This window comes from Prevotellamassilia timonensis, assembly GCF_900106785.1.
Classification (GTDB): domain Bacteria; phylum Bacteroidota; class Bacteroidia; order Bacteroidales; family Bacteroidaceae; genus Alloprevotella; species Alloprevotella timonensis.
Genome location: NZ_LT629844.1, coordinates 56,128 through 113,798 on the forward strand (window position 1 = coordinate 56,128; position 57,671 = coordinate 113,798).

Genomic DNA, 57,671 nt, shown 5'->3' on the forward strand with positions numbered 1-57,671 from the left:
AGTCTGGTAGGAACTCACTTCCTGCGTGGCTTTGGTAAAACCTGCGGCCCCCTTGCTGCCTGCCATCGCTTCACCGACCGATATCGTAAGGGCAAAGATGAACATGAGGCATTTCTGTGCCGCACTGCAGACCATGAGGCGGTTGACTGCTTTTTCAGAAAAACGCTGGATAGAGCGGAAGATGTTTGGGTTTCCGCATACAAGTTGATTGAATTGTTTCATTGTATATTTCTTTGATAATGGATTTCATCGCCAAAGGAACAGAGGTCGCCAAAGAAACAGAGGTCATTCAAGTATCAGAGGTCGCTAAAGGAACGGTGGACTTTCGTCCAAGTAGTATCTGGTGTATTACCCGGCATATCGCATGCTTTCGCAGTGATAGATAATGGTACCCAGGTCACATTCACCGGTTTCGGCCAGCTGGTCGATGGCTTTGAAGATGTCATCTACCAGAATACCGTCTGTCAGGATGGGTTCCCGGTAGGTCGGTGAGAAGTTAGATCCGGCCGAAGTTCCAGCTTCCGATGGGGCTGTTTCGGCATCTGCATTGGAAGTATCTTCAATTTCATCTTCATCAGTAGCTTCTGAAGAAGATATTTCTTCTTTATTATCAGGCTCAGCAAATTGAGTCTGTGATCCTGTTTCGGATGAAGGATTCTCAGTTGAAGATGTTTCTTCCGAAACGAGAACATCTTCACCACTTTTAGAAGCATTCTCATTCGGTTGTTCATCAGATGTTGTCTGCTGTTTATCCGTGTTGGAATCATTTTCATTCCCTGCTTCTTCCTGCTTCTTTTCCTCTTCCTTCTTCTTATCGTCCCGGGTCACCTGCTGGGGCTGGAAGGAACGGGCTTCATCCGTGATGTCTATTTCCTCTTCGGATTGATTCTCCTGCGCTGCCGCCTCGGCTGCTTTCAGGTGCTGGATGTCCATGAATATCAGAAAGCCGTAGTAGCCTATCAAGACCACAAAGAGGATTAAGATTACTTGTCCGTAGGTCATAGCTGTAGTTATAGGAGGTTTGACAATACAAGGGTTTCCTCTGACGGATAAGGCAGAAAACGGAAGCCCAGTTTGGCTCCTCTCAGTTCTGATTCCTGAATCCGGTGAAGGTCATCCGTATAATAAAGGATGCCGTATTCCTCTCCGGCAATGTAGCCTTTGGACTTGAGCCATGAACGGAGTCTTACCCGTGCCCGGTTGGACACAACCTTAATGCGGGTGATCGGACTCAGCCCGAATATAACCCTGCGTCTTTCCCTCCGCATCATGTCGGAATGGATTCGTGAAAGCACCTTAAAATCCTCCAACGCAGTACGCTTCAATCCCATTCTAACAGCAATGCGCCGGGCATATTCCCGTGAAATTCCCAATTCCTTGCCTATCTCAGCATAAGACCGGTGAGCAAAATGATTGCGTACATATTCTGCATGCTCCATCCAACGGCTTTTGACCGCTTTCTTCAGCCCCAAGCTACGGGCCTTTTCCTTTACAGCACGTTCGCACATGCCCAAAATCTCTGCGGTTCTCGGGGTTGTTTCTATGGGATAGAGCTGGATAAGAACCGCAATCTTCTGCTCTGTCCAATTAGTTCTTTTCTTTCTCATAATCTTTCTGATTGAAATTTGTAAACAATGATTTCTTTTCTCTGCGAAACGGCACAAGCTGTAGAAGGTAAATATCAAAGAATGTACGGACAATGGCATTGACCATATCCGAACGGCTGCGGTTATGGATGTTGCAGTCATCCAGCGAGTCTGCCAGATCCCGGTCTAGCCTGCATACCAGTCGTTCGCTTTTGACATTACTTTCATCGGAAATTTCCAAATTTTTCAGAAATCCTGTCCAATAATCTTCCACCTCCTTTGAGGGAGAAAGAAGGATAGGTTCTCCGTCAGTTTCCGTTTTCTTCTCACTTGTATCATTCGTCCGATCCTGGAGGCCGGATGATTTTTCCAACATTTCGGGCAACTCGTGCGTCAGGATAATGTCAGAATCATTGATGCCTTGTGTCAAGTCACCAATTTCCGGAATGTCTTTTTTCATGCGCTATGTTATTTGATGGTTACTGATAAATTTAATCTCGTCATTCATATTCCGATTCTTCCTTATCGGTTGTATCAGCAGACAGACCTCCTGCTTCGCGTTCTTCTTCATTTCCATCTTCATCCATGGCAATATGTGTAACACCTTCTTCCCGATTTTTTTTCTTGCCTATTTTCTGATTAAGATTATCCGTCAGTTGTATTCCGGTAAGCTTTACCTCCCTCACTGGAGTTACCTTGCCGAAAATGCTGAAATAGATCTTGTCGAAAACATTGCCAACATAACGAATCTGCATATCCAGTGCAGCCACTGTACTGAACCGCTCCATATCAGCACGCTTCGGTATTTTCCCGGTTACATAACCGTAATTAGAAAACGTTTCCCGTGTATTGTCCCAAAGTATCAGTTCTGAGCGCTTTCCTACGCGGTTGTCATTGAGGTTGGGAATGATGAAGAGCTGTGCATTCATACGGTCTCCAACTACCTGACGAAGTCTGTCAAGAAAAAGCAGAAAACTGGCTGTGGAAGGAACGGTCACCAGATCATAGTGGAAAGGAACAACGATGATATCTGAATTGACAAACATGGGGACCAGACCTTCCGCTTTCAGACTTCCCGGTGAATCCATAAGCACCACATCAATCTCCGGATCATTATGCAACTTTTCAATCAGGGAGGTCATGGCCGTCTTGTCATCCGGTTCATAAGCCCATACTTCGTAAGGCACCTGTTCCTCTCCATATTTTTTAAGGTCTGTCTTACGGCACTTCATAATCGAGTGCTGAAAATCACAGTCGATTATTACCAGACGGACACCTTTCGTCACCAAGTAATTGGCAAAGGTCACACAAAGAGTAGTCTTTCCGACTCCTCCTTTCTGGTTGGCAAAGGTTACTATGACAGGGGACTGTATCATGTCGTTTTTACTTGAATTAAATTTGCAAGCAAAAATATGTGCAGAGATATTGAAAACCTAAATGCACAACATCAATGTGCTTGAGATTGCAGAAACATGGGTAAATAAGTCGGATGAACCTGAGTTTTTCAATCTATATGCCCGAATTGGTTGCAGTAGGCAGTCCCATGAAAGTCTTTCAAAAAAATAGTGGTCCCCATTGGTTGTCCGGTTACGGATTATAGCCATAGCCTGTTTAATAAATATTCGTTTATCTGCATGATTAAAACAATGTTACTTTCCCGTAAGCAAGTGTTTCCTTCTTCCGCAAAGAACCAAAAGCTCCTTACATCTTTAATGAACGTCCATCATCTACATCATTGTAGTCGGTCTTATTTCCAACCTCCCATTCGCGGTTGGCGCTGTGACTGCCTTCTCCTTCTTTCCGGAGTTTGCCCAGTCCTTGATGAGACTTCCGTTGCAGACTCTTGACCGGATTGAGCGTCTTCTTCTTGGACTTCTTGAACGGCACCCCCTGGCGCTTCTGCTTTTTGGATTTCTTCTTCACCCGTTCCACATCGAAGCCTTCTTCATTCAGGTTGATCAGGATATGCTCCTTGAAGTTGATGGCATAGTAGGTATCATCTACCTGACGGATGATGAAGCCTTCCTGGTACATGGCACTGCGGGGGGACTTCATTTCGGGATCATTGAAGATTTCATGCATTCGGCCGACGGAATCGGCATACTTGGGAGGACGTTCTGTTGAGATGTCCACCAGATCCGGACGGTCCACCTTGAAAACCTTACAGAGCAAGTCCACTTCCGCGTCATTGGTAGGGCGGAACTTCTCGATGAAGCTGATGCGGTTGTTGCGGTCAATGGCCTTGGCCATGAAAGGGGGCAAGGGTCTGCTCTTGCCATCGTAGTAGATGACACCTTTCTTTATATAGGCACGCTGTTTCTTGAGTTTCTGGAAGATTTCTCCCTGAGTGGTCTTGGGATTGAGGGTCAGCAGCTGGTCTATGAATGCTTCTATCCGGTCAAAGCGTTGTTCGGGAGTAGCAAAGTCCAGCAGTTCTTCTACGGCAAGGACTCTGGCCCCATGAATGACCGTCTTGTTGGCATGGTCTATCAGCATATAGCCATAGGGTTTGTCTTTCTTTCCGAAGAAGACCACATCCACTCCGAAGTTCTTCTTCATTTCCTTCTGTAGTTCCTCTTTGTTAGCGCATACGTCCCGGTATTTTTTCAGATAGGCTCTCAGCTGTCGGTTGCGTGACTTGTCCTGATAACCTTTCTTGAACAGGGCTTCAATCTCTGTCAGGGGGAGTTTCTTTTGGATTCGGCCGCCTTGCTTGACGAAGACGTTCCCGTCTTTCTGGAAGACTTCATAGCCCATGGTTCCCATCACGGCCTTGAACTGGGCAAAGGAGGAGAAGCTGTACTGCTTGGCAGCCTCGATGTCCTTGTCTGTTTTCTGCTGCCGGTCCATACCGAGTATCTTGTCAATGACCGCCTGCGAGCGTCTGCGTTCATGGTCATGCTGTATCTTACGACCGTCGGGCGCCACTCTCGAAGTCACAATGTGCAAGTGAGTGTTGTCTGTATCGTGGTGTGCATAGATGAGCCAGGGTTGTCCGGGCTCGGCATACCCCATTTCCTGCAGATATTGGTGCGCGAAATCAAGTAACTGCTGTTCCGACATTTCATGCCCTTTGCAGGAAATGGCTACATGGAACTGCGGTTTCTGAATCCGGCTGTTCTGGGAACTGTAGAACTGGAGAAATTGCACCAGCTGTTTGGCGGTCGGATGTTCCGAGGTATCCAGTCCACCGAAGTTCTGCATCTCCAGCAGGGTGGCCACTCCTTTATAGACCTTGTGTTCGTTATAACCGACTGCATGGAAGTCTGCACTTCCGGGAAGTATGGTTGCTATCATAATTTATATATTTGTTTGCTGACTCATGAAACTTGGGGTTGCGGACCAGACAGACTAAAAATCCCGGTCGCTTGTAAAACTGGATACAGGTTAGTCTATTCATCACACCCAAATACAAAATATCCGTTTACCTTTACTTAATCAGCCGTGTTCTGTTGTTCAAAGTTTCCAAGTCATCCTTTATCCTTTTCAAGATGTTCTGTACATCCTGAATCGAAGGGAGCAAGACTTCATTCACATAACCGGGTGACAGCAGTCCAGCAACCGCCAGTTCGTTGACCCGTCTGACCGACTGATTCAGGTTGCTGCCAGCCCAGGACAGTTCGTTCTGGAACTTTCGGTAAAATGCACACAAGTCCTGCATCATCTCAATCTGTTGTTTGACATCCACATGGGTAAATTCTTCAACAGCTTTGCGGATATAATTGCTCACGGACTGGTAGGGAACTGCTTTTTCCTTCAGGTTCAACAGTTCGTCCGCTGTAAGCCGCAACTGAAATACTTTGGTACGCTGGTTCTTCATATTCCATAACTTTAGTTGTTCGGATTCCCGGACACCTATTTCGCGAAGCGAAACAGCGATGCACATCGCTCCGCTGCACGGCAGTCGGCAAGTTACCCTTGTGAGGACAAAACTTGTTTTGTAATGACAAGGGTACAACTTGCTTGGCTCCATATGCAACGCAGTTCGATTTCTTCCGGGATGATTTCAGACCCAAATTACCGCAAAATTTTGCGAAGCGCAAAAATGCACAACATCTTTCTGAGAGAAAATCTTCTGTTAAATTCACCTGTGTATCAAGCATTCTTGTGACTTGCATTCAAAGGTTTCCCAAGTTCCTGTTCATTGACTCCTTGTTCATCCATATCATGGTGAAATGTTCACAAAGCATGAAGTAAAAACCGACGGTTGTTCATGTGGCTATAGAAACAAGGCTTGAAGTTTAGCTGTCGGAGGCATGCCAGTTACATGGCTGCATCATCCTGCGTTTGTTTGCTTGGTGTTGCACAGTTTTCATAATGAGTGAAACAAGAGATAGAGGAACAACAAATCTGTAAACAGAAGAATGTGCAATCATATTGCCATGTGAGCATTAGCTGAAAGACAATAGGATATATAACTATGGCATCAGTCTTTATTCAACCTATGTTTATTTGCTTATCATCCAAATAGCCATGACAGCACAAGGAAAAGAGCATTCAGCAATGAAAATCTGTAAACATGCGTTCTGTGATAGAAGGAGAAAAAGAACAATGATACCGGCTATTATGGAACTGAACCCAAAGGGAAAAGAAGAATAAGGTGTAATCGTATTGTAGAACCTACACATTCTGGACATTCAAAACTTCGGGCATATCAGCATGGTATTCAAAGTTGCAGGATGACAATGCTTGACAAGCACAGAGTTCATGGTCATCAAATACAGAAAAAGAGGTTGAAAAAGCATGTATAGGTACGAATAAAACGAAGATAAATCCTTGCGTATTTCATTGATTTTTAGTATATTTGGTAATAACAATCTACCTCGTAGAGATTATTTATAACTAAAAAACAGATGACCATGTTTGAACTGTTGCTCCTTATATATATGTTGCCGGTCTGCATTCTTATTGGTTTGCTGATACGGTTTGCACTTTGGCTTATTCGCGTAATGCTGCGGTTGGCATTATGGCTGGTAAAGAAAACTTTCGTCTTGATATGGAAGCTGGTGACGCTTGCGTTTGTGCTGGTTATTTCTGGCAGTCTGTTCCGGCAGCATTCGGACGGATAAAAGTGGCATGAGGAAAGGTATAATATGGGAAAAGCCGTATCTTCCTGTTGGAATGATACGGCTTGGTAAAGGTGTAACGGGTCTTTTCCCTCGAAGTAAGGATTGAACAGAAGCAAGTCGGTTAATTGATGAAACAGTTTTTGAAGCCATCAAACTTGTCGGCGACTTGCATCATATCCTGCTCAATTTTCTTGTTGGTGATACGCGCATAGATTTGTGTTGTTTTAATGTTGGTATGTCCCAGCATCTTCGAAACGGACTCAATGGGAACACCCTTGCTGAGCAACATCGTTGCAAACGTATGACGTGCAAGGTGGTAGCTGAGACGTTTCTTGATTCCACAAAGGTCAGCAATCTCTTTGAGATAAGCATTGATCTTTTGATTTGACAGGACTGGAAGCAGCCTGTTGTCTTTAGTCTTTCCTTTATACTTGTCAAGAATCATTTGAGGTATCTCCAACAAAGGGATATTACTCTGCACATTGGTCTTCTGACGGTTGATGATAATCCACGGACGGTTATCAAGGGTGATGATATTTTCCTGCGTCAGGTGAGCCACGTCGATGTAGGCAAGCCCACAGAAACAGGAAAAGATAAAAACGTCCCTCACCATTTCAAGCCGAGGTATCTCAAAATCTTTCTGCATGATGCGCTGTATTTCTTCATCCGTAAGAAAACCCCGATCCACCGGTTCCAGGTGAAAGTGGTGGTTCAAGAAAGGGTCGTGCGTCATCACACCGCACTTCTGGGCAAAGATAACTACGGTCTTGAAGAATTTGAGCGTCTTGGTAGCCGAATTTGACTTCAGGGAAACCACTGTCTTCAGGTATATTTCAAAATCATGGATAATCAGATGCGTCAGTTCACCCGGCATGAGATCCTTTCTGCCGTATTTGGCATGGAGGAAATTCACAAAATGGCTTCGGGCTGCCGAATATTTGTGATACAAGGCTATGCTTTTACCTGCACCAACCTGTGCTTTGATGTCCTCCAGATACTTGTCATAGAACTCCACAAACGTAGTCTTGACCTTATTCTTGCCCAAAAAGATACTTTTGATTTTGTCAAGGGTCAGGTCTTCGTCAAATTCATGCTTCTTGAAAATCATCTGCAGCGAATTTGAGATGTTGTCCAGCTGAGCATTCAGATTCAAGGATTCGCTTCCACGCCCCTTTACCCGGTTGGTGGAATTGTTCCATAGCTTCTTGTCAATGTAGATACCGGAAGAACCGACATTCAGCATTTCACCATTCAGGAAAATCCGGATCATCAAGGGAGACTTTCCCTGCTTGTTTTCGTAGTTTGAACGTACATAGTACGACACTTTAAAAATCATTCTCATAACGACTCAAATTTAATGTAGCACCATGGCTACAAAGTTCTACATAATCAGTTATGAATCAATGATTTTATAGGCTTCAAAATGGGCTTCATTTTTCGGTCACTGCTACATTTTTTTGAGGGGTCTTCAAAGTGTAGCAGTAAATGTAGCAAATAATGACCGAACTTTGAAGGCTAAACCCTACATTCAGGCCTTCACCTTGTTGGGGCGCAAAAATAAAAAAGCACCGTAATCAGCTGATATACGATGCTTTGAATGACTTTTTGAAGGCTTTTGTGAAGTCCTTCGTTTTTGTTTCAGCGGAGAGAGAGGGATTCGAACCCCCGGTACCTTGCAGTACGCCGGTTTTCAAGACCGGTGCATTCGACCACTCTGCCATCTCTCCATGCAAACTATGGTCGTCTTTTCGTGTTTGCGAGTGCAAAGGTAAGTATTATTTCATAATTTGCCAAACATTTGACAGGCTATTTTTTGAACGATGATTGCGAAAACCATAAAGCGAGAGTCATGAAGTATAAAATTTCTATCAAGTTACCCCCAATTACGAAATGGTCAAATTCGTAATTGGGGGCTTGCTTTTGCTCACAATGATATTGAATGTTCTGGCAAGTCGCGGCTGTAAGCTGTGCGCCACAAAACAGGGGGAGGAATGCGTGCAAGAAAATTATCTGCTGCCGCTGCGAATGGCGTAGGTATTGGCCACACAAAGCAGGGCTACACCCGTGTCGGCCAAAACGGCGGCCCATAAACTGGCATACCCCAACGCACCAGCCAACATAACCGCTACCTTGATGCCAAGCGCCAAGGTAATGTTGTAACGCACCAGGCTGCGCGTGCGCCGACCAATCATAATGGCATCGGCCACACGCGAGGGATTGTCACTCTGTATCACCACATCGGCCGTTTCAACCGCGGCATCGCTGCCAGCACCTCCCATGGCAAATCCCACGTCGCTCATGGCCAATACAGGTGCATCGTTAATGCCGTCGCCCACAAAGGCCACCTTGCCCGTGTCAGCACACTGCTGCTTGATGCGCTGCATCTGCTCCACCTTGCCCTCAGGCAGCAAGTCGGCGTGCCACTCGTCAACACCAAGCGTCTGCGCCAAACGTTCCACAGCCGCGCTGCGGTCGCCCGACAGCACACAGGTGCGCTTGATACCCAATGCGTGCAGCCGTTCAATGCCCTTGGCAGCCTCGGGACGCGGTTGGTCGCCCAACGCAATCATACCCGCATAGTGTCCGTCCATGCCGCAATACACCATGGTGTCGCCAGTGGTCGTCTCCGTCTTGTCAGTGTCAATGCCGTGCGCCTCAAGCAGCGCCGCCTTTCCCACCAGCAGTTCGTGGCCGGCCACCATGCCCCGCAGTCCGAGGCCCGGTTCCTCCTCCACCATGTCGGCCACCAAAGCGTTGGCTGCGTTGACCAGTGTATCCCCCTTGCTGTCGGCCGCAGCCACAATGGCACGGGCCACCGGGTGCGTGCTTTTGCGTTCAACGGCAGCCACCATTCTCAGCAAGTTGTCAGCCCCAACGGTCTCCCCCTCGGCACACGTCACCTGGCTCACCACAAACTGTCCGGTAGTGAGAGTCCCCGTCTTGTCAAACACCACATGGCTCAGGCGCGCCACCGCATCAAGGTAGTTTCCCCCTTTGAACAGTATGCCCATGCGCGAGGCTACCCCGATGCCCCTGAAGTAGGCCAGCGGCACACTCACCACCAAGGCACACGGACACGAAATAACCAAAAACACCAGGGCGCGGTACAGCCACATGGCCCACCCCGTGCCCCCCGCCAGCAGTGGCGGCACAAGCGCAATCAAGGCCGCGAGCGCAATAACCACAGGCGTGTACACACGTGCAAAGCGGCGGATAAACATCTCGGCGTGCGACTTGCGCGAAGCAGCGTCCTCCACCATCGTCATGATGCGTTGCAAGGCACTCTTGGCATAAGGGCGCAGTACCCTTACCCTCACCACGCGTCCAATGGCAATCATGCCGGCCGCTACCTCGTCTCCCGCATCAATGCTGCGCGGTTCGGCCTCGCCGGTGAGTGCCGCGGTGTCAAAGTCGGCCCGTTCAGTCAGCAGTGTGCCGTCGAGCGGCACACGTTCGCCGGCCACCACTTCAATCACGCTGCCCACCTCCACGGCTTCGGGCTTTACATTGGTGCGTCGGCCGTCATGGTCAATCACAATAGCTGTGTCGGGACGCAGGTTGACGAGCGACTGAATGTCACGTCTGGCGCGTCCCACAGCACGGTCTTGAAAATATTCGCCCACCGAGTAAAACAGCAGCACTGCCACCGCCTCGGGGTATTCGCCAATGGCAAAAGCCCCGATTGTGGCCAGCACCATCAGTGTAAACTCGTTGAATATGTCGCCTTTGGCTATCTCCTCGCCCGCCTCCTTCAGTATGGGCAGCCCTACGGGCAGATATGCCAGCGCAAACACAGCCCAAGGCCATGCAGGCAGCGGATTGGCCACAATGCCCACAATGAGCAGCAGGGCAGCCACCGCCATGGGCAGCAGTGCGCGCCACATGGGGGCTTCGTTTTCTTCGTGATGGTGGTGACAGCCACAGCTGCAGCCACCTTCGTTATCATGGCAGTGGCCATGTTCGTGATGATGTTTGTTGCACATAATGTTGCGTGTATTTAGTTGAAATTACACTGCAAAGGTACGTCCCGCGGGCTGCAACCCGGTTGCAAAAGCGGGGTGGGGAAGTGTGCCAGGTGTCCACTTCAGCGTAAGTGTTACACGCCCATTTGCGCGCCCAATCCCTCCGTCAGAGCACTTTTTATGCGCTGTCATGCACCAACCTCGGCAATAAATAGTAACTTTGCACCTCTAAGCGGGCGTTCAAAATAATATGAAGCACCTGCTTACACAGTAACACCTCAATTTGTTATGACTGACAACAAAACAAACCAAAATAATCCGAATGAGGAGAGCTTGGTGGTTGATGGCCGCAAACTCTCCATTGAGGAATATCTTGACCAGGACGAAAAGAAAGACCTCTTGCGCCTGCTCACCGCCGGTTCGGTGGACGACGGCAAGTCAACCCTCATAGGCCGCTTGCTCTTCGACTCCAAAAAACTCTACGAAGACCAGCTCTCGGCTCTCGAGCGCGACTCAAAGCGCGTGGGCAACGCCGGTGCGGGCCAGATAGACTATGCCCTGTTGTGCGACGGTTTGAAGGCCGAGCGCGAGCAAGGCATCACCATCGATGTGGCCTATCGCTACTTCTCAACCAACAAGCGCAAGTTCATCATAGCCGACACCCCGGGACACGAGCAGTACACCCGCAACATGATAACTGGTGGTTCAACAGCCAACCTGGCCATCATTCTGGTTGATGCACGCACAGGTGTGATTACGCAAACACGCCGCCACACCTTCCTGTGCTCGTTGTTGGGCATCAAACATTTGGTGCTGGCTGTCAACAAGATGGACCTTGTCAACTTCGACGAGCAGGTGTTCCGCAAAATTGTGGCCGACTTCGAGGCCTTTATCAAGCCCTTCGGCATACCCGATGTGCGCTGTATCCCCCTTTCGGCTCTTGAGGGCGACAATGTGGTAACGCGCAGCCAGCGTACCCCGTGGTATGATGGCCCCGCCCTGCTCGAGTTCCTCGAAACGGTGCACATTGGCAACGACCACAACCTCAAGGACTTCCGCTATCCTGTGCAGTATGTTGTGCGTCCCGACCTGGACTTCCGCGGTTTCTGCGGCAAGATAGCCAGCGGCGTAGTGCGCAAGGGCGACGAGGTAATGGCCCTGCCGTCGGGCAAGCGCAGCCGTGTAAAGCGCATCGTCACCTACGATGGCGACCTCGACTATGTCTTCCCGCCTCAGAGCGTCACCCTGCAGCTTGAGGACGAAATAGACATTTCGCGTGGCGAGATGATTGTACACCCCGACAATGTGCCCAACGTAGGCCGCCATTTCGAGGCCATGCTGGTGTGGATGGACGAGCAGCCCATGGACGTGCGCAAGTCGTTCTATCTCAAGCAGACTACCAACACCACGCGCTGCCGCATCGACCACTTCAACTACAAGGTGGACGTCAACACCCTCGAAAAAAGTGAGGTGGACCACCTCGAACTTAACGAGATAGGTCGTGCTGTGATTGTCAGTGCCAAGGAACTCTTCTTCGACGCCTACAAGGACAACAAGCCCACTGGCGCCTTCATATTGATAGATCCCATCACCAACAACACCTCGTGTGTGGGCATGATACTCGGTCCCGTGGCCGAGAACGACCTGCACTCCGACGATGCCCTTCCCACGCTCGACTTGCCCAAACTCGGCATTGCCCCCGAGCACTACGAGGCCATCGACAAGGCTGTGAAGGAACTCAGCCGTCAAGGTATTGAGGTGAAGGTTAAGAAATAATACATGCTGATATGCTAATGTGCCAACATTGCAGATGGCCATGTCATCTGCATGTCGGCGCATTAGCATATATTGTTATTGTATTGGGGGGGACAGGTTAACGAGTTGACAACTTGAGTTTTGGATTTAGCAAGTGCGGGCTGAAAGCCCAATGTTCTTCATAGCCCAGGGCAAGCGAAGCGGCACCCTGGGTTGATATGAATGCAAAAGTTACGCCCTGTAAGGGCAGAAGTAACAGAGCTATTTTACTTTTGCCCTTACAGGGCGCGACTGCTTCAACACGCGATACCCAGGGTGCCGCTTCGCTTGCCCTGGGCTATGTACTCCATTGGGCTTTCAGCCCGCACTTGTTAAATCCGAAACTTTAATAAGCAACTTAAAAGGTCCTAGCCCAAGTAACCTGTTACCCCGTAAACCTGCCAACTCGTTTACAATTTCCGCCACCGCGTTAGTAGTGCATAACATTAGCACATTAGCGAGCATGGCGAGCGGGTCATATTAGCATATTAGCACATTATATATAATAAGTAAGTCATGAAAGCCCTTAAAGAACGTATTCTGCGCGACGGCAAATGCTTTGAAGGAGGCATTTTGAAAGTCGATAACTTTATCAACCATCAGATGGACCCCATCTTGATGAAATCAATGGCTGTAGAGTTTGTACGCCGTTTTGCCAGCACCGACATCAACAAAATTATCACCGTTGAGGCCAGCGGTATAGCCCCCGCCATCATGGTAGGCTATCTGCTCGAGCTGCCCGTAGTGTTTGCCAAGAAAAAGACTCCCAGCACCATGGAGCACATGCTTGCTACCAAGGTATTCTCGTTTACCAAGCAGCGCTCTTACGATGTGTGCGTGAGCAGCGACTACCTGTGCAAGGGTGACAAGGTACTCTTCATCGACGACTTCCTGGCCAATGGCAATGCCGCCAAGGGCATACTCGAATTGGTAGAACAAGCCGGTGCCGAACTCGTGGGCATGGGCTTCTTGATAGAAAAAGCCTTCCAGCACGGCGGCGACGAATTGCGCCAAATGGGCATTCATGTAGAGTCGCTCGCCATCATCGAAAGTCTTGACAACTGCGAAATTAAAATTAAGGACGATGGCTACGACAGATAACACAACAACTCAGCAGACCGAAGTGGCCAAGAGCGGTTTGATATACGGACTCAATGACCGTCCGCCCTTGCGCGAGACACTCTTTGCCGCCGCCCAACACCTGTTGGCCATATTCGTGGCCATTGTCACCCCGCCGCTCATCATAGCCAGCGCGCTCAAACTCGACACCGACACCACCAGTTTCCTTGTGTCCATGTCGCTCATGGTGTCGGGTGTGGCCACCTTCATCCAGTGCCGCCGCATAGGCCCCGTAGGTTGCGGTCTGCTTTGCATACAAGGCACCAGCTTCTCATTCATCAGTCCCATCATAGCCGCAGGCTTGGCTGGCGGACTTCCCGCCGTGTTTGGTGCCACAGTGGCCGGTTCGGTGGTCGAGATGTTTGTGAGCCGCATACTCAAGTATGCCCGCCGCGTCATCACCCCCTTGGTCAGCGGCATAGTGGTCACACTCATAGGCATGTCGCTCATCAAGGTGGGCATCAGCGCCTGTGGCGGTGGCGAGGCTGCCAAGACTGCCGGTACCTTTGGTTCAGTTGAAAATGTAGGCATTGCAGCCCTTGTGCTTGTGCTCATTGTCTTTTTCAATCGCAGCAGCAATCGCTACTTGCGCATGGGTTCCATCGTCATCGGTCTCGTTGTGGGTTATGCCGTGTCGTGGAGTCTTGGCATGGTCGACTTTGGTTCGGTGCAGAGCTATGGCGGCTTCAACTACCCCAACCCCTTCAAGTATGGTTTGAGGTTCGACATCTCGTCCATCATAGGTTTGGGCTTGGTATATCTCATCACCTCCATCGAGGCTTATGGCGACATTACAGCCAATTCGCTCATATCGGGCGAGCCAGTCGAGGGTGAAACCTTCATGCGTCGTGCCCAAGGCGGCATCTTGGCCGATGGCTTCAACTCTATGTTGGCCGGCTTGGCCTTCTGCTCATTCCCCAACAGCATCTTTGCCCAGAACAATGGCATGATACAGCTCACGGGTGTGGCCAGTCGTTATGTAGGCTACTTCATAGCCGGCATGTTGGTGCTGCTGGGTGTGTTCCCCGCAGTGGGCATCGTGTTCTCGCTCATGCCTTCGCCCGTGTTGGGTGGCGCCACCCTGCTTATGTTTGGCACAGTGGCTGCGGCCGGCATACGCATCATTGCCTCGCAAACAATCAACCGCAAAGCCACCTTGGTCATGGCCATCAGCTTTTCGCTGGGTTTGAGTGTTGAGCTTGTACCCGACATTCTCAGCCAGTTGCCCAGCACGGTGCAGAGCATTTTCTCATCGGGCATTACCACGGGCGGTCTGGCGGCTATCATCTCTAATTTGGTGATACGAATTAAGGAGTGACACCGTGCTCGCTGATGTGTAGATGCGTGTATCCATACTGCCTAAAAGTATTAATTTGAAAACTGTCTGCACACTGCACTAATTGGCTCTAAGTCACTTGTAATCATACACTTGCGGTGTGTAGGTACATCTGCAATTTGCCTGCACTGCAAGTCATGTGCAGGCACGGCTCGCAACAAGTGCACGTGATTGTGCCGTTTGCGTGCAAGTATGGCAGAATTGCTGTAACGGGAGGTAGAAAAATACGTCGTTCCGACTGTTTTTTCGTCCTCCCGTTGCTGTTTTCCCGCCCTCCCGTTGCCGCCGTAAACGCACCGCTGTTCACTTTAGTGTAGATGGTGGTGTATATAAAACGGAGGTTGTCTGCACGCTTTGCTATGCTGATTATCAATGCGCTACGCGCAATGGTGCAGAGCGCAGACAAATAGCACAATAATAAATTGTAGTGGCCATTCATGCAGTGTAGTACGTGTTGTGCACACGCGTGTTGCCGTTCAAGTTCCATACGTACATATTTATAATTAAAGCCATGCGTAAAATATTGATGTCCCTTCTGTCGGTGCTGCTTGTTTGCACGTCGTGCAGCAACGAGGCCGACGATGCTTATGCCCATGAGCGCGCCTTCTTAAAGTTTCCGTATGCCAACGACGTGGCGCCCCTGTTCACTGCGTTGAACAACAGTGGCCAATGGTGTTGCATAGAGTTGGGCACGAGTGGTTTCATTTTCAAAACATTCACGCAGTCGGGTTCATATCCTTACACGTCTGAAATCAAGAACTATGGTCAGCCACAGTGCGTGGCGGGTTTTGTGGTGGGCAAGTCGTCGCTGCCCGACATGAACATGCAGTACCCCGTAATAGCCTACGACCTGGCTTGTCCCGTGTGTTACAGTCAGCACCTTATCACGCGCAAACTCACCTTGAGTGCGCCCGAACAGCTCACCTGTACAAAGTGCAAGCACACCTTCGACCTCTCTAACAGCGGTTTGAGCAGCGATGGCAACCGTTTGCTGCGCTACCGCACGGCGCTTTACAGTTCGCAGGGTAGCGGCATGCTGGTGGTGATGAATTAGTTTGCTCGTTGCGGCCGCGAATGTGCTGAAATGCACAAAAAATAGGCTTATCACAAGCATACCTCCAAACTATGCACAAGAAATCGTGTTTTCTTGTGCATAGTTGTTTTTATATGCACAAAAAAGTGGCTTTTCTTGTGCATAGACCATTTTACAAGCAAGCTTAGTATTCTTCCTGTGCGGCACCAAGGCTTGCTTTTGCTGATTGATGGGCTGATGCACTTTTAGTGTAAAATAATATTGAACACCTACGAAACCCTTGTTTGTGCAGTACAAAAGACGAAATTCATAGCATTTCAGTGTATTTTAGCAAAAATTAAGTTGGCGGGGGGGGTGTTTTTCGTTTATTATTGTACCTTTGCGGCGTATTGATTTAAGGCACAACTTATTGGTTTGTTAAGCGGACGAATTTTTAGGTTCAGTTTTTTTTCTTTATAGCGGCAGCGAAAGCATTTCTTACAAAATGGTCAACGTGTTTTGACCGCCATTGCATTTGCTTGCATTGTCGTTCGCTACGAAATGATCTTCATTGATGACAAATGAAACAGCATATTCCTTGAAGGGATTGTTCATGCTCATTATTGCCAATAAGCGCTTGTTAGCTCTATTAAGCCTGTTCATTTTACTTCAAATCCTGCCATGCCGAGCGCAGAGGGCAGGACTCAAGACAAACGCACTCTGTTGGGGCGCAACCACTCCCAATGTCGGTGTAGAGTTAGGGCTTTCGCCACGAACCACGTTAAACGTTGCGGCAGCCTACAATCCGTGGAACTTCAGCCGTGGGCGCAAAATGCACCTATGGGCTGTGCAGCCCGCCTTGCGCTACTGGTTCTGCCAGCGTTTCGAGGGCCATTTTGTGGGTGTGCACGCCCACGCAGCTCAGTATTACGGCGGTTTCAAACAAAAACTCTACGACGGCTACTTGGCCGGAGGTGGCATCAGTTATGGCTATGCTTGGCTACTTTCTCCACACTGGAATGTTGAGGCCGAGATAGGCATAGGCTATGCCCGTCTGTGGTACAAGGAGGGTGAACGCATCTACTGCGAAAAGTGCAGTATATCGCGTCGCCACAACTATTGGGGGCCAACCGTGGCCAACTTGAGTGTGGCTTACGTGTTTTAAGCACAGAAGGCTCTTGTCAGCCTCGTGCAAGTAGTTCAACACATGGGTGTTACCTGTCCATTCGTACGCTGTGGCAGGCAGCAGCAAAATATCGTTTTTTTTAATCATGCGTATTTTACATACATTGTCGTTACTGTTGGCTTTATCGCTGACGGCAGGGTGCGCACACCATAATTTCGAGCAAAATCGTGTGCATCTTGAAGCAGACATGTTGCCGCTGTGGCACACCAATGCAGCCGGTCGCGCCGTGGTGCACACCACCTTTGTTGTGCCGCGTAAGGCACTGACGCGCCGCCAGCGTTTGATAGTCGTGCCGCAGATGGTGATTGGTGCCGACAGTGTGGTGGCCGAACTCACCCCCTTGGTAGCCGACCGCTGCCAGTTCAGTCGCAAGTTGCATCGCCGGCAGGTGCTCGAGGGTTACGCTGACCCTTACAGCCCCATGGCCTTGCATTATGACAAGCAGCATGTGGCCCTTCTGCCCTATGCCGACACATTGCACATGCCCCTTCCCCTGCGTCAGGTCCGCTTGCGTGCAATGCTCACCACCGATGGTTGTGGCCGTTGCACAGCCATCGACACATTGGTTATGGGGCGTGCAGTCAATGCAGTGGCCGACTTGCCGCAGCAACTGGCACAGTTTGCACCACACACCTTTGTGGTACGTCCCAAGGTGGTGACGGGCCAGGGCGAGGCGCGCTTGCTCTTTGTAGTAGACAAGTGGGACATACGTGCCGACATGGGGCGCAACCGCGTCGAACTCGATTCCATGACAAAGCGTCTGCGCCCGGTGCTCACCGACTCACTTGCCACACTCACCAGCCTGACCATAAGCGGTGCGGCTTCGGCCGAGGGCAGCTACCGTCACAATTTGATGTTAGCCACCAATCGTGCCGCCTCGGCCCGCCGTTGGTTGCTTGAGCAGTTGCATTTGCCGCCGCGTTATGCCGCGCAAATTAAGGTGAGTGCCCGCCCCGAAGGCTGGCAACCCGTGTTGGCAGCCATGACCGCTGCAGGTTGTAAGGACTCAGTGCTCGTCAGCAACATATTAAAGCAACATCCGGGTGGCAATGACGATGTGCAGGAGCGGTACATACGCCGCTTGGCCTGCTGGCCCGACATACGCGACCACTATTTGGCAAAGGACCGCCGTGTAACCTACACCTATGTTTACACTTTGCGCAATTTTACGACCGACGCCGAAATGCTACGCCTCTACGCTACGCGTCCCGATGCTTTTAACGAAGACGAGTTGCTGCACGTGGCCGACCTCCAGTCCACCGACACGGCGCGCATGGAGGTGTACCGCACAACCTTGCGCCATTACCCCCAGTCGGTAGTGGCTGCCAACAACTTGGCTGTGCTCCTGCTGCGTGCCGGCCATGCTGCCGAGGCCGTACAGACAGCCTCGGCCATTGCCCCCGACCGCCGTACCGACACGTTGCGTTGCACCCTGGCCTATGCCATGGCAGCACAAGGCCGTTATGCCGAAGCCCGTCAGGTGCTTGGCACTGGTGAAGACTCATGCCTGAGACAAGCCCGCCAGGCTATCGACAGCATGGAATAAGTAGTTGTGCCTAAAAAACGGTGTGTAGACCGAATTAGTTAAAAAACAGACAAGCTAAACGGGACAAGCAAGACTCCCGACAACGGGTAAATACAGTCTATACAATGACAAAAGTAATCAAACAAATGTTCGTACTCATGTGGCTGCCGGTGCTGTTGGTTAGCTGCATTCGTGACGAATTGCCACCTTGTCCGCCCTTGTCCTTGCATGTGGGTGTGGCCGACTACAATTACAGCAATGCGGGCAGCTTTGCCGACGAACCGATAAAGCCCGAACAAGCCCCCTTGTCCACCTATGTCAAATCGGTGGCATGGCACATAGTTGATGTGCAAACGGGGCGTGTGGTGGCCGAGCAGCACGTTTTGCCAGCTTCAGACACCGCATGCCAAGCCACTATCAACCTGCCGGCCGACTTGCCTTTTGGCAAATATGCCGTGACTGTGTGGGGCGGACTTGAAAATGAGACTGAATTGCCCGCGATTTTGCCGCTCGATGAGGCTGGCGACCCCTACCTCGTGTGCGACACCGTGCAGTACGATGCTTGGCATTATGACCACACCTTGCTGCTGAAACGCGTCAAGAGCAAACTTCACATTGAGGTAGAGAACCTGCCGCCGCAGTATCATGCTGCTGCCTTGTCAATAACAGTAACGGGGCTGTTTGCCGGGGTGGACGACAAGTTTGGCTACAACGGAGAGTGTGTGATGCGCAACAGTTTGCGGTTTGCCGGCACTGAGGTTGACACACACACCATTTTGCCTCCTTCGGTGGCACGCAATGCCACCCGTGTGGGCATTGGCATATACGACGAGAATGGCCGCCTCGTGCCGCAACTCGCCCCCACTGATGTGGTGACCACCCTTTACCGCAACACCATAACAGGTCTGCGCTATGTGTATGACACCGAAAAGAAAGGGTACGACATATATGTGCGCATCAACGACGAATGGGAGGCAGCACACACTTTGGACATAGAATAACTCGATAGAATAACACGCAGGCGGAAATGCCGGGCCGACAAGTTGGCAAGCAAGCATGGCATGCCACATACACTTTAATTACGTTAAGTAGGTATTCAAAATTAGTTTATATAATCATGTTCAGAATTAGTCGATATGCCTTGGCGCATTCTTTCGTCCATAAACATAGGTTTCATCGGTCACGTAGCCCGCTACGCTCCCTCTTCAACCTATGTTTCTGAACGAAATACTGCACCAATTCATATCAACTAATTTTGAACACCTACTTAAGCGTAGAATGACCAGAAGCTTATAAAGCTCGGCAAACGATCCTGTCACCACGTAAACTTGTCAGATTGTTTGCTAATTCCGCCAAAGCATAAGGATAACACATAAACTGGTGCTCAAAAACACCAGCTTAACTAAAACATTAAAACAATGAAGAAGTATTTCATTTCAGGTGCAATGCTTGCAGGCCTCATGTCGCTTGCAGCTTGCAGCAACGACGAAGGCGTCGTGGCAGACAACAATGGAGCTGAACAGCAATTTACCATTACATTGGCAAGCAGTGGCGACCGTGCCACACGTGCCGCAGCCGACCGCACGCTCGAGAGCGAAGCTGCTGGCCAAAGCATTGAGAAGGTAACACTCGTAGTACGTTCGCAGGACGATAACAAGGTGGTATACACCTACACACTCGACAACTGGAACGGCACAGCAGCCACTGACTATGATACCAATGGCCATGGCAAGAAACTCACCTTTACCATACCCAAGGCCGACAAGTTGGGCGAAGGCAAATATGTTGTGACGGCAGTAGGCTACAATGAAGGCAACTACAATTTGTCTTTGCCAGCCAAGGGCGATGTTTTAGACAAGAATATAACTGCCACCACACCGACAGGTGCCGAAGCCAAGGAGGTGTTTGCCGGCGAGAAAAAGTTTAACGTGACAGCCGATAAGAAGATTGAGGGAACTGATGCCAGCAAGCCAATACAGAGCGTAGATGTGACCCTGCACCGCCAGGTGGCCGGTGCTTATGGCTACTTTACTTCAATTCCTGCCAAGATAGGTGATACCGATGTGGCCAGCATACGCATGGTATCGCGCAGCAAGAACACGGTGCTCACATTCGGCTCATTCAACAGCTCATTTACGACAACTGATGCCAAGGTGATGTATATGGTTAATGGTTCGGTGCCTGCCGGCAAAACAGCCAAATTCCTTAATGGCGATGAAGCAAATGTATTGTTCAGTGCCAAAATAACCGACTGGTTCCCCGGTGGCGACGAGAACAATGATGGTGTGTACGACAAGAAAGACACCAACTGGACAAAGCACTACAGCGGTAGCTACTTGAAAGGCTCAGTGTTTGCCAGTAATTTTATCGTACCATTCAGTGCAACGGAGGGCAAGTCAACCCTTGAACTGCAATTGCTTGATGCAACAGGCAATGTGCTCTATGCTTGGCCAGTGAAGTTGGACGCATCGAATGATCAGATAGGTAAGACGGGCGAGACGGCATCAGCCAATTTGTCGGACCCAAGCACAACCATGGGCTTTGCCGAGACTGCCGATGTGTTCAGCTTGTTCCGCAACCACATCTACTCAATAGGTATTCACAAGCAGAGTACCAGCACCACCGATCCCGAAACTCCCGTTCCTGGTACCGATCAACCCACAGACTTGAGCAAGATACAGAACGTTGTAATCCGCGTGAACGACAACTGGGAAGCTCTGCATCACATGAGCATTGACGAATAGTCTTATTGGCTTAAACCCTAAAATTACATACAAAAGGTTCAAGGGCGTTGTGCTGTGTGTGCAGGTTCTTGAACCTTTTTGCTTTAGAATAATTTTTGTATGGTAAAAGCATTGTCGTAGATGCCATAAATATGCGCTTGGGCGTTTTACCATACATCAATGTATTATGCGCAATGAATTATTCTATCAAAATATGTGCCTCAATCGTGGTGGCATTATTGTGTGGGTTACTGCCTTCGTGCACAGCCGACACCGTGTTGGCAGATGAGGGTGCCACGCAAGACCATGTGAGCGTATGTTTGCAAACATCGGCTCGTGTGCAACGCACTACGCTGCAAAGCTCAGACAATGTGCAGCATGTGGAGTATGTGCAACTGTACATATTCAAAGGCACAGGCAGCGATGCCGAGTGCATTAAAAGCCTCGATGTAGACTGGCAACAATCAACTGGCCAGACGGCGTCGCAATTTTACAAAATAGACCCTAACATTTTCGTTTACGACGGAAGTACTACATACACCCTGCTGGCTGTTGGCCTTGACAATAAGCCCGGCGCCACCGCTGAGGGTGCAGGCCCTACTTACAATCTGCCAGCAGCCATAACCAATGGCACCACGCTCGGACAAGCCGTGGCCCGTTTGGCCACTGGCAAGACTGCGCACGATATGAACCATGCTGAACTCTTTGCCGGCACGGCTGAATGCGTGCCCCAACGTGGCAACAACTTGGTGACCATTGACCTGTACCGGCGTGTGGCCGGGGTGCAGGCTTATCTTAACGACATACCCGAGGGGGTGACCGACATCAAGTTGGTGCTGTATAAAGACCAACATAGCGAAGTGCCCCTTGTGGCAAAGCCCGATGCCGCAGATGGTGCCTACATGGACCATGGCACAGCCACAGCCGATGGCAGCACCACACTGCTTGACCTGCCGGTGAATGAAGGCACGCTGGCGGGAGTGGCCGTGACGGGCACCACGTTGAAAAAACGTGTCGGAACAGTGCTTGATGGCGCTTATGTGTTGCCGGTAGAGGCCTCGGCCGACCAAGGTACAGGCACGCTTAATTTGAAACTTTACAAGGGCGGTGTGCTGTATAAAACCTACCGTGTGGTGGTGGACGATGGCAAGACCCGCAGCTACAACTTTCCGCTCCGGGCAAATTGCTTCTATACCATCGGTACACTCAATTTGCAACAAAATGAGCCGCTCAGCTTGGGTGAGGCAACCGCTGACATAACCATACAGGTAGAGCCGAATTTTGAGAAAGATCATGACTTTGATATTCAGTAAAAAGAAGTATCGATGCGCCCGGCTGTTATGCGGGGCATTGGTAGCTGTGCTTGCAGCCTGCAGTGATGACATCGCCACGGTGCCGCCTCAACCGACAGTAGGTGAGGTGGACAGTGAAAGCGTTGTTGTGCCTGTAAGTATCACCTTTGGCGGCACTTATGCTTTACCCGCAAACACCACCCGCTCGGCACCACCGGGGGCGGCTACCGACCCTTACGATCCGAAGGTGGACGGCGAGGCCGCTGCAGTGCAAACCGACCAGGTGCGTATCGTTGCCTTCAGACGCAAGGTGACAGGTGACGACGAAGCAAGCAGCGAGGCCGTTGACGAGGCTGCAACCATTAGCGACAGTGAGTTCGTTTATGACCCTACCAATGACCAAAAGGTGACGTGTAGCCGTGCCTCCGTTTCGGACCACCGCTTGACGGCTACGGGCAAACTCAAAAAGATGCGCGGCTATCAGTACCGTGTCATTGCAGTGGCCTACAGTTCGAGCATTGCTCTCCCACCATCGCATAACTTGATACCCGCTGCCACGGGTGAGCAAAACTTGTTTATGCTTAATTTGCAAAACGGTACCACTCTGGCTGAGGCGCAAGCCGACATAGTCAAGGCCAATGTGACTGGCTGGAAGGAGTTTTTGTATGGTTCTGATCTAGGGAAGAATGATGATTGCCTGAGTGGTTACCTGAGTTATGCGCCGCAGTTGTTCTATGGCGAGTGTCATACGGCTATGGGCAACCGTGTGGTGCACTTCAGAGAGCAGCAGAGCAATGGCGAGATAATTTCGAACTCACCATTGACGGGTGTGTTGTACCGCGGCATGGCACGTGTGGAAATGACACTCAGCATAGACAAGCAGAGCAAGGGCGATGTGCATTGGGTGGCTTTGATGGCCAACCATACCAACACCGCGGTCAAACTCAATAGCTACGATGCCTTTGCGCAGGCTTTCAACCCGATAACTCAAAAGCTTGACAAGGACTCCTATACCGTGATAGCTATGGCTGAGGGCAACGATGTGATAGCCGAAGGCAGCACCATAACTCTTGGGGCTTGGGTGTTGCCCACGGCAACCCGCTTGGCACTGCGCGTGTTCTGTAAGAAGAACCTACTACTACAACAACCGCTCGACTATCGCATTACAACCGCCAATGTGTCGTCTGCCGAACAGGGAACGGGCATTATCGCTCCCGACGTGAGCGATAACACCTATTATTTACGTCGCAATCAACTTTACAGATTTAAGGGAAAACTCTCGACTATTACGGGAAAGAGAAAGTTGGGAGACTAAAAGCATATAAAGAACTATGATACAACGCATAAGTGTGCTATTAACTTGCTGCTTGTTGCAGTTTGCTACCGCGGTGCTGGCGCAAAGTGCCAGCGATACGCCTACGGCCGACGGACTGCTTGACAGCAGACGCACCGTGTGGTACGACCGCGATGCCAATGAAAATCAGCCAACAGTGTCGAACTGGAAGTATCTGGAAAACCGCCGGGCACTGGTGGGCAGTGGTTGCACGGTGAACAAACTGGTAAGTGCCGTAGGGGTGGGCGAGTGGACCGACAGCTTGGGCAATATAACCAACGAGGACTTGTCGGACTATGCCACTTTCCCCTCGGTGCTTAAAGCGGGCGTGACGGTCAACCCCATAGTGAGTGTGCGCGATAAGAACAACTATTATGGCGAGGGCACTGAAGCTGGTTTTTGTGTGGTGGCCTCATCGGGGGCCAGTGTGCTTACCCTTGATGTGGTAAAGGCTATGAGCCTGGTGTTCTATCGCGATGGCGTGCTGGGGAGCACCATTCCTGTGCAGGAGGGCCAAAATGCTGGTGGGGTGAGTTTGACGCTTATCAAAATCCCCGGTTCGGACGAGGCATGTATATGCCTTACTGCCAAGGCGCGCGAAATATTTGACGAGGTGTGTTTGCAGCCCTCGGGCGGTGTGAACCTTGACTTGGGCATGGCACTCAAAATTAAATATGCCTTTGTGGGCCGTGTGACACAGACACTGCTCACCGATAATGGTGTGAAAGCCTATGGCGAAAAGGTGGGGACGACTGCCCCCGGGGCTTACATCAAGTCGGTGTCGGGAGAGAACCCCGTGCTGCTCGGTATACCTTTTCCGGTAACAGATGAGGAAAAGAAGAGACTTGTTGACGATGACCTGAACAACTATATGTCGCTCACCCCGTTTGTGGGATTGGCTTACATGGGCGGTGCAAAGATAGAATGTGCCCCAGGAGGCGAGAACGATAACGGACAGGAAGTGTTCAAGGCTGGCAGCGAGGTGGGCTTTAAGTATAAAAATGTTGCGTTGCTCGACCTGTCGCTCGGGTCGGCCGTTAACATAGAACTGTTTAACCGCGCAGGCAAGAATGTGCAGACCGAGACCCTCTCGGCCGGCGTACTTGGTTTGGGCGTGGCCACGGGGGGTGACGGCACGGCATCAATACTGGCCAAATGCGACTTTTCGGGGGCGCGCATAGCCTTTTATGGCGGTTTGAAAGTGGACTTGGGCGGCACGCGTGTGTATTATGGCTTTGTGAAGGAGGCCCCCGATGTGGCACACCATTGTGACATACGTACCACTACCAACACCAATGTGTGCGACTCGCAAACATCATTCCAACTGCACAGCAATCCGGCCCTGTCGGTAAGCTGGACGCTGTTGCTGCAGCCCGAAGGGGCTAATGCCAAGGTGACAGCCTCGGGCTATGTGACGGGAATGAATGTGCCAGGCGAATACACCTTCCGCGCCACGGCAGCTGATGGCTGCCACGACGATGTGACACTGGTGGTGGGTGACAACTTGGGGCTGGACAAGACCGAGCATTGCGGCACAGACTTTGTAAACCTTGACCAGGCTGTGTATGGCACTTATACCCTGATGAACGACCAGATACCTGATGGCTCGGGTTCGTTGGTGTCGATATCTAACCTTGAACATGCAGAGAACTTGCTCGACAAGGACTATGGCAACTATGCCACTTATGTGGGTGGCCTCGGTGTGGCCAATAATCTGGCTATTGCAGGTGTGCAGCGCACAGACGGACTCATGTTTGATGGCACAGCCGACCAACAGGGGGCTGTGAATGTGGGCTTCGTGGTGGAGAGCGACAATGAGGTGATTGATGCTAAGGTGTTGGAGTTCTTCCAAATACGCTGCTACAAGGATAACAAGGAGGTGTACCGGCATGTCATTAGCGAGAGCAATGCCATTGGGGCGGGTGTGGGCACCAGCACAAAAACGCAGAAGGTGCGTTTCAGCATACGTGTCGAACCTATTGACAAGGACGCCAAGCCCATACAGTTTGACCAGATAGTGTTGTGGAAATCGGGTGTGCTCGATCTTGGACTGTCAAAGTTGAAACTTTACTATGCCTTTATGGAGGATAGCAACTCGCCTTGTGCCAATGCGTTGAGTTGCGGGGCAGTGGTGTTGAGCGATACAACTGGCACCAGCATCAATGCCAATGCTTGCCAAATGGCAGGGGCTGTAAAGGTGGCGGGGGTTGACGATAACCTGAGTTGCCTGGTTGATGGCAATCTTAACACGGCCATGACCATAGTGAACACTGTTGATGTGGGGGGTGGCTCGGTAATAGCGGTGAATATGGGCCACACACTTGACTTCCGTCACCAGTTGGGCATTGTGGTGGACCAAAAGACCTATGCTCTTGGGGCTTCGGTGGGTGCTTGGCTCACGGTCGAAACCTATTATAAGGGTAAGCCTACGGGTGATAAGTTTACCGATTGGAAGGTGCTCGGGGCCAATGTGATAGGTTATGGCGAGAAGAATTTGTTGCTTATGCAGCCCAAGGAAATGTATGACGAGATAAGGCTGACCATAGCCGGGGTGGTGTCGGCATTAGACGTTCAAAAGTTTTACGGCATATTCCTGCGTGGGGATATTGACAACGATGGCATTCCTGATTGTAAGGACACGGAATCGTGCAAAACTACAATAAAGGACATTGCTATTACTGATGTATGTAAGGGCGGCAGCATTACTGTAAGTGGGACAGGTACCTCGGAAACGGACTACCGTGTGGTGATGAAGGAGCAAGGGATAAATGACGCATTTACGACGAACACCACTGGAGACTTTTCGCGAACTTATGTGATGTCGGTGTCCGGACGCTATAATTTGCTGGTATATGATGGCAGTGGCAATTTGCTGACCAGTGTGCCATATACGGTACACCCTAATCAGACGACTTGGCGCAAGAATGCTGCTACGGCCGACTGGAATGAGTGGAATAACTGGACGAATGGCTCACCCTATTGTTGTACAGATGTGGTCATTCCCTCGCAGGCGGTGCGTTACCCTGTGCTCAGTGTGGCCGAGTCTGAGGTGATGCGTGCTGACTTGTTTTGCTGCAACAACATTCATTTTGAACCGCAAGCGGCAGTGGGCGCACCACAATGTCTGAACTATACCAAGGCGTGGGTAGAGTGGGCGCTTGCTCCCAACCGCTATTACTTGCTTGCACCAACGTTGCACGACACCTATACGGGTGATGCGTTTGTGCCGGCCAGCATGAAAGGCGTGCAGACTGGTGATTACTTTACAACGCTTGATGAGACAAGTGCACAGCAAAACCGCTTTAATCCTATCATATACCAACGCTTGTGGAACAAGACGGCCCCTGGAAAACTGTTGGGTGATGGAACAGGCGAGCAGACGACTGTGGCTGTGACGCAGACGGAGTGGACCAACCACTTTAACCATCTGAAGCATTTGTATGGTTGCGGTGAAGGCTTTTCGTTGTGGGTGGATAACGATGCACTGCCCGCAACGCAGGTGTTCCGTTTCCGCTTTCCGAAGGAGCATACTGCCTATAATTATTACAATAACTATGACCGCACACAGCTTGCATTGCAGGAAACGGACTTTGACCGAAGTCGGGCAGGGCGCTTTGTGTATGAAGACGATGCAAACACCACACCGGAGAATTATACTTATAAGGGCTATGTGGGTGGTGGAGAAAATACGCAGCAGCGCCATGTGTATAAGGGAAGCGTGCCGTTGACATTGCACCTTTCGGGCGAAAAAGCGGGTACATTCTTTTTGGTGGGTAATCCGTTTCAGAGTTATATCAATGTGGCTCGTTTGCTCAAGGGCAATGCTTCTGTCATAAAAGGTGTGAAGCTTTACGATGGTAATACTAACAATACCGCCGTGTTGGCTGATGGGCAATTGGTGGGTGATGCCATGCGCATTGGGCCGGGAGAGGCTTTCTTTGTGGAGACTGATGAGGCTCAACAGTCGGTAGACTTGGTGTTGAACGGTGACATGCTGACCGATGAGGTGCCGGAGGAGGGGGCCGCCGCAGATGCTTTGTGCTTGACTCTGACGAGCAAGCATACGGGGCTTGAGGCTTCGGCGTGGATTGTGACGGGAACAAAGGGCTTGAAGGGCTCGGCCACCTTGTTTGATGCCGGGGCCAAGCCGCAGCTGGCTCTGTTCGCTCAGTCGCACGATGGGGAAGCTTGTGATGTGACGGTGTTTGATGGCAGGGCTTTGGACCTTGGCATATATGCGGCACAGCATGACACGCTGACTTTGCGCTTTGCTGCAAAGGGGCATACTGATTTGACGAACTATGCTTTGCTTGATCGTTTGACGGGTGATGTGTGCGCGCTTTATCAGGGTATGACATTGACGCTGAACACGTGTGGAACGGATTTGGGACGTTATGCCTTGGTGGCTGCAAAGACAGCCGTAAAATGTGAAACTGTTTGCCATTCTCATTCTTTGAGGGTGGTGGGGCATGACGTGCAGGTGCGTTCGGACGCGTCGGACCTATGTGAGTTGCAGGTGTTTGCAACTGATGGACGATTGGTGGCCACATCGCGTGCTGCACACGCGCAGTTGTTGGAATGCCGTGGTGTAGAAACTGGGCTGTACGTATTGCGCGTAACGGACGTAAAGGGCAAGTGCACCGTATACAAAGTGTGGGTGGATTGAATGAGATGTGTTGCTTGCTTTGCTTCGCCAAGTTAGGCTGCACCTCGGAAATGAAAATGAAAGTCTTTTGGACTTTCATTTTGCATTTCACTCACCTTGCACTAACTTTGCTTCGCCAAGTTAGGCTGCACCTCAGTAAAGTGAAAGAAAAAGTACACTTTTTCTTTCGCTTTACTTTCGGTTTGCACTAACTTTCCTTCGTCAAGTTAGGCTGCGGTTCGGAAATGAAAATGAAAGTCTTTGAACTTTCATTTTGCATTTCACTCACCTTGCACTAACTTTGCACCTAAAAACTCACGATGAGTGCTTTAGATATTATAAATAAGTATTATGCCGACAATGAGCCTTTGCGCAAATTGCTCATAAAACATAGCAAACAGGTGACGGATAGGGCGCTTAAAATCGTTGATAATCACCCCGAACTGCACATCGACCGTGCCTTTGTAGAACAGGCGGCCATGCTGCACGATATAGGCATATTCATGACCGACGCACCTGCCATTCACTGTCATGGCACGCACCACTATTTGATGCACGGCTATCTTGGCGGACAACTGATGCGCAAGGAAGGACTCGACAAGGTGGCGCGCGTGTGCGAACGCCATACCGGCACCGGACTCACACCTGAGGTGATAAAGGCACGCGAATTACCTTTGCCCGAAGGCGACTACCGGCCCGAAACACTTGAGGAACAACTCGTGTGCTATGCCGACAAGTACTACTCAAAGAGCCACCCCGACCGCATACGCTCTGCCGAAGATACAGCTAAAAGTCTCGAAAAATTTGGACACGAGGGCGTCGACATTTTCTGGAACTGGGTAAAGCTGTTTGAGCCCGAATTGCTCCCCTCGGCCGGGCAGTGAACAACCTGTACCGTAAGGCGCACCCGGCATTCACCCCGTATTATATCCCCCTCCTCCCAACACAATTCATGCGAAAACTATCTCTCTTCATACTGTCATTGCTGACCACACTATGCGTTGTGGCCAGCCACTTGCGTTTGCAGCCACAGCAACCGGCTGTGCCAGCAGTACACGACAGTGTGACGACTGACACCACAACAACCAAACAAACCGCCGCCACACCACGCACCGCAGACGCAAAGCCGCGTGTGCCGAAGGACGAGGCGGCCGCCACGGACACCACACACCGCGATTCGGTGAAAGTGGACACCGTCAAGACCAAACCAGGCATTGACTCGCCGGTAGAATATCAGGCTGCCGACTCCATGGTATACGACGCTGCCAGCGGACTGGCCTACCTTTATGGCAAGGCACAGGTGAACTATCAGAACATGCAGCTGACGGCAGCCAAAATATCGATGAACATGGACTCGAGCATGGTGCATGCTGAGGCCCGTGCCGACTCAACGGTGGAGGGCGGGCTCGACGGACGTCCGCAATACACACAGGGCACTGACCAATATGACAGCGAGCGCATGTCGTTCAATTTCAAAACCCAAAAGGGCTACATTCTCAACGTCAACACCAAACAAGGCGACGGCTTTATGACGAGTGAACGCTCAAAACGTGCCGCCGACGGTACACTCTACCTCGAAAAGGGGCGTTACACCACTTGCGATGCCAAGCACCCGCACTTTTATTTGGCACTGTCGCGTGCCAAGGTGCGGCCGGGCAAGGACGTGGTGTTCGGACCGGCACACCTGGTGGTGGAGGACGTGCCACTGCCGCTGGCCATACCCTACGGCTTCTTCCCGTTCAACAAAAAGTATTCGTCGGGCTTTGTCATGCCATCGTATGGCGACGAAACGAGCCGCGGATTTTACCTGCGCGATGGTGGCTACTATTGGGCCATCAACGACTATATGGACCTCAAGGCCCTGGGCGAAATCTACACCAAGGGCTCGTGGGGCTTGAGTGCCGAGACCAACTACAACAAGCGCTACCGCTTTCGCGGCAACTTCTACTTTAGCTACTTGCGCACGGTGGAGGGCGAAAAGAATATGCCCGACTATGCTGTGACAAAGAGCCTCAAACTGCAATGGACACACACCAAGGACTCGAAGGCTATGCCCAACACCACTTTTTCGGCACGTGTGAACTTTGCCTCCGAAAACTATGAGCGCAAAAATCTTGAAAGCATGTACAACCCCCTGTCGTACACGCAGAGCACCCGCGCCAGTTCGGTAAGCTTTGGCCACACGTTTACCAACATCGGGCTAAGCATATCGGCCTCGGCCAACTTGACACAAAACATGCGCGACTCCACCATAGCCCTCACACTGCCCGATGTGAGCATATCGTTGGCACGCTTTTACCCCTTCCGCCGCAAGCATCAGGCGGGAAAGGAGCGGTGGTACGAAAAGATTTCGATGTCGTACACCGGACAAATGTCAAACTCCATCACCACCAAGGAGAACCTGCTCTTTAAGTCGAACCTGATAAAGGACTGGCGCAATGGCATGCAGCATCGTGTGCCAATCGATGCCACCTTCCAGCTGTTCAAGTACATCAACATATCGCCATCGTTCTCGTTTCGCGACATCATGTATGCCTCACGCGTCAACCGCTCGTGGAACACGCTGCTGCAGCAGGAGGTGTGCGACACCACCTATGGCTTTTACAACCTCTACGACTGGAATGTGGGCGTAACAGCCAACACCACGCTCTATGGTTTTTACAAACCGTGGAAAAAACTCTTTGGCGGAAAGATTGTGGCCATTCGCCACGTGTTCAAGCCCGCTGTCACCTTTAGCTATGCGCCCGACTTTACCGCCTCGCGCTATGGCTACCGCAAGGAGTATGAGCGCACCGATGCCTCGGGCAATTCAACCATGGTGGCGTATTCGCCCTACTCAAACGGCATATATGGCTACCCCTCGGGCTCGAAGCAGGGCTTGATATCGATGTCGGTGTCGAACAACCTCGAAATGAAGGTGCGCTCCGACCGCGACTCTACGGGTTACCGCAAAATATCGCTCATCGACGAACTTTCGGCCTCGCTGTCGTACAACATGGCGGCCAGCCGCCAGCCGTGGAGCAACCTCAGCACACGACTGCGACTGAAGTTGGGCAAGAATAAAACCTTCTCGATGGCGGCTGTGTTTGCCACCTATGCTTACAAGTTCAACGAAAACGGCCAGGTGGTAACCTCCGACCGCACGGAATGGAGCTACGGCCGGTTTGGACGTTTCCAAGGCATGTCGCAGAACCTGTCGTACACGCTCAACAACCAGACGTGGAACAAGTTGATGGATTTTCTGCACGGACGCCGCAAAGCCGACAGTTCGGCCAAGGACAACACTGCAGACGCTGATGCCGACGATGTGGAAGATGCTAATGTCGACCCCGACTTGAAGACTGCGCGCAAGGGTGGACGAAAACCCAAAAACAAGGCCAAGGTTGATGCCGATGGCTATCTCACCTTTAGCATGCCATGGTCGCTCACGCTGTCGTATGGCATCACTATGGCCGAGGACCGCAGCCGGCAAATCAATGTGCGCCGAATGCGCTACCCATTCTCGTTTACGCAGACGCTCAATGCTTCGGGCTACCTGCGCATAGCCGAGGGGTGGAACATTTCATTCTCGTCTGGCTACGACTTTGAAATGCACAAGTTGTCAATGACAACCATGTCGCTCTCGCGCGACTTGCATTGCTTTGAAATGTCGGCCAACGTGGTGCTCAAGCCTTATTCGTCGTTCAACTTCACCTTCCGTGCACGTGCCTCCGAATTGGCCGATGCCTTGAAGTGGGAGAAACGCAGCTCTTACTCAACCAACGTGGAGTGGTACTAAACGAGGGTGGAGTGGGGGAGTGGCCCATGCCGCACGTACATACATTCATTCTAAAGCATAACACTACATACCAACTTAACAGACACAAGTTATGAAACTGAAATCACTCTTTGCTCTGGCGGCAGCTACTATTGCAGCCGCAGCCTTTGTAACGTCGTGTGATGACGCAGACAACGACTTTCACCAGTTTTACTGGCAAGGCACACATAACAACAACGCCCTCATTGTTTATGCAGACCAAACAGAGGACTCAATCAATGTAACGAGTACCGACACTTGGACATATACTTGCGAGAGCGACTGGATGCAGATGTCGGTTAACGGCAAGCCTGCTCCCGACACACTCGTGGTGCGCAAGGGCTACATTGACCGCAGCCGTGCCACTTTCACTTTCACGCCCAACACAACGGGCCAGGAGCGCACAGCCACTTTCACGCTGACAAATCCCACCAAGCACATTGGCTCGTTCAGCCCCGTGTTTACGCAGAAACCTTATCTCAACATCAGCCTGCCGGTTTACGACAGCACTACGGGCACTTTCACGCTCAAGAATATAAACTCTGAGGGTTTGTACAGCGCCACCACCAAGGATGGGGTTACCCTCACAGCCAAACCTGTCATCACCTTTACGGTGTATGCCGACGGGGCCGAACTTACCGGATTTGATGATTGCGACTGGCTTACGCACACGCTTTCGCCGGCCGACATACGCAAGAATGTGCTTTGCACCGACACGCTCAAGGTGTCGCGCAACACTACGGGCCATCAGCGCAGTGTGACGCTCACGCTCAAGTCGAATGGCGTCAGTACTCCCATCACGGTGGTACAGAATTAAGTTTGGTGTTGCATCATCATTTACTGTAAACCACTAAACGCTACCAGCAAACGCAAGCACTAATGGGGGCGACGCGTCTCGCGTCGGGAAAAATGCAATGTTCATACACTAAACAAAGGCTCACAGACAGCACTAATTACATGCTTGTCTGTGAGCCTTTTCCTAAAATTCCGACGCGGGACGCGTCGCCCCCATTAGTGTTAGCGTTTGGTGCTTGAGTCTGATCGTATACGTTTTACCAGGCAGTTCCCTTTGCCAGAATGGCAAACAAGTTGAGATAATAACAAAGATGATATTTGAACTTTGTTATATAGAAGCGTGACGCTCACGCTCAAGTCGAATGGCGTCAGCACTCCCATCACGGTGGTGCAGGATTAAGTTTGGCGTTACATCACCATTTACTGTAAACCACTAAACGCTACCAGCAAACGCAAGCACTAATGGGGGCGACGCGTCTCGCGTCGGGAAAAATGCAATGTTCTTACACTAAATAATGGTTCGTTGGCAGCACTAATTACACGCCTGTCTGTGAGCCTTTGCCTAAAATCCCGACGCGGGACGCGTCGCCCCCATTAGTGTTAGCGTTTGGTGCTTGAGTCTGATCGTATACGTTTTGCCAGGCAGTTCCCTTTGCCAGAATGGCAAACAAGTTGAGATAATAACAAAGATGATATTTGAACTTTGTTATATAGAAGCGTGACGCTCACGCTCAAGTCGAATGGCGTCAGCACTCCCATCACGGTGGTACAGAATTAAGTTTGGCGTTACATCACCATTTACTGTAAACCACTAAACGCTGCCAGCAAACGCAAGCACTAATGGGGGCGACGCGTCTCGCGTCGGGAAAAATGCAATGTTCTTACACTAAATAATGGTTCGTTGGCAGCACTAATTACACGCCTGTCTGTGACCTTTGCCTAAAATTCCGACGCGGGACGCGTCGCCCCCATTAGTGTTAGCGTTTGGTACTTGAGTCCGATCGTATACGTTTTACCAGGCAGTTCCCTTTGCCAGAATGGCAAACAAGTTGAGATAATAACAAAGATGATATTTGAACTTTGTTATATGGAAGCAATAATTATAGCAATAATTGCCATTAGCATGGCGGCCGTCGCGTTATCCTTGCTTATGTCATTTTAATTATTTATCTTTGCACAAGATAGGCTGCACCTCGGCATAAAGTTCAAGCAAGCTTGACTTTCTGCTCTCAGTTTGCACTATCTTTGCAGAAGATAGGTTGCACCTCGGCAAAACACTCAAACAAGTTTGGTGTTCTGCTCTCAGTTTGCACTATCCCGGCCCCGTAGCTTAGCTGAATAGAGCGTCAGATTCCGGTTCTGAAGGTCCAGGGTTTGAATCCCTGCGGGGTCACTACACACCTTTTGTGCGTTACAAGATAATGAGGAGGATCCGTCAAAATGCGATGGACCCTCCTCGTTTTTTTTATTTTGATCACCAGTTTACCAAAAACACACGCAAAGCCTCTACATTGGCATTGGGCTGACAGTCGGTCACGGCAGAGTCTACTGCATGAATAACGCCAGCCGCACCGCCCACGGCAGTGGTTAACACCTCCTTGTAGGCAGCAACGTTAGGCCCCATGGCACCACCCAGTTGGTGTCGAATGCCTCTTTCACATATTTCTGTTCAAGCCCTGCCTCGTTCATGTGGGCCAAGCAAAGGTAAATGGTCTGTCTTTTATTGCGTGGTTGTAATATTTCTTGTGATGGATTATACGTTATAAATTGCACTACTTTTTGTGCAGTTTTTGTTGAATACTGCACTACTTTTTGTGCAATTATGGTCAAATGGGGCTTATTGGGGGTATATTGCACAAATAATAGTGCAGTTTCTTGTAAATATTGCACTATTATTTGTGCAGTTATATGTACACTAGTGTTGTCAGTTCTTATGTAATTTGTAGTGATAACATAATGGAACGAACAATTAATGAGTTCTCTTCATCAGGCGTCAGCCTTTATGTATCTTACAGGCAGGGCGGGCAGCCCTGCCTCAGCTTATGTAAAAAACCACGGTACTAACCTTATGTTACTTATGTAGTTTATGTTCTTATGTATCCCGCGCTAAGCGGTACAAGGGCGAACAGCCCTTGAGCCTCATAAACAAGAAAGCAATAGCAAAAAACGCTACGGCGTAGCCCTTATGTTCTTGAGGGCACATGGACGCAAGTCCATGCCCGTAAGTCTTGAAGCACTTATGTTCTTATGTCCCTATGTCCTTATGTTTTCGCGTTAGCGACAAATCTCAAAACTCATGGGACGCGTCGCCTCCATTAGTGCTTGCGTTTTGTGCTTGCGTTTTGTGGTAGCGAGACCTTTACCATACTACAAAAACTTTACATACAGAGTATCTTACATCTTACACTAATACGTTACAACTCATTGACTATCAATACTTTACTTAGTGTAAGATACTGCAAGTTTTACCTACACGCAACCTACACAACCTACACGCTGCCACACGGCACAAACATGGGAGAAAGACATCATGGCATAGGGGAACAGAAAAGTCTGTTGCTCCGACAGGTTTTCCTATGTCCCCGTGGCGTAACCCCCACCGCATACGTCCAAACCGACTGCACGACGGCGGGGTGAGGTGTGTAAGATGTATGCAGGGTAGTGTAAGATACTTTGGAATCATCTTACACTCTTAAAATCCCTGTATATCAACTCGTTACGCACAAAAAGTGTAAGATGGCAGTAAAAACACACGCACTCTTTTACATGTAGGCAGACGGGTAGGGCGCAAATATTTGTGTACAAATTGTACACTTTTTTTGTTGGGTGCAATGCCTTGGTGTTATCTTTGCAGCACTTTTGTACAAAACCGAATTGTATTGACTACCATGAAACGAATGCTTAACAAAATGCTGCGCTATGCCGATGCCATTGTGAAACGTGGCGTTGACAAACTGATAGATGCTATCGGACAAAGCCCGGAACCACAAACTAAAAACACAGAAACGTCCCAGCCGCAAAAACGCATGGGCAACGACACTGACTGCGCACCGCAAACAGCTGGCAACACCACAAGCTGCGGTCTGACAGAACAGACTATCACCCCTATGGACGAACAGTGTGACATTAGCTATAATGTGCTTGACCGCACGCCCGAAGTGCAACGGCGCGACCCGACGGACAAAGGGTTTGTGCCCGTGAGCAAGCAGGGCGCCCAGTCCTGCCTCAGCTTATGTGAAAAACCACGGCGCCAGCCTTATGTTGCTTATGCAGCTTATGTACTTATGTCTACCGCGCTAAGCGGCACAAGGGCGAACAGCCCTTAAAAGAGCAGAACAAGGCTTGCTTTTTTGCCTGCGCCACCCTGCATTACCCATCTTTATTACGTAACTCCTTGATTTTCAATATGCGCTATTCAATGGCACAAAAAAGTGATGAAGTCAGGAAAAACAATGAGGGAGGGTGCATCAGGTTGATGCGCCCTCCCTCATTGTGGATACTTTGAATAGTTGTGTTGTGCTTTATGCCATAGCCTCCTTAATGCAGTCTACAATGTAGTGCACATCATCGTCGGTGACCCAGGGGCCGGCGGGCAGACAGAAGCCCACCTTGAATATGGCCTCCTCAATGCCGTTGGTGTAAACCTCAGCATCGGCATAGACGGGCTGCTTGTGCATGGGTTTCCACACAGGGCGGCACTCCACTTTTTTCTGCAACATGAACATACGCAAAGCCTCGACATTGGCATTGGGCTGACAGTCGGTCACGGCAGAGTCTACTGCATGAATAACGCCTGCCGCACCGCCCACGGCTGTGGTTATCACCTCTTTGTAGGCAACATCTTGCCCCTTGATGCGCACATCGGCATCGAGCGTGGCGGCACAGAGCCAGTAGTTGGCATCGTAGCGCGGGTCGGCCGGCTGCTTGTGCATGTGTACACCAGGCACGTCCTTGAGCAGTTCTTCATACAGGGCCTGCACATGCTTGTGGTGCGCTATGTGGTCGTTGAGCACGGTCATCTGTCCGCGGCCTATGCCTGCACACACATTGCTCATGCGGTAGTTGTAGCCAATGGCAGTGTGTTGGTAGTAGGGGTAGGCATCGCGGGCCTGTGTGGCATACCACATAATGTTGTTGGCCTCATCGGCATTGCGGCAAATCAGTGCACCGCCCCCCGAGGTGGTAATCATCTTGTTGCCGTTAAACGACAGCACGCCATAACGGCCGAATGTGCCAAGCACCTGCCCGTTGTAGCGCGAGCCCATGCCCTCGGCGGCGTCCTCCACCACGGGTATGCCGTAATGGTTGGCAATGTCCATTATCTCGTCAATGCGGTAGGGCATGCCGTAAAGTGCCACGGGCACAATGGCTTTGGGCAGTTTGCCAGTCTTTTGTTGGCGGTCGATGATGGCCTTTTCGAGCAGGGCGGGGTCCATGTTCCAGGTTTCGCCCTCGGAGCCTACAAACACGGGCTTGGCGCCAAGGTAGGTGACGGGGTGGCTCGAGGCGCAGAATGTGAAACTCTGCACCAGCACCTCGTCGCCGGCCTTCACCCCGCAGCCAATCAGGGCCAGATGCACGGCTGCCGTGCCCGCGCTCAGACACACCACTTTGCGGTCGAGCGGTGTTGTGCCATTGCTCTTGCTGTTGGCAAACGCCTCCAAATCGTGTTCGAAGGCATTCACATTAGGCCCCATGGGCACCACCCAGTTGGTGTCGAATGCCTCTTTCACATATTTCTGTTCAAGCCCTGCCTCGCTCATGTGGGCCAGGCAGAGGTAAATGGTTTGTCTTTCTGTATCCATAGTAATATTTGTTAATCCGTCCTTACACCATCTCGCCTGCAAACTTCACCTTGAAGCCTAACACGGTGGCAAATATCATTTCGATATCTTTGCAGAAGGAGTAGTGTCTGTAATAATAGCAGTTGAGGCGCACCTTGTCGGGATAGATAATGGTGTCGTTATATTCGGTGGCAATCTCCTGCATGGGGCGCGTGTCACCCTCGGCCTGGCACTTGGCCACGTAGGCCGAAATCATTTCGTCCTCTAACCGGTACTTCAACGTGGCTGGCCCCGTAATGCCCGGACGCAACTTTAGCACATCTCTGTCGGCACCTTGCAGCTTGTCGGCGTACCCGGGTACATCGGGCCTTGGGCCGACGAACGACATGTTGCCAATGAGCACGTCCCACAGTTCGGGCAGTTCATCAATTTTGTAGTGGCGCAATTTGGCCCCGAACGGAGTGATGCGGCTGTCGCCGGCCACGCTCACCGACGAGCCGTTGTGGTTGACCGCCATGGAGCGGAACTTGTGGCAGGTGAACAGCCGTCCGTCCTTGCCCACACGTTTCTGGCAAAAGAATGACGGGCCGCCCGGCATCTTTATGCGTATAAGGATTGCCACGATGGGGAACACCCACCAAATTAAAAGCAGCCCCACCAATGAGGCTGCTATGTCGAAGATTCGTTTGGATAGCATGTAGATTGTCTTTATTATAAGTATTATTTATCCCAAATGCTTCTTGCATTTTTGTTTATTTTTGTCCTATAGTAGGATTTAGCAAGGAGTATAAAGTGTAAATATATATTTTCATTATATACCAGTTTATATTTCCATCGGCTCTTCCAAAATCTTCCTATTTTTTCGATAATTGTATTTGGAATTTGATTTCTAAAGTTTAAGATGTTGGATTGAACTCGTTCTTCAAGTTGATGGTTCCTTTCCCACTTAGGCAAACAATCTGCGGGTACTCCCAATTTGTCTATAACAATTCCGTTTATACAGCATAAGAATTTGAAAAAACCAGTTTCTTTGGCTTTTAATTTAACCATATTCCAATCCACGTTTTTCCCTTCGTGCATTACAAAGGTCGCCCAATCACATAATTGTCGCAAATTGGTTTCATCATGGCAGAAGTGTCCTGCGATGTGGTATGATAGAAATAAAGCATTCATGTTGACAGTAGGAACATAACACGTAATCTTTCCTATATCAATAGATTCTGCTTTTTTTGCTTCTTCCTCAAAATAATATTCTAAAGATAGTGTATTAGGGTGAATTGCCGTATTGATTATAGATGCATGGTTTTCCACCATTATGCCCTCAAATGGAAAAGTGCTATGTTTATCTTCATTCTGTTTGCTTTTGATACCAAATCTCTTTTCAATTATCTTGTCAGCTTTGCCACCATCACCAAACATGTAGATGTCGATATCACCGCAAATACGATGTCGTGGATTGGGATAATTCATGGAAAGACCATACCCTTTCAAAAGTAATATTTGCAGCCCCTCTTCATTGTAAATTTCTGCAAGTCGTTCTATAACATCTCTTTGTCTATTATATATTTTCTCTGCCTGCATTACAGAAGAGACCCATTGTAGTTTGATCTGTTTAGGTATGGTTGGCAAACAAGAATGTTCTAATCCCTTAGCGGACATGCCGTCAACACAAATAGCGGCTACTCCATGTTTTATAGAAAGTGTATAAAGTTTTTTCCAGTCTACATCTTGATTAGACATTGTAACATCATTGCCTAACCCTAATGCTACAAGTTTCCAAAGGTCGTTTTCTATTGTTTTCATTTGTTGTTGAAAGGCAGCTTAAGCAATCCCATTAATGAACCGCAGCCATACGATACATGTAATACGATAAAACTCGTTAGCAAATAAAAGAAATTCAATTTCTTGCTAATAGCAAGTTTAGCACTCACACCACCCATTACTAACAGATATACGCTCAGTGCCAAAGCTGAAATACAAAATGCAGGGCACCACATCAGACCAACAATTGTGGGTATGGTAAATGACAGGACGAACAATAATGGTACGAAGTGCCGAATGGATAAAGAACGTAACTCTTTAGTGTAATAAACCGTTAGAATATTCCATTTGCCATTGCCATAATTGTTCTTTGCCAGTTTTTTATAGGTTTCACGTGCAAGATAGGTGCAGAAAGTATCTGGAATGATTACAATCTTTCCACCGCCACGTATAATGCGTTTATTTAGTTCTATATCTTGGTTACGCACCAATCGTACATCATACATGCCATACTTATCAAAGACACTACGTTTCCAACAGCCAAAAGGTACTGTCTCAACTTCCTGTGCTTTCGTTATACCTGTACGGAAAGTGGAATTACCCACGCCAAATTTATTACTTAAAATTTCACGAATAGCAAGTGTTTTTGGCGTCTTATTTAATACATCAGTACGGCATACGGCTCCAACGTTATCCGCATCATACAGTTTCAGAGCTTTAACTAAAGCTGAAAAATAGTTTTTCTCATAGGTTGCATGGGCATCTAATCGCATGATGACGTCACCCTTAGCTTCTTTTATACCTAAATTCATAGCCCAGGGAGCAATGCGATGAGTATTCTCAATCATTCGAATGAACGGATACGTTGCAATATATTCTGCTGCAATTTCGCGTGTGCGATCCTCGCTCATACCGTCCACCAAGATTATCTCCAAATCATTTTTAGGATAATCCTGCTTAAGTATACTATCTATACATTTTGCTATGTATTTTTCTTCGTTATAAATTGGTACTATTACAGATAGCATAAAATCTCTTTTTAGTTTTTATTTGTATGTTATAGGAATGGCTCTTTTATTTATTACGAAGCACTAATGTTTTATGTTCGGAAATAAATACTTCATAGTGTTCAAAGATTGATGCAAACTGAGAGTTATTTTGATGACCTTGACAATTGGTATGTGTCAAAGCACTGCCTTTATGAAAATATTGGTAAAGATCGTCGAAAGAGTAGTTTTTCTTTGATTTTAGTATAAACCGCTTAATTGTTCCAATCCTTAATCCGTTGAACCAAAACCATATATCATCTGCCAATGGACATAATTGCATAAATAGATCTTCACGCATCACATCTGAATGTAATGAACCATGTGGATAATATATACCACCAACTCCGATAGGAAATACTAAATTCCCCGATTTGTAATCTTTATATGATTCCCATTTTTCATAGTGCGATGGATAATCATTTTCTATAATAGGCTTACTTGCGTTAAGACAAATAATATCTTTGGGATATCGTTTATGTTCTTCAACCAATGCCTGAACCGTATCCGCCGAATACATCATATCATCATCAACGGTTATGATATCTTGATTAGGATAAAATTTAATAGTTGGAATAAGTTTCTTATATGAACGAATATCTTTATAATACATTATCTCTAATCCCTTTGACTTAAGTCGCAGAAGTCTTGCGGGAAGTTTTTCATCTGTCCACTCATTCTCGGCAAGCCAAAGTATTATACGTTTGGGTTGAATATTTTGGCGCAATAGCGAACAGATTGTGTAGTAAACCACACATTTTTCAACACGTCTTCCGTAACTTGTTAAGGAGACAATTACATTTGCTTGATTTTTATCGCCTAAAGAGGGTATATTTAATAGACTTAAATCAAAGCAGTATTTTAATATATATCCCCAAAGACAACGTACTAATATTCGTAATTTGCTCATAATTATTTTAATCTTGACTTTATAACCTTGGCAGGTACACCTCCAGCCACAGAATAGGGAGGAATGCTTTTAGTTACTACTGCTCCTGCACCAATGATGCTTCCTTTTCCAATAGTAACACCAGGAAGTATGATGACGTTGAATCCAATCCAGCAATCATCTTCGATTATAACCTTTCCGGGGGGGGTAATATCCTTGATAAATCATGTGTTGATTTACATCATCATGTTTATGATTGCTCGTTATAATGATGACATTTGGTCCCATCATCACATCTTCACCAATTTCCAAGGGTCCCCTGATTTTACAGTTAATGCCAAGATTAGAATTCGTACCAATTCTAATTCCATTTCCAGTGCCGAAATCAGCACCTTTCTCTACATTAATATTCTTGCCATGGGCGTCAAAAAGTTTACCTGCACACCAACTTCTCAGTTTTCGTACAAAATTGCGAATAGGTAAATTGTTGTCAGTCGCAGGAAAATGCTGAAGAATACCATAGTAGAACAACAAAAAAACATATTTCATGAAACTATTTCCTTGATTATTTTTTCAGGTTCAACAGAATTAAAATAGTTGAGTGCTCCACTCTTGTAATGTTCATAGTTGCCGAAAATTTTGTTTATGGTTGCAACTATTGCTTCTGTTGTTATTGGATAATTGATACATTCACCACAACCATATTCCATATAAGTATATTTTAGGGCAGGTATGTCATTAGATATCATGGGAATGCCAAACTTTGCATATTCAAAAATTTTATTAGGAGCACAATAAATAGGGTTTATAGTGTAGGCGACAGAACCCATACGAGGAAAATATGAGAGTATGCCTATTGATGCAAGTTTAGTTACAAGCAAATGATATGGGGGACGGACGAAGGGTATAAAGAGAATGCGGTCGGATTCGTATTTTTTCTTCAGTTCATCAAACATGTCACTTCCTCGTCCCATTGCAATAAAAACATATTCGTCGCTTAATTTTTTAATGGCTTCACAGAATTCTTCCAAACGGCGTTCCTTGTCAAGAAATATTCCTTGATACAAAATAACCTTTTTGTTTTTGACCTTTTCTAATACTTCATCATAAAGAGGCTTAATATCTTTCGGTATCGTTTTCAAAACTTCCTCATCAATAACCATCTTGTTTGGCAAAACAATGGGTAATTCATTCAACTGAAACAACCCTTTTGTGATATGCGCTCTATTGTATTCGCAGCAAACGATTTTTTTCGCTTTAGCAAAAGTCCTCGATGGATTATATAAGGGATTCAATAATCTGTATTTCCAATTTATCGAAGGCTCTACATATTCATAAAAATGAAGAATGCATGGATACTTCTCCACAATCTTATTTAAGAGGCAAATGGTTTCTGCCTGCATAATCCAAACTCGGTCATTTGATGTGATATTAGAATCTGTCAAATACTTCTCAACTTGTTTGCGGTATTTTAATTGAGAAGTAAATTTTGTCAGCAATCCGGCTTTGCCATTATATTTTAATGTGGGCCAAAACTCGATGCCTTCATCTTCATATTTTTTCTTTGATTCTGTGTCAGAATATACACCTATGTGAATGACTTTGTATCCCAGCTTAGGCAATACATTCAAAATTGTCAGAACTGGAGGGTAATTGATAATGTCCTCCTTGAGAATTATAAAAACACGTTTCATTTATTTCTTCGTTTTTTGTAATGATGGAATGTTAAAACAAGATGCGAGCAAAATATATAAGAACATCTTAGGAGTATTCAGCATATGTTCCATAAAGAATATGGCAATCATGACTATAAGTATACATTGTCCTGTATTGTCCTTTTGTTTGTAGATGTGTATTATGTAATTAAAGAATAATATTAATCCTACAACGCCCCCCGACACTAATAGGGCTTGAATGCCATTCATGTATGAACCATCATACCTACACCCAGGTATATACACGGCTTTACTTACGGCTTCCATGCCAGCAGCACTGACTCCCAATATTTGATTGATTATATCCATTGCTCCATAAATAAAATATCCTCTCCAAATGCGTATAAACCCAGACTGGGCACCATAAGGATCAACCTCCATTGAGAATTCAGAAGAACGATTCATTATATAACTAATCAATTCGCTATCTTTATAAACAGTTGTTATAAAACCAACAATTATAATAGTAGCAAACATAACAAGTATTCTTTGGTACATTTTTAGAATACCGCTTTTCAAGAAGAAGAAACAGAATATGACGAGCAACGAAACAAAACCGATACCAGCTTTTAACCATATAATGACAAAAAGCATGAGAAGAACTTCTTTCAGTCCTTTTTTCTCTTTAATGTAATTAGATAGGACTATGCAAAAATAGGGAATTATATATTGTACAAAATGAGAAGGTTCCAAGAAAAAAGAAGAAGATCTGTCCATTTCTGCTCGCGATAGGGCAAAAGACATCTCGTCTGAACCTTGATAATACATTTCAAGAAAAGGAATGTATAAAGTAGGTCGTATTCCTGTTGTATTGTAGGATATTTCTTGAACTATAAAAAATGCAACAGCTATATATACTAAGTATCGATAATACTTGAGAACGTAATTTTTGTTTGCATCTGGTAAGAGTAAACCAAGATACAATGTAGACAAAATTAACGCGACTGGAATTAACGCTTGTAGATAGTTTCCTGGTATTCCACATACAAATCCTGCAATTGGAGGAACAATCCACATGTATGCGAGAAACAAAACATAGCTTTTCTCTAAATGTAAGCGGAAGCCTCCAAAAATAGCTAATATGGTAGCTAATATACCAACAACCTCAGGTAGTTCATGACCTGCCAATCGATATGGCGACATGAAATACATAAAGACGCATAAAAACGGAATTACTCTTTTCATCATTGTATTGTTTTGATTATAACATATATAATGACATAAAAGCATGGAGAGATTGTAACATACCTGATCAATCTTTGTTTTAATGTTAGCTTATTTGTCGATATTATTTTCATATCTGGCAGAAATACATCTCTTACCCATTTATAATCAACAAAACTACATTTTGCTTGTGCCATATATTTTAAGGTTCTAATGTAGTTTGTCATAAAAATGGCTTCTGCTACAGAACGATATTCATTATTGTGAGTAGCATTGCAAATATTGTCATGATATTTTTTTGCTTGTAAAGCATAATATGTGATTTCTTTGTATGGAACCACTCTTTGAGTTAGTGATTCCTCATCACATATTCGGTATCTATATCCTTCACCCATTGAATAGTGAGCGCAACTTATAAAAAACACGTAAGCCAGAGAAAATAAATGGTCTTCTCCGTATGAGGTGTTTGTATCGAACCTAATGTCATTATTAGTAATAATACTCCTTTTGAATAGCTTAAAACATGGCGAATTGATAATGTTATTTTCCTCAGAGTAGGCAAGTATACTGAGGATTCCTTTTCCTTTGCAATTTGCAAAATTGTGTCTATCAATGACTTTCCCTTTTTTGGTCCGCACATATCCTTGCATATAGAGATCTGCTTCAACTTTATCTAATTCGAAATTTTCCAAATAAGTAGGTAATATAGTATCATCACTATCCACAAAGCAAATCCATTCTCCTACAGCATGTTCAATGCCATAATTCCGTGCAGAACTAACGCCTCCATTTTCTTTATGATAAACTATTATTCGAGGGTCTTTTCCTGCATAATAGTCACAAATCTCACCGCTTTTATCTGGCGAACCATCGTCCACTAATAGGAGCTCAAAGTCGGTATATGTTTGGCTAAGGATGCTTTCAATACATTCACCGACGTATTTTTCTGCCTTATAAACTGGTACTATTACTGAGATCTTTGGCATTTCTATTCTAAGGATTTTTGTAAAAATAATAAAAGACGGGGGCAAGTGTTTTACGTGTTAATTTGCACTTGATATATGATTCATACTATTTAATGCGTGAGTCTATTCTTGTACTTCACCCCCCAAAAGAACAGTCTGTTATGTACCGGAAACGCACACACAGGCAAACACACATACGAGAACCGCACGAACTCCTTGATGCCTACCAAACAACTTTTGACACGCCTACCATAAGATAAAACGGCCAAAATTTGCCGATAGCAAACAATGTCGCGTGAGCAGCCATTCAAACGTGCGATGTTACAAAGATTCTCAAAAATAGTATAAGTCTTAAGAAAAGCATAAGGCGACTTGATTCCTTTTTCTAGTACAAATTGTACGCTCTCTTGCAATATTGTTCGCAGGGCCTTTACCTTACGCCTCTGTGCTTCTGCACACATAGTAATTGACCCCTCACGTATTTTGTAAACGTAGCTTTCTCGATTTACCACATACATACTGCGGGCAAGGCATGCCAACTGAAAACTCCAAAGCTCATCTTCATGTAGTAGCCCCTCCTTAAACAATAATTGATTATCCTTTAAGAACTTCGCATTACACAATTTGCCACAAGCCATCATGTACCATTCTCCCCGATAATAGGACTTTATTATATCTTCGCCATGCAACGCTGCGCCATCGTGTAATGTAACCGATGGATAGCTCTTGGCACTACCTGTTATTTTATAACCACCTATCACAAAATCATACGCTGTGTTCTTGAACGGTGTTGCCAGCAATTCCAAACAATTATCTGTCAGTTCGTCATCACTGTCCAAAAAATACAGATAATCACCTGTGGCACTGGCAACGCCCGTATTGCGCGCTGCTGACAGACCACGGTTACATTCGTGGTGCAACACCTTAAAGTCTATCTTGCCATTATAGTCATTCAGCACGCTATTTACCACCTCCATGCTGTTGTCTGTTCCGCAATCGTCAATGAGCAGACACTCTATCGAGCCCTGATAACTTTGGCGCATCACCGAATGCAGACAATCTGTGATGTAGGGAGCTACATTATAAACGGGTATTATTACCGATATCTTTATACGTTCCATTGTAACTTTGTAAGTAACACTGTTATTGCCCAAAAGCGTCCACTCCATCACAATCACTCAGCCAGGCTTTGTAAAACGAGCTGAGTTTACCATAGCTATTGTCTATGAAATGCACCCGCTTGCCAAGCAACACCGACAGTATCATCACATGAAGCCGGGTGGTATATATCTCCTTGTATTGGCTTACAAACTGCACGCCCCGACGCGTCATGCTTTTACGGAATAAATGAAGTCCCAGACATCTTTCCAGCCAGCTTGCCAAAGGCTGTATCAAAGGCAAGCATCGTTTTGTACGATTGTTAAGTGCAATACTCTTATAAAACAATCTTTCGCCCAATGTGGGTTTGCTGTCCATTGTCGGCCAGTCCCTCACCTCCACATTGGGCACCTCTATTTTCACATCTCTGTCGCCCAGCTCTTTATCCTTTCGTTTGAGCCACAACACCTTGTCCGTCTCGGGCACGCGCCATTGTGCAAGATAATTCGTCGATATGCAAAATGCCATATCTGGCACGAGTAAGGCAGGGTTATTAAAATGCTCCCGTGCTATTTTCAACGAAGTTTCATCCCTTACACAAATGGTAAGTTTCCTCAGCCGTGCCATGCGGGCTGCATCAAGGCGCATAACCTCAGCATCGTTATAAAAGATTGTATTAGGCAATATCACTATGGGATTGTCTGGATAACATTCTATGGTGTTCATCACGCTATTCCAAGCCTTTCGCCACACATCGCCAAAGTAGCCTCCGCCTGTTATCAATATGACGGTATCTTTACTTAAAGGCTTGCACTCATACTCGTCCCAGCCACAAGTACCAATACATTTGTATGGTATTGACTTCAAAAACTCCAATTCGCCCTCCCATATCAAGGTGTCGCCTATATTTGAGTAGTACGGCAACCCCCAAAGCACATAGTCATTCGTGATGAGAGGAGATATCTTATTTTCTATTATTGAGCGTAATTGATTGACTTTTTCCAAATTCTTCATCCTTTTCTGTTATTATCGCAAAAGGGTAAAAGTGCCATCTTTTACATAATTATTTTTATAATTCCTGTCCGTAAACAACACACCTTTCCCCCAGCAACTTAAATCGTAATAACTACCATAACTCTTGCAACCTAACAAATACATAACAGCTCCAGAGGCACAAAAATAATTCGATTGGAATGATCTGTTTTCCGTCCCCAAATCCCAAACAGAATATGAGGTGCAGCCCAAATTAAATGAAATGGTGTTTTTGTGCACATCTGCCACATTGCCTCCGTGGGAATATCCATATTCACAATTTAACCGTATTACATGAGTGCCATCATGTGCAGTCGAAGCATTGTTGCTTTCATACGCATTTTTCTCACCATTGTGAAAAGCTTTGCACTCAACCTCTACTACATGAGGCGAATTTGTGGAACCATCTGGGGCTGAGTGATAAGAAAAGCCATCTAAGCCATTGTATGAAGCCTCACACTTATATAAATAATGCGTTCCGCCTTGAATACGTAACCCACCCAATGATTGAGCCTTTCCTATATCCTCATTATCAACTAATGACTTATTGAATTTGCAATTTATGTATGTACAAACATCATTAGGATTGTCTATATATGCCCTCAAACTGCCTCTGCTACCATTTATAAACTCTATATTACGAATGAATACATTACCTTTTATAACCATTGGTGGACAGTGTACATTGTCTACAACTACATCTCCCTCTCCTATGAGGTTTACATTTACGAGAGAGACATCACTGCAGAAATTTTCACCTGCTCGATATACACCGTTGGTCATTATAATCGTCCGAGCCCTTGTATGCAAAGCTGATTCTATAGTTCTTTTAGCTTCGGCCCGAGAACTTCCACTATTTTCATCCTTACCATTAACCGAAACATAGACAGTATCAAGCCCTTTCAAGTAATTCTCATTAAAATCATAGGACGTATAAAAGCTAGAAGAACTTTTGAAAATTGGGATTTGTGCTCTAAATCCATCCTCAAAACAATATACAGGAATCTTATTTTGCGTCGTTTCCCCGTAAATTTGATTTAATGACTTCGGCAAGTCCCTTAGACACCACCATTCTATCAAGGATTCATGGAAGCATGCTAACAAAATCGCCAAAGCGGACAATAATACTATCGGGGGGGGGTAAAATTCTCTTATTCATTACGGTCTGAAGGTGCGTTTTAACTTATTCAAAACACGATCTTTAAGTCTGTCTATAGGATTCAGCATTTGAGTAAGTCGAGAATCTAATTCATTACTATCTTCCAACTTTTCATCAAAGAAACTGCGCAATTCTGGCTGTAGCCAAGTTCCACCATCATTCTTTTTTCTATCGCGTAAGTAACCATAATGCACGTCGTTCAAATGTGGAATAAGCCCCATACTTAACATTGCATGACCATTATAGCAATGAGCAAGCGGACACTTACCAACGGCCTTATGCGGGAATGGTTTTTCTGGATTCTCAAAGACATTTCCCAAATTTACATATCCATAACAGCCCGTTGCATCTCCCGTAGTCAAATCTATGTAAGCAGACCATGCACCTGCGTAGCAATAGCCGGTTTGCTTCTTTCCAAATATTGTTTTCTTAAACTCCCAAAATGTCGATCCAAAAGGTTCCCACGTCCTGTTATACTCCTCCTCACTCATTTTTGTTAGATAGTCAATATTTGAAGTTCTGTCATCACGCAAAATTGTCAATTGAGGCAAAGCGCCAAAGTTTTTCATAGAATAATCCTTAACCTCGTCAAGATAAGGGATCAGCTCATCAGAAGGTGCCAACTCTATATTGGCCGAGGCACCGGCTTCCCAAATCTTATGGACATTCTCAGCGAAACGTTCGAGCCAGCCCTTGCGCTTTAATTCCAAATAATGGAAAGAGCACTTAAATTCCAGACGTTTTAGGAGTTCCTTATCCCATGACAAGAACTTGTCAAGTACATTCGAAACCGTCAGGTTTGTCACTACCTCTGCATAATGTCCTTCTTCAACAAGAGCTTTCACATACAGATCCAAATTCTTAGTAAGAAGGGTTTCACCGTCTGCACAAAAATTCATAAAGCATGGGCCGCCAAGACGCTTCATCGAAAGTGCATTAGCAACTTCCGCTGGGGCATACTTAAATTCGGGCTGTATGCCCTGAAAATGTACCGGACGTTGGGCTATATAACAATAGTGACAACGAAAGTCGCAAATCGACATAGGAATTCTGAATAACAATATTTTCTTCATTATTTTCTTCTGCTTATAAGTTGTTTAATTTTTTTTCTTTCTTCCGCATTCAAGAGCAAAAAGCACTCCGAAAGGACAGCAAGCACTCCAACAAGTACTACATCTATGGTAAACGACAACCAACCTGATATAGTACAGACCTTCAAAATGGCTAAAGCTATGATTGTGTTAACGGCACAGCATATCAACGTCAAAAAAGTTTCTTTATAAAATGTAGTACAAGAAACGCCTAACAAACGCGACACATATGGAAGCACCACACATAATTGACGTAAGATGGCAAGTACAGAACTTGTACCCACAATAATATACATATTATACTGGGGGTAAAATTTAAGTCCACAATAAACAATAATGATGTTTACAACTCCCATTGCCACAAACGTTAAAGAATTCACTTTCAAATGATTGGAAGCCGTGAAAACATTATACAATATCTGTGTCCCTGCGACTACAATAAAAGCCATGCATCCTAGTACAGACAATAGAGTTAATATATAAGGGTCCAAAGTCGGTTGCCACAAGCTATAAAATTGTATACCCAAGCAACAAAATGTTACAATTGGAACAGACACTATTACTATTGATATTCTGATGGCAACACGTAGTTCTTTCATTATACTACCCATATCACCCTTTGCCCAACTTTGTGTTATTGATGGGGAAAAATTATTGTTTATCGTCGTAGCCAATTGTATAATAGCAGATGGTATTGTTTTTGATACTGCAACTAACCCCATTGCAAAAGGTGATACGAATAAATTAGCCAATAATAAATCGAACCCCGTTTGTAACAAATGACCACACTGATTTACAGAATTCCATACGCCAGAAGAAAGCATATCCTTAACAGCCCTCCATGAAAAGTCTTTTTTATCAAAATGAATATCAGGCAGTAAGCGATTTTGATAATATACGTAAGCAGGTATTAAAAATATGGATAACATCAATGCCACGAAAGAAACATAAAAGATTTTCACTGGCAGTAAGCTAAATACCGCGAACAATAACACGGCATTGCAAATAGTACGAATGCAGTTCAATATATTACTATAGTAAATGGCATTCTTCACATACATTGAAATACTATATAAAGAAGAAATAAGACCTACAAAGAAATTCGCAAATATGCAACCGAACAACAATTTGACGTCAAGTACGTCCACATTGTCTATAACAATAACATGCTCTAACCTCAAGGATACTATTACAGATATTGGCAGCAACAAAGCAATCAATCCGATATTGGCTACATATACAGACGAATAATAGCCACGAGCTTTATCTATATTGCCTTGATGATACGCTACCGATACAAAACGTGAAGCCATCGAATTAAATGCAGTTGTTAACAACGAAGCGTACATCACAAAATTTGCTGCAAGTTGTGTGTAACCATTTGCTTCTGCCCCCAAAGCTTTTACAATAAAAGGCGATAAAAAGAAACTTGTTGCAAACTGTACTATTACAGTAAATATCCCTGTAATAAGATTAAGTATCGTATAAAATTTATTAGACATTGCTTTATGATAAGTGCTGTATATCTTTTTCTGCAATCATAATAAGAATGGGGGATATTAACCCAATCCCCAAAAGGGAAATGCATTTAGCCTACGCTTTCAATAGGTTGAAGAACCATCTCGTCTTCTTTCACAGGCATATTGAGTCTACGAAGAACCTCAACATAAGGAGATCCCATGTTGACTAACTCCACCCGTGAATTATCTGAACTATATCTAAATGCCATAAACTTCTAATTGTAGTCAGACATATAGACGGCCACTACGAAAATGGCAACAATACGGCTCTTCTTTGAGAGCCACTAATTAAATAATTTGATCATATGATGGCGCACCCGACAAACCCTGTGGAGGGCTGTGCAGATGCTAACCCAAAAACTGAGTTGCCAAACGATACATGATTGCCCAAAAGTAGTACCTTTGCACTATGAATCAGAATGGCAATAAAAATATGTATGAGGGCCTCGCCTCATATTTCCTCCCCGAAGGAGTTCTTAAATATTTCGAGGTGACAGACTTTGCAACACAGCGTACTCTGGACAAGGATGTTCTTTACACAACAGAGCTTCACATCTATCTGGATGAGCGCGACAATCGCACACCAGACATGAAGGATTCCGTGAGCAATGGTTTTGGGGAAGAATCATGTTTACTTGACTATCCAGCCCGAGACAAGAAGGCGGTACTTCACATACGAAGAAGGCGTTGGACAATGCCGGATGGCACAACAAGAAGTGTTGACCTTGACAAGGAGTTTGAACTGAAGCATAAGGGCACTCGATACGCGAAGGACTTCGCGCTTTTTTTAAAGAGGGCGAATGGACTCTGAGACGATAACCGCTCGTCAGATTGGTTATACGTACATGATTAACAGCTCCACGTTTGCCAAAAGATACAAGGACGCCCTGAGTAACTTCGAGACGTGGGAGCAGAAGGATCACGCATCCAAGTGGATTCTTATTCCGCAAAACGTAGGTAAGGAGCAAGGCATAGACGAGACCTCCCTCCAGGGCGAACTGTACACTATCGTTCACAACAAGGATGCCCATGGTCGCAAGGGTGCAATCATAGCAGTAGTCAAGGGAACGAATCCTGCTGACGTACTGAAGGTTCTCATGCAACTACCTGCAGATAAGCGTGAAATGGTTGAGAATATCACGATGGATCTCTCAGATTGCATGCGTGTCATAGCCCGAGAGGCATTCCCTAAAGCCACAGTCATACGTGACTGCTTCCATGTCGTAAAACGCGGTGGAGAGGGCTGCGAAGAGATACGCCTGCGCCTGAAACGAAAAGCCGTAAAGGAGGCGAACAGACAGAAGGCAGAGTTTCGCAAATACCTCGAAAATCTGGCAGCGCAGAGAAAGGCTTACCGCGAGCGAATGAGGAAAAGGCATGGGAAGAACTGGAAGAAGAGCAAGCGCGGAAGAAAGCCTATGAGGCTGAACACTCGCTTTGAACCCAAAAGGCTTGAAAATGGCGAGACTCTTGTAGAGGCACAGACACGATGTCGCAAGCAATTGTCCATGAGCCGAGAGAAGTGGAGCGCAACGCAGAAAAAGCGTGCGAAGATACTTTTCGCACTCTACCCAAAACTTGAAGAAGCATACAATCTGATCAACTCCCTTAGAGCCATATTCAGAAACAAGAAACTCACAAAGGAGACTGCCAAACAGAATTTCAAGGGGTGGTATGAGAAAGTGGCTTCCTGCACTCTGCGTGAAATCAAGTCCGTACGCGATACCATCAGATTCTATGAGGATGAAATCCTGAACTACTTTGACGGACGTAAGACTAACGCTTCAGCTGAATCGTTGAACTCAAAGATCAAATGCTTTCGTGCACAAGTAAAAGGAGTCATAGACATACCATTCTTCATGTATCGTTTAGCAACAGTTTTGGGTTAGCATCTGCACGGCCTACTCCACAGGGTTTGTCGGGTGCGCCNNNNTGGCGCACCCGACAAACCCTGTGGAGGGCTGTGCAGATGCTAACCCAAAAACTGAGTTGCCAAACGATACATGATTGCCCAAAAGTAGTACCTTTGCACTATGAATCAGAATGGCAATAAAAATATGTATGAGGGCCTCGCCTCATATTTCCTCCCCGAAGGAGTTCTTAAATATTTCGAGGTGACAGACTTTGCAACACAGCGTACTCTGGACAAGGATGTTCTTTACACAACAGAGCTTCACATCTATCTGGATGAGCGCGACAATCGCACACCAGACATGAAGGATTCCGTGAGCAATGGTTTTGGGGAAGAATCATGTTTACTTGACTATCCAGCCCGAGACAAGAAGGCGGTACTTCACATACGAAGAAGGCGTTGGACAATGCCGGATGGCACAACAAGAAGTGTTGACCTTGACAAGGAGTTTGAACTGAAGCATAAGGGCACTCGATACGCGAAGGACTTCGCGCTTTTTTTAAAGAGGGCGAATGGACTCTGAGACGATAACCGCTCGTCAGATTGGTTATACGTACATGATTAACAGCTCCACGTTTGCCAAAAGATACAAGGACGCCCTGAGTAACTTCGAGACGTGGGAGCAGAAGGATCACGCATCCAAGTGGATTCTTATTCCGCAAAACGTAGGTAAGGAGCAAGGCATAGACGAGACCTCCCTCCAGGGCGAACTGTACACTATCGTTCACAACAAGGATGCCCATGGTCGCAAGGGTGCAATCATAGCAGTAGTCAAGGGAACGAATCCTGCTGACGTACTGAAGGTTCTCATGCAACTACCTGCAGATAAGCGTGAAATGGTTGAGAATATCACGATGGATCTCTCAGATTGCATGCGTGTCATAGCCCGAGAGGCATTCCCTAAAGCCACAGTCATACGTGACTGCTTCCATGTCGTAAAACGCGGTGGAGAGGGCTGCGAAGAGATACGCCTGCGCCTGAAACGAAAAGCCGTAAAGGAGGCGAACAGACAGAAGGCAGAGTTTCGCAAATACCTCGAAAATCTGGCAGCGCAGAGAAAGGCTTACCGCGAGCGAATGAGGAAAAGGCATGGGAAGAACTGGAAGAAGAGCAAGCGCGGAAGAAAGCCTATGAGGCTGAACACTCGCTTTGAACCCAAAAGGCTTGAAAATGGCGAGACTCTTGTAGAGGCACAGACACGATGTCGCAAGCAATTGTCCATGAGCCGAGAGAAGTGGAGCGCAACGCAGAAAAAGCGTGCGAAGATACTTTTCGCACTCTACCCAAAACTTGAAGAAGCATACAATCTGATCAACTCCCTTAGAGCCATATTCAGAAACAAGAAACTCACAAAGGAGACTGCCAAACAGAATTTCAAGGGGTGGTATGAGAAAGTGGCTTCCTGCACTCTGCGTGAAATCAAGTCCGTACGCGATACCATCAGATTCTATGAGGATGAAATCCTGAACTACTTTGACGGACGTAAGACTAACGCTTCAGCTGAATCGTTGAACTCAAAGATCAAATGCTTTCGTGCACAAGTAAAAGGAGTCATAGACATACCATTCTTCATGTATCGTTTAGCAACAGTTTTGGGTTAGCATCTGCACGGCCTACTCCACAGGGTTTGTCGGGTGCGCCCATATGATAAAATTAAATTAGTAACAATCAAATTCCGCCTGTGTAACCTTATAGAACAAACAGAAAAAACTATAACATTTACCTTGTACTTATTTTCTCCACCACCCTCTCAGCCCACTTCAAGTTCACCGCATTCTTATCACCAGCCTCGGCGCGCTTGTATATCCATACTGCCTCGGCACCAGTTTACTGGGTGTAAGCCTTGATCACGTCGTGCGTGCCACCGCGCGAACGAGCAGCGGTGATGGCGATGTCGCATGGGTGGGACTTGAAATATGATACGTTGGCGCGCAACTCGGCAGCATTGTCACCTTTGGTGGCAACGGCTATGATGAGGTCGTTGTAATGGCAAATGGTCTGCGCGTCGCTGGTGGTGTATGATATGGGCTCGCCGTTGAGTATGTCAATGACCATGGTCTTGCCAAGATTGCCATGATGTAAAGCACGATAATCTTGTGGGGGGCATGATTATTGTACTGATTGAGAACTTATATCATTCGCAAAAAAATGAGTAACAAACCTATAGATGCTCTAAAGCCAAGGCCCTTACGAACTTTTATCTGTTGCTTTTGTTTTGGAGAATTCCTATATCTAAAACTCCGCATTCCACCACTTTGCAGGATTATTATCCACTATTTTTCGCTGATATCCCTGCTTAAATAGGCACAATAACAAAAACAACGCATTACGTTTCTCACTTAAGGTTGCAATTCGCTTCAAATTATGATAAAAAGTACCTTTTTTGATTATTACGCAACAGGTCGAAGTCTTTTTTACCTTTGATGTCAATATGGCTCGATCAACATCTGTCAAATCGCATTTGGATTGTTGTATAAGATCCAATAAATGTTCCCAAAAACACTCTTGTTCCGTACTGTTTAACTTCGTGAAAACATTAAATGTTTTTTCCAATGAATAGACTCCACGTGCATACGATATAATTATTTTGAAACTTGAGCTATACATTACCAAGCAATTTGTTTAGCAACAGAGATGGCGAAATTATGATGTAAGGTCTTGATCTATCCAAAGGCAATCGTACAATATCTATATTTCTATTAGGTCTGTCAGAATCCTTTGCACCTGGTATAGAGTTCTTTATTTTCTTCCACTTCTTATTGTTCAACCCCTCAATTATATAATCCCAATCAGAAGTCAAAGTGGCGGTTCCATTTGCATGACTTCCAATCACAATAATGTTGCATTTAATACGGCTTGCTGCATTATAAATTCGAATTATCTCCATACGGCTGACGCCATATCGTGTTATTTCATAGCTAGAAGTAGGTTGAAAAGTGTAGCGAACAAACTTAATATTGCATTCGTCGAAATACTTAGCATTATCAAAAGATGAAAACGAATTTTAGCGACATAAAATAGGTCCGTGATTCTTATTTCATCTTTATATAAGTTCGCATATTCTTTGCCGAATAGTGTCTGTAATCCGTTATAGCTACTGTGTGAAACTGAATCCATTTTTATTTTATCATTCAGTCGTGGATTTGAAGTGTTGCTGCCCCCCATCATTTAAGATCTTGACTATCCGCTCGCATGCATAGCCATCTCCGTAAGGGTTGACAGCCTTTGACATTTTGTTATATGCATCAGCATCGTCAAGCAGTGTGCTTACTTCATCAATAATTCTGTTATAGTCCGTACCTACAAGATGAACTGTGCCGCTTGATAAAGCCTCAGGACGTTCTGTCGTATCGCGCATAACAAGTACTGGCTTGCCAAGGCCTGGAGCCTCTTCCTGTATACCGCCTGAGTCGGTAAGTACGATCGCGGACTTCTCCATTAGATATACGAATTCCAAATATTCCAGTGGCTCAATGAAGAACATATTACCAAGATTGCTCAAATTCTCACCAAATACTTCATGAATAGGTTTGCGCACATTCGGATTTAGATGCATAGGATAAACGAAATCTACATCTGGATATTTACTTTTAAGGTCGCGTATGGCTGTAACCATGTGTATAAACCCCGTGCCAAAGTTCTCACGTCGATGCCCTGTAATAAGCACAAGTCTTTTGCCATTTTTAAGCCTTGTGATGTCGTATCCAGCTGTTGCGAGTTTTTCTGTTTGTTTTGCCGCAAGTGCCTTGTCACCCTTCAATTTTTTCACAACCATATGAAGCGCATCAATAACGGTATTCCCAGTAACATATATTTTGCCTTGTATCTTTTCCTCTATAAGATTTTTCTCTGACAAAGGAGTCGGTGAGAAATTATAAGTTGCGATACGTCCTGTTATCTGACGGTTCATCTCCTCTGGCCACGGGCTATATATATTATGAGTTCGGAGTCCAGCTTCAACATGACCAACAGGGATTTGCTGATAGAAGGCCGCAAGCGCAGCTGCTGTAGATGTGGTTGTGTCACCATGCACTAATACAACATCAGGTTTACACTCTTTGAAAACATCACGCATACCAGTAAGGACACGTGCTGTGACGTCCGTAAGGTCTTGTCCCTGCTTCATGATGTTTAGGTCATAGTCAGGCTCCACGCCAAAGATGCTCAATACTTGATCGAGCATTTCACGATGCTGCCCGGTCACGCATACCACAGTGTTGAATTTATCCGTGTACTTCTGGAACTCCTTTACAAGAGGACACATCTTTATTGCTTCAGGCCTCGTGCCAAAGACCAACATTATTGTTTTCATGCTCATTATATTTTCCTGTTACGACATTCTAAAAGTGCAGTGTCTAATTA

Annotated in this window: 47 protein-coding genes, 2 tRNA genes and 1 pseudogene (1 of these 50 running past the window's edge); 21 read left to right on the plus strand and 29 right to left on the minus strand. The window is 46.9% G+C overall.

Annotated elements, in window-relative coordinates:
- The 7 genes from BQ5453_RS05790 to BQ5453_RS05820 form a co-directional block, all read right to left on the minus strand.
- On the minus strand, nt 1-135 hold the 5' end (the start) of the coding sequence (locus BQ5453_RS05790) for a DUF4134 domain-containing protein (protein ID WP_071122897.1). Its footprint begins 177 nt before the window's first position; 135 of the gene's 312 nt are visible here — the first part of the coding sequence; the start codon lies at nt 133-135; the stop codon falls past the left edge of the window.
- A 213-nt stretch (nt 136-348) separates the two neighbouring features.
- On the minus strand, nt 349-1,002 hold the full coding sequence (locus tag BQ5453_RS05795) for a hypothetical protein (protein ID WP_071122478.1): 654 nt from the start codon (nt 1,000-1,002) through the stop codon (nt 349-351).
- Between the two features lie 8 nt (nt 1,003-1,010).
- Nucleotides 1,011-1,607 (minus strand): MarR family transcriptional regulator, encoded by a 597-nt coding sequence (locus BQ5453_RS05800; protein ID WP_071122479.1) that lies wholly within the window; start codon nt 1,605-1,607, stop codon nt 1,011-1,013.
- Entirely contained in the window at nt 1,588-2,046 is a 459-nt protein-coding gene (locus BQ5453_RS05805) for a hypothetical protein (protein WP_071122480.1), read from the minus strand. Before BQ5453_RS05805 ends, BQ5453_RS05800 begins: the two co-directional genes overlap by 20 nt.
- A 40-nt stretch (nt 2,047-2,086) precedes the next feature.
- Nucleotides 2,087-2,962 (minus strand): ParA family protein, encoded by an 876-nt coding sequence (locus BQ5453_RS05810; RefSeq protein ID WP_071122481.1) that lies wholly within the window; start codon nt 2,960-2,962, stop codon nt 2,087-2,089.
- Between the two features lie 325 nt (nt 2,963-3,287).
- Nucleotides 3,288-4,883, minus strand: coding sequence for a relaxase/mobilization nuclease domain-containing protein (locus BQ5453_RS05815; protein WP_071122482.1), 1,596 nt, complete (start codon nt 4,881-4,883; stop codon nt 3,288-3,290).
- A 133-nt stretch (nt 4,884-5,016) separates the two neighbouring features.
- Complete coding sequence (locus BQ5453_RS05820) at nt 5,017-5,406, minus strand: hypothetical protein (protein WP_071122898.1); 390 nt, start codon at nt 5,404-5,406, stop codon at nt 5,017-5,019.
- Nucleotides 5,407-6,439: 1,033 nt separating this feature from the next.
- Here BQ5453_RS05820 and BQ5453_RS05825 point away from each other — a divergent pair.
- On the plus strand, nt 6,440-6,655 hold the full coding sequence (locus BQ5453_RS05825) for a hypothetical protein (RefSeq protein WP_235860039.1): 216 nt from the start codon (nt 6,440-6,442) through the stop codon (nt 6,653-6,655).
- 121 nt (nt 6,656-6,776) lie between these two features.
- Here BQ5453_RS05825 and BQ5453_RS05830 read toward each other — a convergent pair whose 3' ends face one another.
- The 3 genes from BQ5453_RS05830 to BQ5453_RS05840 form a co-directional block, all read right to left on the minus strand.
- Nucleotides 6,777-7,997 carry a site-specific integrase gene (locus BQ5453_RS05830; RefSeq protein WP_007756657.1) on the minus strand — a complete coding sequence of 407 codons (1,221 nt, stop codon included), beginning with the start codon at nt 7,995-7,997 and terminating at the stop codon, nt 6,777-6,779.
- A gap of 300 nt (nt 7,998-8,297) precedes the next feature.
- Nucleotides 8,298-8,382: transfer RNA gene (locus BQ5453_RS05835), tRNA-Ser, on the minus strand.
- A 279-nt stretch (nt 8,383-8,661) separates the two neighbouring features.
- Nucleotides 8,662-10,638 carry a heavy metal translocating P-type ATPase gene (locus BQ5453_RS05840; protein ID WP_071122483.1) on the minus strand — a complete coding sequence of 659 codons (1,977 nt, stop codon included), beginning with the start codon at nt 10,636-10,638 and terminating at the stop codon, nt 8,662-8,664.
- 267 nt (nt 10,639-10,905) lie between these two features.
- Between BQ5453_RS05840 and cysN the strand changes: the two genes are divergently transcribed.
- The 15 genes from cysN to BQ5453_RS05920 all read left to right on the plus strand — a co-directional run bounded on the left by cysN (nt 10,906) and on the right by BQ5453_RS05920 (nt 34,566).
- The gene (cysN, locus tag BQ5453_RS05845; protein ID WP_071122484.1) at nt 10,906-12,393 is read left to right on the plus strand and encodes a sulfate adenylyltransferase subunit CysN; all 1,488 of its coding nucleotides are present in this window, start codon (nt 10,906-10,908) and stop codon (nt 12,391-12,393) included.
- A gap of 534 nt (nt 12,394-12,927) precedes the next feature.
- Complete coding sequence (gene xpt / locus BQ5453_RS05850) at nt 12,928-13,512, plus strand: xanthine phosphoribosyltransferase (RefSeq protein ID WP_071122485.1); 585 nt, start codon at nt 12,928-12,930, stop codon at nt 13,510-13,512.
- On the plus strand, nt 13,496-14,848 hold the full coding sequence (locus tag BQ5453_RS05855) for a nucleobase:cation symporter-2 family protein (RefSeq protein ID WP_071122486.1): 1,353 nt from the start codon (nt 13,496-13,498) through the stop codon (nt 14,846-14,848). The genes xpt and BQ5453_RS05855 overlap by 17 nt, the downstream gene beginning before the upstream one ends.
- A gap of 529 nt (nt 14,849-15,377) precedes the next feature.
- Nucleotides 15,378-15,920: a hypothetical protein gene (locus BQ5453_RS05860; RefSeq protein WP_143033306.1), complete on the plus strand. Its 543-nt coding sequence runs from the start codon at nt 15,378-15,380 to the stop codon at nt 15,918-15,920.
- 532 nt (nt 15,921-16,452) lie between these two features.
- Nucleotides 16,453-17,043, plus strand: coding sequence for a DUF3575 domain-containing protein (locus BQ5453_RS05870; protein ID WP_235860040.1), 591 nt, complete (start codon nt 16,453-16,455; stop codon nt 17,041-17,043).
- 106 nt (nt 17,044-17,149) lie between these two features.
- Nucleotides 17,150-18,610, plus strand: a complete 1,461-nt coding sequence (locus BQ5453_RS05875) for an OmpA family protein (RefSeq protein WP_143033307.1) — start codon at nt 17,150-17,152, stop codon at nt 18,608-18,610.
- 104 nt (nt 18,611-18,714) lie between these two features.
- Nucleotides 18,715-19,590: a hypothetical protein gene (locus BQ5453_RS05880; protein WP_071122491.1), complete on the plus strand. Its 876-nt coding sequence runs from the start codon at nt 18,715-18,717 to the stop codon at nt 19,588-19,590.
- 417 nt (nt 19,591-20,007) lie between these two features.
- The gene (locus BQ5453_RS05885) at nt 20,008-21,333 is read left to right on the plus strand and encodes a hypothetical protein (protein ID WP_071122492.1); all 1,326 of its coding nucleotides are present in this window, start codon (nt 20,008-20,010) and stop codon (nt 21,331-21,333) included.
- Between the two features lie 173 nt (nt 21,334-21,506).
- On the plus strand, nt 21,507-22,625 hold the full coding sequence (locus tag BQ5453_RS05890; RefSeq protein WP_071122493.1) for a FimB/Mfa2 family fimbrial subunit: 1,119 nt from the start codon (nt 21,507-21,509) through the stop codon (nt 22,623-22,625).
- Complete coding sequence (locus BQ5453_RS05895) at nt 22,594-23,919, plus strand: hypothetical protein (RefSeq protein WP_235860041.1); 1,326 nt, start codon at nt 22,594-22,596, stop codon at nt 23,917-23,919. The genes BQ5453_RS05890 and BQ5453_RS05895 overlap by 32 nt, the downstream gene beginning before the upstream one ends.
- Nucleotides 23,920-23,935: 16 nt before the next feature.
- A complete protein-coding gene (locus tag BQ5453_RS05900) occupies nt 23,936-28,603 on the plus strand; it encodes a hypothetical protein (protein ID WP_143033309.1) in 4,668 nt (1,555 codons plus the stop codon).
- 299 nt (nt 28,604-28,902) lie between these two features.
- Nucleotides 28,903-29,466, plus strand: coding sequence for an HD domain-containing protein (locus BQ5453_RS05905; protein WP_071122496.1), 564 nt, complete (start codon nt 28,903-28,905; stop codon nt 29,464-29,466).
- Nucleotides 29,467-29,534: 68 nt separating this feature from the next.
- Nucleotides 29,535-32,360, plus strand: a complete 2,826-nt coding sequence (locus BQ5453_RS05910) for a putative LPS assembly protein LptD (RefSeq protein ID WP_083361135.1) — start codon at nt 29,535-29,537, stop codon at nt 32,358-32,360.
- A gap of 91 nt (nt 32,361-32,451) precedes the next feature.
- Complete coding sequence (locus BQ5453_RS05915) at nt 32,452-33,195, plus strand: BACON domain-containing protein (protein WP_071122497.1); 744 nt, start codon at nt 32,452-32,454, stop codon at nt 33,193-33,195.
- A gap of 1,297 nt (nt 33,196-34,492) precedes the next feature.
- Nucleotides 34,493-34,566: transfer RNA gene (locus BQ5453_RS05920), tRNA-Arg, on the plus strand.
- Between the two features lie 81 nt (nt 34,567-34,647).
- Here the strand turns inward: BQ5453_RS05920 and BQ5453_RS14450 are convergent.
- Nucleotides 34,648-34,797 (minus strand): hypothetical protein, encoded by a 150-nt coding sequence (locus BQ5453_RS14450; RefSeq protein ID WP_022102137.1) that lies wholly within the window; start codon nt 34,795-34,797, stop codon nt 34,648-34,650.
- A gap of 1,264 nt (nt 34,798-36,061) precedes the next feature.
- Here BQ5453_RS14450 and BQ5453_RS05925 point away from each other — a divergent pair.
- Nucleotides 36,062-36,499, plus strand: coding sequence for a hypothetical protein (locus BQ5453_RS05925; RefSeq protein WP_143033310.1), 438 nt, complete (start codon nt 36,062-36,064; stop codon nt 36,497-36,499).
- 195 nt (nt 36,500-36,694) lie between these two features.
- Here BQ5453_RS05925 and BQ5453_RS05930 read toward each other — a convergent pair whose 3' ends face one another.
- The 15 genes and pseudogenes from BQ5453_RS05930 to BQ5453_RS05995 form a co-directional block, all read right to left on the minus strand.
- A complete protein-coding gene (locus BQ5453_RS05930) occupies nt 36,695-37,978 on the minus strand; it encodes a DegT/DnrJ/EryC1/StrS family aminotransferase (RefSeq protein ID WP_071122499.1) in 1,284 nt (427 codons plus the stop codon).
- A 22-nt stretch (nt 37,979-38,000) separates the two neighbouring features.
- Entirely contained in the window at nt 38,001-38,654 is a 654-nt protein-coding gene (locus BQ5453_RS05935; protein WP_071122500.1) for a sugar transferase, read from the minus strand.
- Nucleotides 38,655-38,677: 23 nt separating this feature from the next.
- Nucleotides 38,678-39,760, minus strand: a complete 1,083-nt coding sequence (locus BQ5453_RS05940) for a nucleotidyltransferase domain-containing protein (protein WP_071122501.1) — start codon at nt 39,758-39,760, stop codon at nt 38,678-38,680.
- Nucleotides 39,757-40,746 (minus strand): glycosyltransferase family 2 protein, encoded by a 990-nt coding sequence (locus BQ5453_RS05945; RefSeq protein ID WP_071122502.1) that lies wholly within the window; start codon nt 40,744-40,746, stop codon nt 39,757-39,759. Before BQ5453_RS05945 ends, BQ5453_RS05940 begins: the two co-directional genes overlap by 4 nt.
- Nucleotides 40,747-40,792: 46 nt before the next feature.
- Entirely contained in the window at nt 40,793-41,674 is an 882-nt protein-coding gene (locus BQ5453_RS05950; protein WP_071122503.1) for a hypothetical protein, read from the minus strand.
- 2 nt (nt 41,675-41,676) lie between these two features.
- Nucleotides 41,677-41,847, minus strand: a pseudogene (locus tag BQ5453_RS14060) (DapH/DapD/GlmU-related protein); the annotation flags it as partial.
- Nucleotides 41,831-42,202: an acyltransferase gene (locus BQ5453_RS05955; RefSeq protein ID WP_143033311.1), complete on the minus strand. Its 372-nt coding sequence runs from the start codon at nt 42,200-42,202 to the stop codon at nt 41,831-41,833. The gene BQ5453_RS05955 and the pseudogene BQ5453_RS14060, both read right to left, overlap by 17 nt.
- Nucleotides 42,199-43,347, minus strand: a complete 1,149-nt coding sequence (locus BQ5453_RS05960) for a glycosyltransferase family protein (RefSeq protein WP_071122504.1) — start codon at nt 43,345-43,347, stop codon at nt 42,199-42,201. Before BQ5453_RS05960 ends, BQ5453_RS05955 begins: the two co-directional genes overlap by 4 nt.
- Nucleotides 43,348-44,556 carry a hypothetical protein gene (locus BQ5453_RS05965; RefSeq protein WP_071122505.1) on the minus strand — a complete coding sequence of 403 codons (1,209 nt, stop codon included), beginning with the start codon at nt 44,554-44,556 and terminating at the stop codon, nt 43,348-43,350.
- Complete coding sequence (locus BQ5453_RS05970) at nt 44,553-45,518, minus strand: glycosyltransferase family 2 protein (RefSeq protein ID WP_071122506.1); 966 nt, start codon at nt 45,516-45,518, stop codon at nt 44,553-44,555. Before BQ5453_RS05970 ends, BQ5453_RS05965 begins: the two co-directional genes overlap by 4 nt.
- Before the next feature lie 89 nt (nt 45,519-45,607).
- On the minus strand, nt 45,608-46,618 hold the full coding sequence (locus tag BQ5453_RS05975; protein ID WP_161942402.1) for a glycosyltransferase family 2 protein: 1,011 nt from the start codon (nt 46,616-46,618) through the stop codon (nt 45,608-45,610).
- 22 nt (nt 46,619-46,640) lie between these two features.
- Nucleotides 46,641-47,609, minus strand: coding sequence for a polysaccharide pyruvyl transferase family protein (locus BQ5453_RS05980; protein WP_071122508.1), 969 nt, complete (start codon nt 47,607-47,609; stop codon nt 46,641-46,643).
- A gap of 12 nt (nt 47,610-47,621) precedes the next feature.
- Nucleotides 47,622-48,680: a hypothetical protein gene (locus BQ5453_RS05985; protein WP_143033313.1), complete on the minus strand. Its 1,059-nt coding sequence runs from the start codon at nt 48,678-48,680 to the stop codon at nt 47,622-47,624.
- Between the two features lie 105 nt (nt 48,681-48,785).
- Nucleotides 48,786-49,859, minus strand: coding sequence for a hypothetical protein (locus tag BQ5453_RS05990; RefSeq protein WP_071122510.1), 1,074 nt, complete (start codon nt 49,857-49,859; stop codon nt 48,786-48,788).
- Complete coding sequence (locus BQ5453_RS05995) at nt 49,859-51,379, minus strand: MATE family efflux transporter (RefSeq protein WP_071122511.1); 1,521 nt, start codon at nt 51,377-51,379, stop codon at nt 49,859-49,861. The genes BQ5453_RS05990 and BQ5453_RS05995 overlap by 1 nt, the downstream gene beginning before the upstream one ends.
- Nucleotides 51,380-51,830: 451 nt before the next feature.
- Here BQ5453_RS05995 and BQ5453_RS06000 point away from each other — a divergent pair, with 451 nt between their 5' ends.
- The 4 genes from BQ5453_RS06000 to BQ5453_RS06015 all read left to right on the plus strand — a co-directional run bounded on the left by BQ5453_RS06000 (nt 51,831) and on the right by BQ5453_RS06015 (nt 54,910).
- A complete protein-coding gene (locus tag BQ5453_RS06000) occupies nt 51,831-52,208 on the plus strand; it encodes an ISAon1 family transposase N-terminal region protein (protein WP_143033257.1) in 378 nt (125 codons plus the stop codon).
- A 34-nt stretch (nt 52,209-52,242) separates the two neighbouring features.
- Nucleotides 52,243-53,286 carry a transposase gene (locus BQ5453_RS06005; RefSeq protein ID WP_074027632.1) on the plus strand — a complete coding sequence of 348 codons (1,044 nt, stop codon included), beginning with the start codon at nt 52,243-52,245 and terminating at the stop codon, nt 53,284-53,286.
- 168 nt (nt 53,287-53,454) lie between these two features.
- Entirely contained in the window at nt 53,455-53,832 is a 378-nt protein-coding gene (locus BQ5453_RS06010) for an ISAon1 family transposase N-terminal region protein (protein WP_143033257.1), read from the plus strand.
- 34 nt (nt 53,833-53,866) lie between these two features.
- Complete coding sequence (locus tag BQ5453_RS06015; RefSeq protein ID WP_074027632.1) at nt 53,867-54,910, plus strand: transposase; 1,044 nt, start codon at nt 53,867-53,869, stop codon at nt 54,908-54,910.
- A 226-nt stretch (nt 54,911-55,136) separates the two neighbouring features.
- Here BQ5453_RS06015 and BQ5453_RS06020 read toward each other — a convergent pair whose 3' ends face one another.
- The 3 genes from BQ5453_RS06020 to wecB form a co-directional block, all read right to left on the minus strand.
- Nucleotides 55,137-55,364 carry a hypothetical protein gene (locus BQ5453_RS06020; protein WP_071122512.1) on the minus strand — a complete coding sequence of 76 codons (228 nt, stop codon included), beginning with the start codon at nt 55,362-55,364 and terminating at the stop codon, nt 55,137-55,139.
- Between the two features lie 177 nt (nt 55,365-55,541).
- Nucleotides 55,542-55,916 carry a DUF5958 family protein gene (locus BQ5453_RS14735; RefSeq protein WP_071122513.1) on the minus strand — a complete coding sequence of 125 codons (375 nt, stop codon included), beginning with the start codon at nt 55,914-55,916 and terminating at the stop codon, nt 55,542-55,544.
- A 520-nt stretch (nt 55,917-56,436) separates the two neighbouring features.
- Nucleotides 56,437-57,621 (minus strand): non-hydrolyzing UDP-N-acetylglucosamine 2-epimerase, encoded by a 1,185-nt coding sequence (gene wecB / locus BQ5453_RS06035; protein WP_071122900.1) that lies wholly within the window; start codon nt 57,619-57,621, stop codon nt 56,437-56,439.
- Nucleotides 57,622-57,671: the final 50 nt, after the last annotated feature.

Excerpts from the sequence above, each read along its gene's own strand:
- BQ5453_RS05855 (WP_071122486.1), top strand. The coding sequence starts at position 13,496 with ATGGCTACGACAGATAACACAACAACTCAGCAGACCGAAGTGGCCAAG.
- xpt (WP_071122485.1), top strand. The coding sequence starts at position 12,928 with ATGAAAGCCCTTAAAGAACGTATTCTGCGCGACGGCAAATGCTTTGAA.
- BQ5453_RS05950 (WP_071122503.1), bottom strand. The coding sequence starts at position 41,674 with ATGAGCAAATTACGAATATTAGTACGTTGTCTTTGGGGATATATATTA.
- BQ5453_RS06020 (WP_071122512.1), bottom strand. The coding sequence starts at position 55,364 with ATGGTCATTGACATACTCAACGGCGAGCCCATATCATACACCACCAGC.
- BQ5453_RS05880 (WP_071122491.1), top strand. The coding sequence starts at position 18,715 with ATGACAAAAGTAATCAAACAAATGTTCGTACTCATGTGGCTGCCGGTG.
- BQ5453_RS05930 (WP_071122499.1), bottom strand. The coding sequence starts at position 37,978 with ATGGATACAGAAAGACAAACCATTTACCTCTGCCTGGCCCACATGAGC.
- BQ5453_RS05860 (WP_143033306.1), top strand. The coding sequence starts at position 15,378 with ATGCGTAAAATATTGATGTCCCTTCTGTCGGTGCTGCTTGTTTGCACG.
- BQ5453_RS06015 (WP_074027632.1), top strand. The coding sequence starts at position 53,867 with ATGATTAACAGCTCCACGTTTGCCAAAAGATACAAGGACGCCCTGAGT.
- BQ5453_RS05995 (WP_071122511.1), bottom strand. The coding sequence starts at position 51,379 with ATGTCTAATAAATTTTATACGATACTTAATCTTATTACAGGGATATTT.
- BQ5453_RS05805 (WP_071122480.1), bottom strand. The coding sequence starts at position 2,046 with ATGAAAAAAGACATTCCGGAAATTGGTGACTTGACACAAGGCATCAAT.
- BQ5453_RS05945 (WP_071122502.1), bottom strand. The coding sequence starts at position 40,746 with ATGCTATCTGTAATAGTACCAATTTATAACGAAGAAAAATACATAGCA.
- BQ5453_RS05885 (WP_071122492.1), top strand. The coding sequence starts at position 20,008 with ATGAAGAAGTATTTCATTTCAGGTGCAATGCTTGCAGGCCTCATGTCG.
- BQ5453_RS05815 (WP_071122482.1), bottom strand. The coding sequence starts at position 4,883 with ATGATAGCAACCATACTTCCCGGAAGTGCAGACTTCCATGCAGTCGGT.
- BQ5453_RS05905 (WP_071122496.1), top strand. The coding sequence starts at position 28,903 with ATGAGTGCTTTAGATATTATAAATAAGTATTATGCCGACAATGAGCCT.
- BQ5453_RS05990 (WP_071122510.1), bottom strand. The coding sequence starts at position 49,859 with ATGAAGAAAATATTGTTATTCAGAATTCCTATGTCGATTTGCGACTTT.
- cysN (WP_071122484.1), top strand. The coding sequence starts at position 10,906 with ATGACTGACAACAAAACAAACCAAAATAATCCGAATGAGGAGAGCTTG.
- BQ5453_RS05840 (WP_071122483.1), bottom strand. The coding sequence starts at position 10,638 with ATGTGCAACAAACATCATCACGAACATGGCCACTGCCATGATAACGAA.
- BQ5453_RS05965 (WP_071122505.1), bottom strand. The coding sequence starts at position 44,556 with ATGATGAAAAGAGTAATTCCGTTTTTATGCGTCTTTATGTATTTCATG.
- BQ5453_RS05915 (WP_071122497.1), top strand. The coding sequence starts at position 32,452 with ATGAAACTGAAATCACTCTTTGCTCTGGCGGCAGCTACTATTGCAGCC.
- BQ5453_RS05795 (WP_071122478.1), bottom strand. The coding sequence starts at position 1,002 with ATGACCTACGGACAAGTAATCTTAATCCTCTTTGTGGTCTTGATAGGC.
- wecB (WP_071122900.1), bottom strand. The coding sequence starts at position 57,621 with ATGAAAACAATAATGTTGGTCTTTGGCACGAGGCCTGAAGCAATAAAG.
- BQ5453_RS05970 (WP_071122506.1), bottom strand. The coding sequence starts at position 45,518 with ATGCCAAAGATCTCAGTAATAGTACCAGTTTATAAGGCAGAAAAATAC.
- BQ5453_RS05925 (WP_143033310.1), top strand. The coding sequence starts at position 36,062 with ATGAAACGAATGCTTAACAAAATGCTGCGCTATGCCGATGCCATTGTG.
- BQ5453_RS05825 (WP_235860039.1), top strand. The coding sequence starts at position 6,440 with ATGACCATGTTTGAACTGTTGCTCCTTATATATATGTTGCCGGTCTGC.
- BQ5453_RS05900 (WP_143033309.1), top strand. The coding sequence starts at position 23,936 with ATGATACAACGCATAAGTGTGCTATTAACTTGCTGCTTGTTGCAGTTT.
- BQ5453_RS05980 (WP_071122508.1), bottom strand. The coding sequence starts at position 47,609 with ATGAAGAATTTGGAAAAAGTCAATCAATTACGCTCAATAATAGAAAAT.
- BQ5453_RS14450 (WP_022102137.1), bottom strand. The coding sequence starts at position 34,797 with ATGGGGCCTAACGTTGCTGCCTACAAGGAGGTGTTAACCACTGCCGTG.
- BQ5453_RS05890 (WP_071122493.1), top strand. The coding sequence starts at position 21,507 with ATGAATTATTCTATCAAAATATGTGCCTCAATCGTGGTGGCATTATTG.
- BQ5453_RS05830 (WP_007756657.1), bottom strand. The coding sequence starts at position 7,997 with ATGAGAATGATTTTTAAAGTGTCGTACTATGTACGTTCAAACTACGAA.
- BQ5453_RS05810 (WP_071122481.1), bottom strand. The coding sequence starts at position 2,962 with ATGATACAGTCCCCTGTCATAGTAACCTTTGCCAACCAGAAAGGAGGA.
- BQ5453_RS14735 (WP_071122513.1), bottom strand. The coding sequence starts at position 55,916 with ATGTATAGCTCAAGTTTCAAAATAATTATATCGTATGCACGTGGAGTC.
- BQ5453_RS05975 (WP_161942402.1), bottom strand. The coding sequence starts at position 46,618 with ATGGAACGTATAAAGATATCGGTAATAATACCCGTTTATAATGTAGCT.
- BQ5453_RS05820 (WP_071122898.1), bottom strand. The coding sequence starts at position 5,406 with ATGAAGAACCAGCGTACCAAAGTATTTCAGTTGCGGCTTACAGCGGAC.
- BQ5453_RS05935 (WP_071122500.1), bottom strand. The coding sequence starts at position 38,654 with ATGCTATCCAAACGAATCTTCGACATAGCAGCCTCATTGGTGGGGCTG.
- BQ5453_RS05870 (WP_235860040.1), top strand. The coding sequence starts at position 16,453 with ATGACAAATGAAACAGCATATTCCTTGAAGGGATTGTTCATGCTCATT.
- BQ5453_RS05955 (WP_143033311.1), bottom strand. The coding sequence starts at position 42,202 with ATGAAATATGTTTTTTTGTTGTTCTACTATGGTATTCTTCAGCATTTT.
- BQ5453_RS05960 (WP_071122504.1), bottom strand. The coding sequence starts at position 43,347 with ATGAAACGTGTTTTTATAATTCTCAAGGAGGACATTATCAATTACCCT.
- BQ5453_RS05940 (WP_071122501.1), bottom strand. The coding sequence starts at position 39,760 with ATGAAAACAATAGAAAACGACCTTTGGAAACTTGTAGCATTAGGGTTA.
- BQ5453_RS06010 (WP_143033257.1), top strand. The coding sequence starts at position 53,455 with ATGTATGAGGGCCTCGCCTCATATTTCCTCCCCGAAGGAGTTCTTAAA.
- BQ5453_RS06005 (WP_074027632.1), top strand. The coding sequence starts at position 52,243 with ATGATTAACAGCTCCACGTTTGCCAAAAGATACAAGGACGCCCTGAGT.
- BQ5453_RS05800 (WP_071122479.1), bottom strand. The coding sequence starts at position 1,607 with ATGAGAAAGAAAAGAACTAATTGGACAGAGCAGAAGATTGCGGTTCTT.
- BQ5453_RS05910 (WP_083361135.1), top strand. The coding sequence starts at position 29,535 with ATGCGAAAACTATCTCTCTTCATACTGTCATTGCTGACCACACTATGC.
- BQ5453_RS05875 (WP_143033307.1), top strand. The coding sequence starts at position 17,150 with ATGCGTATTTTACATACATTGTCGTTACTGTTGGCTTTATCGCTGACG.
- BQ5453_RS06000 (WP_143033257.1), top strand. The coding sequence starts at position 51,831 with ATGTATGAGGGCCTCGCCTCATATTTCCTCCCCGAAGGAGTTCTTAAA.